Below are 55496 nucleotides of genomic sequence, written 5' to 3'. Positions count from 1 at the left end.
GGTCGCCGGGTACCGCACCGTACGTTGGGGCAGTGCGGGCAGCTCGGGCGCCGCCGACAGCACCGCCTCGCGGACCGCACCCGGGGCCGCGCCGCGGACCGCCTCGCGCACCCCCGCCGCCGTCACGCCCGCCGCCGCCACCTCCGCCGCCGTCATGTCCGGCGCCATCACCTCCGGCACCATCACGCCGCACCCAGCAGCTCGGCCCAGGCCTCGATCGCCGGGCGCTCCGCGAGCTGGACGAACGCCACCTCGGCGCCCGCCTCCTGCCAGCGCCCGGCCAGGGTCATCAGCCGGATGGAGTCCAGCCCCCAGTCGACCAGGTTCTCGTCCAGCGGGATCTCCGCCGGGTCCTCGCCGAGCAGATCGGCGACCTCGGCCCGGATCCGCTCCACCGTGAAGCCCACGCCCGTCACTTCCCGCTCACCCCTTCGAGTTCCGCAACAACCGCGACACCAGCGACATCAGTGACACCAGCGACGCCCGCGACACCCTGGACATCCGAAACGCCCGGGGCGGCCGGAGCCAGCGCCCCGAGCACGGCCTTCGCCGTGGTGACCGTCCCGCAGCGCCCGGCCACCCAGGCCAGCGCGTCGCGGTGCTCCGCCGGGCCGAAGTCGGCGACCGCGTCGGCCACCACGAAGGCCTGCACGTCCCGCATCCAGGCGTCGCATGCGGTGGCCTGCACGCCGATGTGCGCGTACACGCCGGTGATCACCAGCTGGTCCCGCCCCTGCTCGCGCAGCAGCTGCTCCAACTCGGTGCGCACGAAGGCGCTGTACTTCCACTTGGTGAGCACCGTGTCCACCGGCTCCGGGGCCACGGCCTCGGCGATCGCGGTGGCCCGCGGGTCGTCCGGGATGCCCGGGCCCCAGAAGTCCTGCTGCAGCCCGCGCTCGGCCGGGCTCTGCCCGCCGAGCTGCGCCGAGTACACGACGGAGACGCCGGCGGCGCGCGCCGCACTGGCCAACGCCGAGACGTTGTGCAGGAGTTCGGGCACCGGCGCGGCCTCGGCGTCGAAGGCGTCCAGGAAGTGGTTCTGCAGGTCGTGCACCAGCAGCACGGCGCGCGCCGGGTCCACCGTCCAGGAGACCCGGTTGGCGGGCAGCTCCTCGGCGGCGGGCATGGGATAGCGGGGAATGCGGGGCAGGCCCACAGTGGTGTTCCTTAGCTAGACGTGGCGGTGTGGGGGGGGTCAACGGGTGGTCGACGGGCGGTCGGCAGCCGATCCGCAGGCGTTCAGCGGCCGGTCCGCAGCCGATCCGCGGGCGGTCAGCGGCTGGTCAGCGAAGCCGCGATCGCGGCGCGCAGGTCCTTCTTGCTGACCTTCCCGATCCCGGTGGCCGGGAAGGCGGCGACGAACTCGACCCGGTCCGGCACCTTGTACTCGGCGAGCCCGCGCTGCCGCACGAACCTCTTCAACTCGACGCTCTTCGGTGGGTTTTCGCGGTGCCCGGCACGCAGCACCACGTAGGCGCAGGTGCGCTCGCCCAGGTACGGGTCGGGCATCGACACCACCGCCGCGTCGTGCACCGCAGGGTGCGCGAGCAGGTGGTTCTCGATCTCCTCGGCGGCGACCTTCTCGCCGCCCCGGTTGATCTGGTCCTTGGCCCGGCCCTCGACCACCAGGTGGCCGGTCGGGGTGCGCCGGACCAGGTCCCCGGTGCGGTAGAACCCGTCCGCGGTGAAGGAGCCGGCGTTGTGCTCGGGCGCGTTCCAGTAGCCGCGGATGGTGTACGGCCCGCGGGTGAGCAGGTGGCCGGTGGCGCCGTCGGGCAGGTCCCGGTCCTGGTCGTCCACCACCCGGACCTCGTCGTCCGGCGAGATCGGCCGGCCCTGGGTGGTGGTGATCAGCTCCTCCGGGTCGTCCAGCCGGGTGTAGTTGACCAGCCCCTCGGCCATCCCGAACACCTGCTGGAGCGTGCAGCCCAGCACCGGCCGCACCCTCCGGGCCGCCTCCTCGCTGAACTTGGCGCCGCCGACCAGCAGCACCTCCAGGCTCTCGTACCCTCGGGCGCCGCGCTCGGCGGCGTCCAGCCAGAGCAGTGCGAGCGGCGGCACCAGCCCGGTGATGGTCACGCCCTCGCGCTCGATCAGCGGGAAGGCCGTCTCCGGGGCGGGCTGCGGGCAGAGCACCACCCGGCCGCCGGCGTACAGCGTGCCGAGCGAACCCGGCGAGCTGAGCGGGAAGTTGTGTGCGGCAGGCAGCACGCACAGGTACACGCTGTCCCGGTCCTGCCCGCAGAGCTCGACCGAGCCGCGCAGCGAGTAGATGTAGTCGTCGTGGGTGCGCGGGATCAGCTTCGGCACGCCGGTGCTGCCGCCGGAGAGCTGGAGGAAGGCGAGGTCCCCGGGCCCGGGCTCCCCGCCGAAGGCCTCCGGTCCGGGACCGTCGCAGGGCACGTCCGCGAGCCGGACGTGCTCGCCCGGGTCCTCGCCGGCCACCAGCACCAGCCGCAGCGCGGGGTTCTCCGCCTGTACCCGGGTGGCGAGTTCGCGGTAGTCGTGACCGCCTTCGACGGCCGGCACCACATAGGCGACCGCCCCGGTGAAGGAGCAGAAGTACCCGATCTCGGCGTACCGGTGGGCCGGCAGCGCGAAGACCGGCAACGCGCCGATCCGGAACAGCGCGAAGACGACCTCGAAGAACTCGGCGGCGTTGGGAAGTTGGACCACCACCCGGTCCCCGGCCCGGATTCCTCGGGCCAGCAGCCCGGCGGCCATCCGGTCGGCCCGGCGGTCGAGTTCGGCGTACGTCCAGCGCCGCTCGGCGGCCGCCACCGAGTGACCGCCCGGGTCGACGACGGCGATGCGCCCGCCGTGCGCGGCGGCGCGTTCGCGCAGCATCCGCCCGAAGGTCTCGCCGCGCCAGTACCCGGCGTCCCGATAGCGCTCGGCGAACTCGGCGGGGTACGGGGTGAAGCCCGCCCGAGCGGTCTCCAGCGGCGTCACCGGGCCACCCCCGCGGCGTCCAGGAAGGTGCGGAACTTGGCGCTGGTCTCGGCGAGTTCGGCCTCCGGCCGGGACTGCTCGACCACGCCAGCGCCGGCGTACACCCGCAGCGTCCGCTCCTGCGCCTCGGCGCAGCGGATGGTGACCACCCACTCGCCGTCGCCGGTCGCGTCCTCCCAGCCGACCATGCCGGTGTAGAGGCCGCGGTCGAAGGGCTCGACCTCGCCGATCACCCGGCGTGCGACGTCGGTCGGCGTGCCGCAGACCGCCGGGGTGGGGTGCAGTGCGCAGGCCAGTTCCAGGGCGGAGACCGCGGGGTCGGCCAGCTCGCCGCGGATCGTGGTGGCCAGGTGCCACATCGCGGCCGTCCGTACCAGGGTGGGCCGTTCGGGAACTTCGAGGGTGCGGCAGTACGGCGCCAGCGCCTCGCGGATGGCGTCCACCACGACGGCGTGCTCGTGCAGGTCCTTGGGCGACTCCAGCAGCGCGGCGGCGCGCCTGACGTCCTCGCCGAGGTCCTCGCTGCGCGGGACCGAGCCGGCCAGCGGGTTGGCCAGCACGGCCGTTCCCCGCCGGGAGAGCAGGAGTTCGGGGCTGGCGCCGATCAGGGTGCGGCCGCCGCCGGACGGGACGGCGAAGGTGTAACCGCCCGGGTCGCGCCGGGCCAGCCGCTGCAGGATGGCGGGCAGGTCGAGCGGCTCGGCGGCGCTCAGCTCCAGCGTCCGCGCCAGTACCACCTTGCTCAACTCCCCGCCGCGCAGCCGCTCGACGGCCGCCGCGACGCCGGCGCCGTACACCTCCGGCGCGGGCACCGGGGCGATCTGCCAGTCGATCCGCTCGGCCGCCGGCGCGGGCAGCGCGATCAGCGGGTCGTCGCGCAGCGCCCCGGCGGTGCGGATCCGGGCGGGCACGGCGAGTTCGACCCGGCTGTCCCGGTCGAACGCCACCGCACCGACCACCAGTGGCCGTTCGACCCCGTCCCGGCCCGCCTCGGCCAGCGTCTCGGCGACCCGCACCGGCAGCGGCCGCCCGTCCTGGGGCACCCGGGCGTGCACGCCGGAGCCGAGCAGGGTGCGGGTCGGCGAGGCGAAGAACGCCTCGTCGGAGCCGGCCCGGTACTGGCCGAGCAGTCCGCTGGCCGCGCCGATGACGGCGTGGTCCGGGCCCTCGGCGAGGGCGGTCGCCGGGGCGTCGGGCCCGGCGGGTATCGGCCCGGCAGGGGCATGGTGCACCGTGGTCACGGCGGTCTCTCCAGTCTGGGACGGTTCTACGGGGGACGAGGAGGAACGGGAGGGCGGGGAGGAGCAGCAGGGCGAGGAGCAGCGGGAGGGCGGGCGAGGAGGAGGGACGGGCGGGGCGCCGATCGGCACCGCCCTGCCCCGCTCAGGCACGCAGGGTCGCTCCGCCGTCGACGTACAGGTCGTGCATGGTGATGTGCCGCGCCCGGTCGGAGGCCAGGAACACCACCGCCTCCGCGATGTCGGCGGGCGCGGCGATCCGCCCGAGCGGGATACCGACCCGCCAGGCGCTCAAATCGCCCTCGATCACCCGGCGTTCGGCCGCCTCGGCGTCCTCGCCCCACAGCGCGCGCTGCATCTCGGTGTCGGTCGAACCGGGCGACACCACGTTGCACCGCACCCCGGACCGGGCGAGTTCCAGCCCCAGGCAGCGGGTGAACATGGTGGCCGCCGCCTTGGACGCCGCGTAGGCGGCCATCCCGGCCCGCGGCACCCCGGCGGCGTTGGACCCGACGGTCACGATCGCCCCGCGCCCGCGGTCCGCCATCCGACGGCCGACGGCCCGGCCGGTGTGGAAGACGCCGGTGGTGTTGACGGCGAAGGTGTCCGCCCAGTCCCCGTCGGAGAGTTCGACGACCGGTGCGGTGCGCAGGATTCCCGCGACGTTCACCAGTGTTCCGATCGGCCCGAGTTGGCGTTCAATCAACTCCACAGTGCCGTCCACGGCCTGGGCGTCGGACACGTCGAGCACGTACGGACGCACCGTCGGCAGCTCGGCCACCAGGGCGTCGAGCCCGCCACGATTGCGGTCCACCGCCGCGACGACGGCTCCCTCGGCCACCAGCGCCCGCACCACGGCCGCGCCGATGCCCTGCCCGGCCCCAGTGACCATCGCGACGGCATCGGCGAATTCGGACTGTTGCTGCACAGGACATCCCCTCCGACCAGCAAGATTAGGCAAGCCTAACCTAACACAGCTGTTCGCCTGCATCGAGATCCTGTGCGAACGTCAACTCGCTCCCGCTGGTGCCGCGGCGGCCGCCACCCACCGCGAACGCGCCCCCGAACACGAGAAAGCCGCCCGCCCCCGGGCTGGGAGCGGGCGGCCTCTGCGCCTGCGGCCTCGATGTCCCGCGGACTCGGCGTCTGCGGCAGTGGCGCTGGTCGTGCCTGTGGTGCTGGCGGCCGTGGTCGCAGTGTCCGGCGGGTCCCTACGGCAGGCGGCTCGCGGAGATCAGGTCGAAGCCGTCACAGCCCTCACCGTCGAGGTGTTCCGCGCGGCGCAGGCCGGCGCGCAGGGCGACGCACCGGGAGGCGAGGTTCTCCGAGCGGACACGGGCGATCAGGGGGAGGTCGGGGGCGTGGGCCGACGCCCAGGCGGCGACGGTGGTGGCGGCCTCGGTCGCCACGCCGCGACCCCAGGCGGCGGGAGCGAGGCGGTAGAAGAGGTTGAGGATCGGCAGACCCGCCAACGTCATCGGCTTGGTGCCGCAGAAGCCCAGTACGGCCGGGGAGTCGTGCTCGCGGACCGTCCAGTAGCCGAAGCCGTGGCGCTCCCAGACCGCGTTCCAGCGGCCCTACAGCTCTTCGGCCTCGGTACGGGTCGCGAGGGCGTCCGAGGGGCTGTGGACGCAGGTGGCCGGGTCCCGGTGGACGGCGAGGACGGCGTCGATGTCGCCCTCGGCGGGGCGCAGCAGGGAGAACCGTTCGGCCGTCGGGGCCTCGTGCCCGACCAGCGCGGGCTAACGCGGGACGGCGGGGGTGGTGGCTGCCTTCGCGGGACCCGAAGGGGCCTTCGCGGGAGCGGTGGGGGGCGTGGCCGGAGCGGTGGGGGCCGTCGCCGGAGCGGTGGGGGTCGTCGGTGCCGCACCGGGGCCGGCCGGGGCCGGGGAGAGGCCGGTGCAGCCGCGCAGGCCGTCGCGGCGCTTGAGGGCGGCCTCGGCGGTGGCGCCGCCGACCGGCTCCGGGATGCCCTTGTCGTCGATGGTGGCCGGGGTGAAGGCCTCGCCGGTCACCTTGCCGTCGGCGGTGAGGGTGAGGGTGGTGACACCGGTCTCGTTGGAGTTGGGGTAGTTGGAGGTGCCGTACCAGAGGAAGTTGCCGAAGCCGTAGCCGATGTAGGTGTTGCCGAGCATGCCCGAGCCGACCATGGTGTGCGCGTGGGTGCCGACCACCGCCGTGGCGCCCGCGCCGGCGAGCTTCTTGGCGATGGTGGTCTGCGGACCGGTCGGACAGGCCTTGCCCTCGTCGCCCCAGTGCAGGTAGACGAGCACCACCGGAGCCTGCTGCTTGGCCGTCTCCACCGCCTTGACCAGCGCCGGCACGTCCAGGGCCGAGGCGATGCCCGGCTTGTTCGCGCCGGCCCGCCACTTCTGGTTGGTGAGGTCCTCGACCTGGCTGGCGGCGACCACCGCGACCTTCACCCCGCGCACGGTGGTGACATACGGGGCGTACGCCTCCTTGGCGTTGCGTCCGAAGCCGACCACCGGGATCGGCGAGGAGTCCTTGGCGGCGAGGGTGTCGGTGAGGCCGTCGGCGCCGAAGTCCACGGCGTGGTTGTTGGCCATCGAGACGACGTCGACGCCCGAGTCCTTGAGCACCGACAGCGCCTTGGGCGAGGTGCGGAAGGTGTACGTCTTCGGCTCCGGGGCGCCGCGCCCGGTGATCGCGGTCTCCAGGTTGAGGACGGACAGGTCGGCGTCGGCGAGGGTGCGGGAGATCGGGCCGAGCACGGGCTCGGGCGGCTGGACGGCCAGCCGGGCCTCGGTGCGGCCCTCGAAGTGGACGTCCCCGGCGAAGGCGACGGTGATGGTGCCGTCGGGCCGGGGCGGGGCGCTCTTGCCCGGGGCCGTGCCGGAGGGCGAACCGTCCGGCGGCGAGGACGGCGGGACGGGGGCGGCGGAGGCCGGGGCCGGTTCGGGGTCGTCCGGCCCGCAGGCGGCGACGGCGGTTATTCCGACGAGCAGCGCGACGGCGGCCGCGACACGGCGCATGAGTGGATCCCCCCGAGGATGATGCAAGAGCGGTCAGCCTACGCCACCGAATCACCACCACCCGGACCCGAGCCCGCAACATTCCGGCCACAAAGGACACCCCCGGGCCGGGCTGCGCATCGACGGTCGGACATCGACCGGCGGACATCGCCGGCCCGGCATCACCGGCCCGGCATCGCCGGCCGGTCGCCGGACGGCCCCCCTGGCCCGACCGTCCCAATGGCCCCGGCCGACCCGGCCACCGTGTCCCTGGCGCGGAGCCGGGCGGGGCGCGCAGCGTGGTGTGCAGGGAGCGAGTCCCGCGCCGAAGGCCGGGAGGTGTGGCGTGATGGGCAGCAATCAGATCTCCGCCGTGGGCGGCAGTCCCCCGTCCCTCACCCGGGAGCACCGGATCGTGGTCGGGATCGACGGCTCCGGGCCGTCGAAGGCGGCCCTGCGCTGGGCGGTCGGCCAGGCCGTGCTGACCGGCGCGGCGGTGCACGCGGTGGCGGCCTGGGAGTACCCCTCGCTGTACGGGTGGTTCGCGCCGATGGTGGACGACGGCTTCGAGCGGACCGCCCGCCGCACGCTGAGCGCCGAGATCAACGAGATCCTCGGCCCGGACCGCTCGGTGGAGGTCCGGGAGAGCCTGGTGCTCGGCCACGCCGCCGAGGTGCTGCTGGAGGCGGCGGCGGGGGCCGACCTGCTGGTGCTGGGCAGCCGGGGCCGGGGCACCTTCGCCCGGACGCTGCTCGGCTCGGTGTCCACCCGCTGCGCCGTGCACGGCGCCTGCCCGGTGGTGATCGTCCGCGCCGACGGGACGGCCGCCGCCCCGCCGCCGGCCGCGGCCATCGGCGAGGGCGTCGAGCAGTCGGCCCCCGGCGCCGTGCGCACCAAGGAATGGCAGCTCAGCCTGCACGTGGTCGAGGACGAGGACACCACCCGGGTGCACGCCGTGCTGAACACCGACGGCGACGTGCTGCACAGTGACGCCCGATCCCGCCGCAACCCGCGCGACGCCCCGGCCCCCGCCGTCGGCGACGAGTTCGCGGTCGGCCGCGCCCTGGTGGACCTCGGCCACCAACTGCTGCGCTCCGGCGTCCACGGCGCCACCGGGCCCACCGAGGAGTGAACCGCCGCTCGCGGGCGACCGCCGGGCCGCGGCATGCGCATCGCCCCGTCGGGTACGCCATGCTGAATCACCGCTGGACCACCGCTGGAACAATCCCCGAACCGCCGTACCGCCCCTCCCGCGACCCGACCGGAAGAGCCGCACCCCGCCATGGACACCACCCCGGCCCCCGAACCCCCGGCCGCCGAACCCTCGAACCCCGAGACCGCGATCCCCGAGGCCGTGGCCTCCGAGACCGCGGCGTCCGGGACCGCGACCTCCGGGTGCACCCCGCCCGGCGAAGCCCCCGCGCCGGACTTCACCCCCGACGAGCGCGCCCGGGGCCGCGCGCTGCGCCGCGCCCAGCTGCCGTGGGCACTGGGCGGACGGCTGGCGGGCCTGGCGCTGACCCTGCTGCTCGGCCTCACCCCGGCCGGTGCCGCCCTGGTGACCGCCGTCGGCGGCTGGTTCGGCGGCTCCCGGACGGCCGGGGTACTGGCCGGCGCGGCGGCCCTGGTGGTGCTCGGCCAGGCGCTGCAACTGCCGTTCGGCGCCGGGGCGCGGACCGTCCGGGCCCGGTACGGGCTGGTGACCCAGGGCTGGGCCGGCTGGGCGCTGGACGCCGTACGCGGCCTCGCGCTCACCCTCGTCCTCGTCCTCCCGCTCGCACTGGGCCTGTTCGCGCTGACCGCCTGGTCGCCGCAGCGATGGTGGCTGCCGGCGGCGGGCGCGGCGGCGCTGCTGACGGCCGCGCTCTCCTTCCTCCATCCGCTGCTGATCGAGCCGGTGTTCAACCGCTTCTCCCCGATGCCCCCGGGGGAGCTGCGCACCGCGCTGCTCGCGCTGGCCGAGCGGGACGACGTCCGGGTGCGGGATGTCCTGGTCGCGGACGCCTCCCGTCGCACCACCGCGCTCAACGCGTACGTCTCCGGGTTCGGGGCGACCCGCCGGATCGTCGCGTACGACACGCTGCTGACCACCGCGGAGCCGCGCGAGGTGGAGCTGGTGGTCGCGCACGAGCTGGGCCACGTCAAGCACCGGGACGTGCCGTTCGGCACCGCGCTGGGCGCGGTCGGCGCGGCCGTCGCGGTGGCCGTCCTCGGCCTGCTCGCCGCCTGGCCGCCGCTGCTGGACGCGGCCGGGGCGACGGACGCGGCGGACCCCCGGGCGCTGCCGCTGCTGGCGGCGCTCGCGGCGCTGCTGGGCGCGCTGTCGGGGCCGCCGCAGTGCGCGGTGAGCCGCCGGATCGAGGCCAGGGCGGACCGGCACGCGCTCGAACTGACCGGGGACGTCGAGCAGTTCGTGGCCATGCAGCGCAGACTGGCCCTGGCGAACGTCTCGGATGTCGACCCGCCGAGGGTGCTTGAGCTACTGTTCGCCACTCACCCGAGTGCGACCAGGCGGATCGCCGCCGCCCGCGCCTGGCGGGCCGCACCGGAGCAGCGAGCGCCGGGGCGGCGGGCAGCGGGGCGACGGGCAGCAGGGCGATGAGCGCCGGAGCGGCGAGCACCGGAGCACCGTGCGACCCCGGGCAAATCCGTTGTATAGTGCAACAAATATCGAGGAGATAGGAACGCCGTGCCCGGCCGCCAGTCGTCCATCGAGACCATCCAGCGCGAGCTGACCGCCTTCGCCCGCCGCGCCCGGCACAAGGCCTCCCAGCTGCACCCCGACCTCTCCCTGGTCACCTACAGCATCCTCGACCTGATCACCGAGCGCGGCGGCTGCCGCGCCGCCGACGTGGCCGCGCACTTCATGCTCGACAAGTCCACCGTCAGCCGCCAGGTCACCGCCCTGGAGAAGCTCGGCCTGCTGGCCCGCGAGACCGATCCGGACGACCAGCGCGGCCAGATCCTGCGCGCCACCGAAGCCGGCCTCACCCTGCTGCGGGACGCCAACGAGCAGCGCCGGCTCTCCTTCACCGCGCGCTTCACCGACTGGTCCGACGAGGACGTCGCCCGCTTCGCCGACTACCTGGCCCGGTACGGCCAGGAGGGCTGACCTGGCCACCTGCCGGACGACCATGCGGGACGCGGAACGCGGGTCGGGATGCGGGATCGAAGCGCGGGCCGGAGATCCGGCCGGGGGAAGCCGCCCGGAACACCGGCCGGAGGGGCCGGTCGAAGGGGCCGACCGGAGAGCCGGTCGAGCCCTTCCGGGTGCGCCCCGCCACCTCCACGGTGTACAGAGGAGGAGTGCCCCTCCGGCAGCGTCCCGATGCGCCGCACCGCTCGAACGCGACGCATCCCCCCGACCGCCGCCGCGCCTGGCTGCCCGACCGCCGGGTGCTGACGGCGCTCACCCTCGCGCTGATCGTGCTGATCGCCGTGGTCGACATCCTCTCCCCGCCGGACATCCACCTCGGCCCGCTGCTGATCGTCGCCCCCGCCCTCACCGCCTCCTTCGCCGGACCCCGGGCCACCGCCGCGGTCGCCGCGCTCGCGTTCGCCGCGCTGACCGTCATCGGCGCCGTCCGCGACAGCCTGACCAGCGCGAACATCGAGACCCAGCTGAGCGCGCAGCTGATCGTCTCGGTGCTGATCGTCGGCCTGCGGGTGCTGCGCGAGCGGCACGAGCGCGAGCTGGCCCGGGTGCGCTCGGTGTCCGAGGCCGCCCAGCGGGTGCTGCTGCGCCCGCTGCCGGAACGGATCGGACCGCTGCACCTGGCCTCCGTCTACCTGGCCGCCGAGGCCGAGGCGCAGGTCGGCGGCGACCTGTACGCGGCCGCCCGCACCGCCACCGGCACCCGGCTGCTGGTCGGCGACGTCCGCGGCAAGGGACTGTCCTCGCTCGGCGACGCGGCCCTGCTGCTCGGCGCCTTCCGCGCCGCCGCCCACCTGCACGCCGAACTGCCCGACCTGGCGGCCTACCTGGACGGCAGCGTCAGCTGGGACCTCGCCCAGCTCGCCGAACAGTCCCGACGGGACCGCCGCGACCGGCGTGAGCGACGCGAGCGGCAGGGCCTGCAAGCGTTGTCCGCCCTGCCCCTCCCCTCACCCGAGGAGCCCCCCGAGGAGAGCGGCGAAGCCGGAGAATCCTTCATCACCGCCGTCCTGCTCGACATCCCCGACGACGGTTCCCCGGTCCGCCTGATCGACTGCGGCCACCCGCCCCCACTGCTGCTGCGCGCCGGCGGCATCACCACCCTCGCCGCGCACCACCCCTCCCCGCCGCTGGGCCTCGGCGAACTCGCGCCGGCGCGGTACGAGGCGGAGACCTTCCCGTTCCGGCCCGGCGACCGGCTGCTCATCTACACCGACGGCGTGATCGAGGCCCGCGACGCCCAGCGGCGTTTCTACCCGCTCACCGAACGTGTCACCGCCTGGCACTCCGAGCGCCCCACCGCCCTGCTCCAGAGCCTGCGCCGCGATCTGCTCGCGCACGTCGGCGGCAGGCTGGACGACGACGCGGCCATGGTGGTGGTCGAGCGGCTGCCGTGAGGCGGGCGACCGGCAACGACAAGTAACGGATGACGGATAACAGATGACAGATTTCGAAATCTGTCATCTGTTATCCGTCATCTGAAAGCTGTTCCCTGAAAGCTGTTACCTGAAATCCGTCGGCTGTCGGCTGTCGATCGGACCCTGCGCTACGGCTTGTACGGCAGCTGCGGCACGTCGAAGCAGTTCGTGGTCATCGACGGCACCTGGGTGACCCAGCCGCCCTGCCCGCCCTGGGCCGAGTCCTGCCAACGGGCGGCGTTCAGGCACGCCCGGGTCGGCCCGGTGGGAGGCGGCTGCGGGACGAAGGAGGCGGGCAGGATCAAGCCGTGCGCGTCGTAGGGCTCGGCGCGGTTCATGAACACCTCGACGCAGGAGCGCGTCGGCGCGACGCCGCAGGAGCCCAGCGCGTTGCGGCAGTCCGGCGAGGAGGCGTAGTCGGTGCGCACCGTCTCCGACCAGTTCTGCACGTTGGTGACCTTCGCCGCCACCGTCACCCCGGCCTCGTCCAGCGCCCGGCACAGCGCCGCGTTGCCCCGGGAGTCCATCGCGTCGAACAGCAGCTGCGAGCCGTCGGCGTGCACCGCCGCGGCCACCGCCTGGAAGTTCGGCAGCGCGAAGTACACCGTCTGGAGCAGCACCCGGTACCCCTCGGCCTCCAGCCCGGCCTTCAGCTGTCCGGCGTAACGGGTCGAGTCGGCCTGGTTGTAGGCGACCACGGCGGCGCTGGTCGCGCCCAGTCGCTGTTTGAAGAACCGGAAGACCTCGGTGCCCTGGTAGAGCGTGCCGTTCCAGCCGACCGACCGGCCGTCGCGCGGAGCGGCGCTGCCGCAGATCCCGTAGAGGTGCGGCCAGCGGTCGTACTCCGTGCCGATCGGCTGGCCGCCGACGTCCGGCACCGCCTTGCCGCTCACGTACGGGGCGCCCGCATAGTCGAGGACGCTGCCACTGACGAAGGCGAAGACGTGTTCCCGGTCGATCAGCCGGTGCACGCAGTCCTGGTTGCCGACCCCGCTGCCGCCGTCGTCGCAGGTCACCAGCCGGACGGTGCGCCCGTGCAGGCCGCCGCGGTCGTTGAGGGCCTGGAAGAAGGCCTGGGCGCCGTAGCGCGGACCCTTGAACACCTCGCTGCCGACCGGGCTGGTGAGCGAGGTGACCAGCCCGATCCTGATCTCCGTGGCGGTGACCCCGGTGTCGGAGGCGGGGTTGGCGCTCCCGGCCGCACCGGTGGCTCCGGTCGCGCCGGTGGCTCCCGCAGCAGGGGAGGCGAGGGTCGGGCGGGCCGTGAAAGCCTCGGCCGGCAGCCGGGTGCCGCAGCCGACGAGCAGCGCCGCGAGCAGCACGGCGAGGGGCAGCAGGAGGACGGCGAAGCGGCCGGTGAGGGCGCCGCGGGAACGGTCCGGGCGGACCGCCCCCGGGACACGGCCGGGCCGCCGGCGCGGCGGGGCGGTCGGCCGCAGCCGGTCAGCCGCAGCCGGGGATCGGGGTCGCCGTGGCGCCGCCGGCCTGGGTGAGCAGACCGCACAGGGTCGAGCGGGACACCTTCCAGGTGCCGTTGTCGAGGACGGACTGGCCGGTCGCGCTCGGCTCCACCACGTTGCCCTGCAGCGAGAGCGCGTAGGTGACGGTCGCGTCGCTCGCGTCGGTGAACGCGACGGCGGCGACCTTCGCCTGCACCTGGCCGACCCTCGGGTCCTGGGCGAAGCCCTGGAGCGCCGGGAGCAGTTCGTCGCCGCCCTGGAGCAGCTGGGCCTTGTCGGCGATCGGGGTGTCGGGGTCGAAGAACTTCTCCCAGTTGGTGGTGATCTCCCCCTTCGCGGCGGCGGGGTCGGCGGGGGCCGTGCCGGTGGCAGTGGCGGTGGCCGTCGCGGGGGCGGATTCGGTGGCGGTCGCCGTGACGGTGGCACCCGTAGCCGCCGGGGAGGTGGCCGCGGAGCCGGACTTGCCGTCGCTGCCGCACGCCGCCGCCGTACCCGCGAGCAGCAGGGCGAGCAGTACGCTCGCCGCCCGCCTGGCCCGGCGGGCGTCCTCGGGGGTGCCGCTTCGCGTCATGTGCATGGTGGTCTTCCCTCTCGACTGCGCCGCCCGGGCCCCGCTCTCCGTGCCCCGGATGCTGTTCCAGGCCGATCCTGGAAACGTCTCAAGTGACACCATGAAGGCGAATCCATGGACGAATCGCAATCCGACGGAGAAATCACCCGTAACGCCCCGGAGGGTTCGCCCGTCCGGCGCGGCGGCCGCCCGCTGCGCGCCGTCCGGGACGCTTGCAGGAGATCGCCGCCGAACCGGCCGGTGGGCAGCCCACGGGGGTGTTGCGCCTGGTGGAGCTGGCACGGGCGCTGGCGGGCGAGCCCCGGGTGCTGCTGCTGGACGAACCGGCGGCGGGCCTCGACGCCGCGCAGACGGTCCGCCTGGTGTCCGTCCTGCGCGGCCTCGCCGAGCGCGGCATGGCGCTGCTGCTGGTCGAGCACGACGCCGAACTGGTCGCCGAACTCGCCGATGCCGTCTACGCCATGGCGCAGGGCCGGGTGGTCGCCGCCGGACCGGCCGCGGCCGTCCTGACCGATCCCCGGGTCACCCGGGCGTGGGGAACCGCCACATGATGCCGAACCGCCCGACCCCCGAGGTGGGTTGATGCCCGTCGAAGCCGCCCTTCGTGCCGCCCGGGTCCGCAACGGCCCGCTGGAGGCGCTGCACGGTGTCGACCTGGACTTCCCGTCCGCCGCCGTCACGGTCCTGCTCGGCCGCAACGGGGCCGGGCGGACCAGTGCGCTGCACGCCCTGGCCGGGGTGGTGCCGCTGGCTGGCGGGCGAGCGCTCTGGCGGGGCCGGGACATGGGCGGGCTGTCGGTGCACCAGCGGGTGCGGCGGGGCCTGGCCGTGGTCCCGGCCGGTCGCGGGGTGTTCGGTTCGCTGACCGTGGCCGAGAACCTGCTCCTGGGCGGGCCGGGGCGCACCGAGGTGCTGGAACTGTTCCCGGAGCTGATCGCCCTGCTGGGCCGCCGGGCCGGCGTCCTGTCGGGTGGCGAGCAGCAACTCGTCGCTTTCGGGCGGGCCTTGGCGGCTCGGCCCGCTCTGCTCCTGCTGGACGAGCCGGACGGCGGCCTGACCCCCGCCGTCACCGCGCGGCTGCACGCCCACCTGCTGGCCGGCGCCGCCGACGGCCGTACGGTCGTGCTCGCCGCGCAGTCGCTGCCGCACACCCTGGCCGGGGCCGCGGTGGTGCACGTGCTGCACCGGGGCGAGGTGGTGTTCTCCGGCGAGCCCGGGGAGATCCTCCCGGGCGGCCTCCTCCCGCCCGGTCCGGACGAGGCCCGGTTTCCGCGCCGGTGACCGGCTGCCCGCCATCCGACAGGAAGCAAGGCGACCAGCCCCGTCGAATTACTTTCTCATGACTTTCGGATGACCTTTCCCTTCCAAACCGGTCGTTACGATGGCCGCACCCATGTCGATCGGGATCGACATAGCCGGGTAGGGGGACCTGACCGTGAACCACATCCACGTCCAGACACATGCGTTGCGACAGTCGGCGAACGGCCTCACGGAGGCCGCCAAGACCTTCGGCCCCGTCGGGCACTGGCTCGACAACAGCCACGCGGCCGCCGACGCGATGTCGGCCTGGGACTCCGGTCCGGCGCTGAAGGACTGCGCCGACGCCTGGCAGGCCCACGTGAAGTCGGTCGTCGATCAACTCCATCTGTACTCCTCACAGTTGCACGAGTCGGCGCAGTCCTACGACCAGGCCGACCAGGAGTACGCCCGCCGGCTCGACGCCGCACTCGGTGACCTCGGGGGCACGGAACCGGGGCAGCAGCCGTGACGATGACCATCGCGGCGCTCAAGGCCGCCAACAGCATCGACGTCGATGCCGCCGCCGGCTCCTGGCTCTCCCTGTCCAAGCAGGCGTGGCAGGCCGTCAACGACATCCATGCCAACGGTGTCGACCCGCTCAAGGAGAACTGGAAGGACAAGGTCGGCGAGGCCGCCGGCCGCAAGCTCCAGGAGCAGGCCCAGATCCTGGAGGCCGGCGCGGACATCATGCGCGGCGTTGTCATGATCCTCGACGGGCTGAGCGCCGGCATCACCCGGGCCAAGCTCACCCTGAACTCCGCCCTGGACATGGCCCGGCAGTACGGCCTCACCGTCGACGAGACCACCGCCACCGTCCACGGCAGCGGCGGCGCGGCGGCCTCGAACGACAACGCCGTCCAGGAGGTGAACGCGATGCTCCAGGAGGCGCTGCGCGAGGCCGCCCAGGCCGACAAGCTAGCCTCCGCCGAACTGCGCAAGCTCGCCGCCGCGACCTGCGAGACCGACCCGCACAAGGCGCTGGACCAGCTCCAGCGCGAAGCCTCGCAGACCGAACTGTCCATGTACACCGGGGGCATCCCCAGCGGGCAGGACCCCCGGCTGGTCGCCGACTGGTGGAAGGCCCTGACCGACAACCAGCACAAGCAGCTGATGCTCTCCGACCCCGTGACCCTCGCCAACCTCCCGGGCATCCCCGACGACGTGAAGGTGGGTCTGCGCGGCGGGCCCAACGCCAAGTACGACCGGGTGAAGACGGTGCAGTGGGCGCTGGAGCACTGGAACGACACCACCATCGACGTCTTCGACGACAACTGCACCAACTTCGCCTCCGAGGCGCTGCGCCAGGGCGGCGTGCACGCCAAGTGGGACCAGTGGTGGGGCTGGCGCGGGGACGACACCTGGGGACGCAGCGACGACGCGGGCGGCGACTGGCTCGACCAGCGGCTCGACTATTCGAAGAGCTGGGCCGGGGCGCAGAACATGCACGACTTCATGATGCGCCACGGCGGTCAGGAGGTCCCGCCGGGCGAAGTGAAGCCCGGGGACATCGTCTACTACGAGGAGGACTCCGACCAGGACTCCCAGGACAAGAAGGGCGTCGTCCACCACACCGCGGTGGTGACGGCGGTGACCCCGGACGGGGACATCCGCTACACCCAGCACAGCGGCGGCCAGCAGAACGCGAGCATGGGCGGCCGGATCGACAGCTTCCAGGAGCAGCGCGGGCACCAGAAGCTGCACTTCGTCCGCGTGAATCCGGACTGGTACTAGGCGTATGAGTGAAGAACAGCGCTCCCCGCGGTGGCTCCGAGCGGGCGGCCCGCTGCTGCTCGCCTGCCTCGGGTGGGCGTGCGGCGTGCCGACGCTCGTCGCGGACGGCGACATCCACGGGCTCGTGAGCCGCTGCCAGGACAGCCCCGGCGCCCCGGCCCCCGTACTGCCGCTCGCCTGGGCGGGGTTGGGGCTGGCCGTCGTCTCGGTGTGCTGGGGCGGCTGGCAGCTCGTCACCGCCGTCCGCCGCAGGACGTTCCGGATCGGCCCGGGGCACGCCCTGCTGTGCGTACTGCTGCCGCTGGCGGCGATCGGGGTGCCGTTCCAGTACGCCCTGGTGCAGACCGCCGTGCACGACACCGGGGCTCAGCGGAGCAGCTGCTTCGGGCAGGGCCCGCTCACGGACGCGGTCGATCCGGCCGCGGTGCCCCGGACACGGCTCCCGGCCTGATCGCCGCCGGGCGACCCGGCGCACGAACCCGAGACCGAGCCCGAGGCTGAAGCTGAGGCTGAGGCTGAGCCCGAGAGCGAAGCCGCCGAGGGCGGCGGGCACGACGACCGTCGTGCCGAGGACGCGCGGGTGATAGAGGTCGAACACGCCGAGGCTCCTCCCCGGGGACCCGGACGGTCCCCGCTCGTGGTGCCTCAACGATGACCCCGGCCGGCCCTCCCCCGCATGTACCGAACGGCACATCCTGAGCAGCGGCACCCCCGTACTCCCCTGCCGATCGGCCCAGATCCCCGGGTCCTGGCCCCCTCTGGCCCCGGCGCCCTCGGCTCCCGGCTCGCTCGGCTCCCGACGCCCTCGGCTCCCGGCTCGCTCGGCCGCCCGCGGCGGGGCCTACGGCTGGTGCACGTAAGGAGTCGTCGTGCTCACCCAGGCGAAGCCGAGGCGCTGGAGGATGGGCCGGCTCTGGTCGCTCGCGTCGACCTGGAGGTACTGGTAGCCGAGTTCGGCCGCGAGCCGGGCCCGGTGGGCGATGAGGGCCCGGTAGATCCCCCGGCCGCGCCAGTCCGGTGCGGTGCCGCCGCCCCAGAGGCCGGCGAACCCGGTGCCCGGGACCAGCTCCATCCGGGCGCCGCTGACCGGGCGGTCGCCGGCCATCGCGACGACCATGCTGACCGTCGAGGTGCCGTGCCGCAGGTGGTCGAGCAACCGCGCGCGCAGCCCGGGGTGCTCGGAGCCGAAGGCCTGTTCGTGGGCCTCCATCAGCAGGTCCACCCCGGCCGGGTCGGTCACCGGGAGCAGCCGGACCCCCTCGGGCAGGGCCGCGTCGGTGGGCAGGTCCGCGATCCGGGCGAGCATCAGCGCCTCGTCCGGCTCCGGGGTGAAGCCGGCCGCCAGCAGCCTGGCGCCGAGGTCGGCGGGGCGGTCGTGGGAGTAGGCCTTCCACTCGAACTCCAGGCCCAGTCCGGCGAAGTGGCGCACCTGCGCGGCGATCGCCGCGTCCGCGCCGGCCTCGTCCAGGCCGGACCAGACCACGCCGTTCCAGCTGTGCTCCGGGCCCACCTGCCGGATCACCGCGCCGTCGCGTTCGACGCGACAGCCGGGGTCGGGCGGCGCGTTGCGCCGGAGCCGGTCGTCGAACAGGGCGAGCACCTCGTCATGATCCATCCGCTCACTCCAGCACGGCCCGGGAGCGCGCGCCATCGAGTTTCCGTGCCGCCGACCGCGGGCGACGGTCCTCGGCGGCGGCAGCGCCCGCGGCGGCCGCACCCGCGGGGGACGCATCCGAGGGGGACGCATCCGCGCCCGGCGTCCGAGCACCCATGTTGGCGTCCAACAGGCCCCGGGCCCGGGCGAGTTCGTCCATCTGCCGGGTGATCCTGGCGCGCTCCCTGGCCAGGCCGGCGAGCAACTCGGGGCAGGTCGGGCCGGGCGTTCGCTGCCCGGGAAGCGGCAGGCCGTGGAGGATCTCGGCGATCACGGTGCTGTTGAGCCCGGCCGCGAGGAGGGTGCGGATGCCCCGGACGGTGTCCACGTCCCGCTCGTCGTACTCGTGGTAGCCGCTGGGGCGGCGCTCGGGGGCGGGCAGCCCCTGTTCCTCGTAGTAGCGAAGGGCGCGCGGGGTGACGCCGGCGCGCCGGGCGAGTTCTCCGATCCGCATCGCGGACACCTCCTCGGCGGAGCGTCCGCGCCGTCCGCCGCGACGTGCCACCGTGCCTCTGCGCCTTGACTCTGCCGTCGGCGTGAAGCTCTGGCCTGGGCAGTTTCGTTTGGATCACCTGGCAGACCAGAGGAAGATGCCCGCGACGTGCCGTCCGGCCAAGCAGATGGCCGCTGTCTTCTCGTAGCCCGGCCTGTCCGTCGGTGGGATGGAAGGCCAGGGACCGGCAGTTGCGGTCGGCCGCGAGCGCCGCCGAGGCGGTGGCGGACGCCCCATTCGCGCTGCTCTGCGTCCGCGACCAGCACGCTACGGCCGGCCGGCCGTAGCGTGCTGGAGGCGGCCGGAACGGCGCTGCGCGGCCGGACCGTCGTCAACGCCACCTCGGTCTCCCCGGACGACGCGCGGGCGAACGGGGCCGACGCGGAGGCCCGGGGCTTCCGCCTCCTGGACGCCGCGGTCCTCACCCCCACCCCGACCGTCGGCCGCCCGGAGGGCACCGTCCTGCTGAGCGGCGACGCCGAGGCCTTCGCCGCCCACGAGGCCGCACTGCGGGCGCTGGGCGGCACCGTACGCCACGTGGGCGCGGACCCGGGGCGGGCGAGCGCCTTCGACGCCGCCCTGCTCGACCTGTTCCGGACCACCGTGCACTGCTACCTGCACGCCCTGGCGCTGGCCCGCGCCGAGGGCATCGGCGGCGCCGAACTCGCCCCGTACGCCCAGGGCCTGCCGCGCCTGCTGCCGCCGCTGATCGACGGCTACGCGCAGCGCACGGACGAGCGCAGGCATCCGGGCGACCGCAGCAGTCTCGCCTCCGCCGAGGCCGGGCTGGCGCACGTCGCGCACTCCGCCCGGGCGCGCGGCCTGGACACCTCCGTGCTGGACGCGGCGCTCGCCCTCACCCGGACGGCGGTCGGCGCCGGGCACGGGGCGGACGGAGTGTCCGTCCTGGTCGAGCTGCTCGCCGGGAGCCGGGCGCCCGACGGCGGCCCTACTGCGCCAGGTACCCGCCGTCCACCGGCAGCACGACCCCGGTGACGAAGGACGCGTCGTCGGAGGCGAGGAAGAGGACGGCCGCCGCGACCTCGGCCGGGTCCCCGAGCCGCCCCATCGGGTGCCGCTTCTCGATCGCCGAGAGGTACTCCGGGCCACCGGGCTCGTCGTACAGCCGGGCGACGCGCGCGGTGGTGATGGTGCCGGGGGCGACGGCGTTGACCCGGATGCCGCGGTCGGCCCATTCCACGGCGAGGTGTTTGGTGAGGCCGGAGGCGACGAACTTGGCGGGCCCGTACACCGCCTGGCCGCGCTGACCGGCCTCGCCGGAGATGGAGGACAGGCAGACGATCGAGCCGCCGGGCCGGTCCTGGGCGGTCATCGCCTCGATCGCGTACTTGCAGGTGAGGAACATGCCGCGGCCGTCCACCGCCATCACGTGGTCCCAGTCCTCGGCGGTGGCCTCGGTGATCTCCATCAGGGGGATGATCCCGGCGTTGGCCACCAGGACGTCCAGTCGCCCGTGCCGCTCGACGGCGGCGGCCACCATCCGGCGGGCGTCCTCGTCCCGGGCCACGTCGCCGACCACCGTGCTGACGGCGCCGGGGAATCGTTCGGCCAGCCGGTCCAGCCCGGCCGCGTCCACATCGGTGGCGACCACCGACGCGCCCTCCCGGGCGAAGCGTTCGGCGACCGCCCTCCCGATGCCGTTGGCCGCACCCGTCACCACACAGGAGCGGCCGGCCAGCCGCCCGCCCGCCGGGCTCTCCGCGTTCACAGTCACCATGGCGGGACTCTATCCAGCCGACGGGCGGGAGCCGGGGCTCTTCGGCCGGTACGCCGGATCCGGACGGTCGGCGGCGCAAAAGCGGTCCCGGAGCGGTCCCGGAGCGGTCCCAGGACGACGCGAAGCGGCGCTAAGCGAGCATGAAGGGAGCACGAAGGGAGCGCGAGGACGAGGCCGCCGCGCCGGCTCGACTGCGGGACCTGCACCCGCACGTCGGTGGCCAGGGCTTACACCCGCGCGTCGGTGGCCAGGGCCTGCGCCACCGGGAGGTTGGGCTGCGGGTGGGTCAGCAGGTGCACGCCCGCCGCCAGCGCGCCGCCGACCAGCGGGGCGAGCAGGAACAGCCACAGCTGCGACAGCGCCCCACCGCCCGCGAACAGCGCCGGGCCGAGGCTGCGCGCCGGGTTGACCGAGGTGCCGGTGAGCGGGATGCCGACCAGGTGGACGACCACCAGCGCGACGCCGATCGGCAGCCCGTCGAAGCCGACCGCGGCCAGCCGGTGGGTGACCGCCAGGACGACGTAGACCAGCAGGAAGGTGAGGACGACCTCGGTCAGGAACGCGCCGCCGGCGTTGATGTGCACCTGGGAGCGGTCGCCCCAGCCGTTGGTGCCGAGCTTGCCGTGGGTCTCCAGCCCCGGTATCTGCTTCGCCAGCAGCAGGACGAGCGCCGCGCCCGCGATGCCGCCGAGCACCTGCGCCACCCAGTACGACACCGCCGTGCGGCCGTCGATCCGGCGCGCCAGCAGGAAACCGAGCGTCACCGCCGGGTTGACGTGGCAGCCGGAGATCGGGCCGAGCGCGTACGCGAGCGCCAGCAGCACGAAGCCGAAGGCGAACGCGATGCCCACCGGACCGATCGCCTCCCCCGCGAGCACCGCCGCACCCACCGCCAGCAACACCAGCAGCAGGGTCCCGACGAACTCGCCGATCACCGCCCGCCTGTCCGTTCCGCCCATGCGCCTGGTCCTCCTGACCGTCAGGGCAGGCGGTCCGGTGCCGCCCACGTCCGGCCAACCCTGGTCGACCGTTCGGGGGACCGCATGTCGGCCGGACGGCTCAGCGCCGTGTTCACGGCGCGTCCGCCTGCCGAATTACTCCGAACGGATGAAACCGTACGAAAATGGCGAGCCCAATGCAAAACGGAGGTAAAACGGGCAGACGGGTACAGGACGGGCGATGAACGGCTATCGGACCGTCAGCACGATCTTTCCGCGCAGGTGCCCGGCCTCGCTGACCCGCTGCGCCTCGGCCGCCTCCGCCAGCGGGAACACCCGGTGCAGCGGCAGCCGCAGGGTGCCCGCCTCGTGCAGGGCGAGCGCGGCCGCGAACGCGCGCCGGTGGTGGGACTCCACGCCCTCGACGCCGCCGTTGAACCGGATGCCGTGCTCCTGCGCCCCCACGACGTCGGCGATCGTCAGCACCCGGTCCGCGCTGCCCGTCAGCTCGATCGACAGCGGCAGCACCCCGCCCCGCCCGGCCGCGTCCAGCGCCCGGTCCACCCCGCCCGGCGCCGCGGCCCGCACCCGCTCGGCCAGGCCCTCGCCGTACGCCACCGGGATCGCGCCGAGCTCGCGCAGGTGGTCGTGGTTCGCCTCGCTCGCGGTGCCGACCACGGTGATCCCGCGCGCCCGGGCGAACTGGAGCAGCACGGTGCCGACCCCGCCGGCCGCGCCGTGCACCAGCAGCGTCTCGCCCGACCGCACGCCCAGCAGGTCGAGGACCCGCTCGGAGGTCTCGGCCGCCGTCGGGATCGCGGCGGCCTCCTCCCAGCCCAGCCCCGCGGGCTTGTGGGCCAGCGCCGCCACGTCCACCAGCGCGTGCTCCGCGTACGCGCCGCCCATCATGCTGCCGAACACCTCGTCGCCGGGCGCGAAGCCGCTCACCCCGGCGCCGACGGCCTCGACCACGCCGGACACCTCGACACCCGGCACATAGGGGAAGACGACCGGGAAGAGCGCAGCCAGCTCGCCGGTACGCAGCCTGCGGTCCACCGGGTTGACGCCCACGGCGCGGACCGCGACCCGCACCTGGCCGGGCCCGGGAACGGGCAGCTCGATGTCGATCGGGCGCAGCACGTCCGCGCCGCCGAACTCGGAGAAGGCGATCGCCTTGGTCATGGAAGGTCCTTAGGTTTCAGTGGAGTTGCCGGCGGCTTCGCCGACGGAGCCGGTCGGTGGCGTTGCCGTCGGGTTCGCCGACGGGTTCGCCGACGGAGTCGTCTGTGGAGCCGGCCCGTGGAGCCGGTCGCTTCCGACGACTTCCATCCTGTGCCCGGGACGGCGCGGGCCCGCCCGGCCCTTCGGACGGTTCGACCTGTCCGAACGGCCAGGCCGCGTCGGCGGCACCCGAACTAGGCTGGACCGCATGGACGACATGAACGGCGCGGCGGACACCGCCGGCACGGACGAGCCCTGGCGGCGGCACTGGGGCCGCCCCGAGGACGCGCTCGCCCGGGCCGTCGAGGTGCTGCGCGCTCCCCGGCCGGACATCCTCCCCCGCCTGTCCGAGGTGCTCGACACCCTCGTCCCGCACACCGCGCTCGCGCAGCTCAGCGGCGTCTGCACGTTCAACCCCACGCACGGCTACGGCCCGCCCGAGCTCACCGAGGCCATGAGCACGCGGGACCTGTCCCGGCTGGCCGAACGCGCGGCCGCGACCACCTCGGCCGGCCGGCCCTGGCAGGGCGAGGCCGAACTCGCCGGACGGACCCGGCCGGTGGTGGTCGTGGCCACCACGCCGGCCGACGACAGCGGCGCCGCGCTGGTCCTGGTCCGGGCGGGCACCGGACCCGTCGCACCCGGGGCACTCGCCGCCCTGCAACAGCTGTGGGATCTGGTGGTCGCCCACTCCGACCACCGCGCCACCGACGCCGCCCCCACCCAGACGGCCGCCTCCCGCGCCTCCGCCAACGCCCGGGCCCGCGCCATCGCCGAGTTCACCGGCACCCACAGCGCCGCGCTCACCGCGATCCTGGCGCCGCTGCGCGCACCCGGCCTGGACGACGCCACAGCCCGCCGCACCGCCACCGAGCTGGCCGTCACCGCCCTGCTCGACCTGCGCCAGGGCGCCGAACTCGACCGCACGCTCAGCGAACAGCCCGCCGACGCCGCCTTCGCCCGGCTGGTGCGCGAACTGCGCCCTCTGCTGCGCCACACCCGGGTCCACCTCGACGCCGCGCCCCCGGCGGAGGCCGGCCGCTCCATCCCGGCGGACGCCGCGCACACCGCCCGCGACGCCGTCCGGGTGGCCGTGCTGCTGATGCTGGAACAGGAGAAGCCGACCCGGCTGCACGTCAGCTGGCAGCTCACGGCCGACGGCCTGCTGCGCGCCGTGGTGCGCGGCGACGGCCTCGGCGCGCTGACCGCCGACGCCCTCACCGTCCACCGCACCGCCGACCGCATCACCGCCCTCGGCGGACACCACGGCGTCGAGGCGGTCCCCGGCTGGGGCACCACGGTGACCGTCGACCTCCCGCTGGCCCTGCCCGAACCCGCCGTCGTCACCGACCCGCTGGACGGCCTCCAGCCGCGCGAACGGGAGGTCCTCGACCAACTGGCACGCGGCCGCCGCAACCGGGACATCGCGGCGACGCTGCGGATCAGCGAGTCGACGGTGAAGTTCCACGTCGCCAACATCCTCGCCAAGCTCGACGTGTCCTCGCGCGGCGAGGCCGCCGCCCTGGCCCACCGCGCCGGACTGCCGAGCGGGCCGGTCGGACTGCACGCGGCATCCTGAACACCCTCCCCCCGAAAGAAGACCCTCGTGACCGACCCCAGCACCTGGGACCCGGCCGTCCCCGGCATCCTGCGCCTGCCCTCCGGCCGCCTCCTGCGCGGCCGCGGCCTCAGCCGCCCCCTGCCGCCCGGCCCCCGACCGGACTTCGGCCTCTACCTGTTGGGCCGCCCGCCGCACGTCGACTGGCCGAGCCGCTGGGTGCGCTGGCCCGACTTCCGCCTCCCCGCCGACCGCGCGGACGCCGCCGACGCCTTCCGCGAGGCCTGGGAACGCGCCGCCACCGAACGCGTCGAACTCGCCTGCGCCGGCGGGCGAGGACGCACGGGCACCGCCCTCGCCTGCATCGCCGTCCTGGACGGCGTCCCGGCCGCCGAGGCCGTGCCGTACGTGCGGGAGCACTACAGCCGGCACGCCGTCGAAACGCCGTGGCAGCGCAAGTTCGTGGAACGGCTAGCCTAGGCGGGGTGGGCAGCGATCCAGAGATTTCGGTGGCCAATGAGGTCACCGGAACGGTCAACGGTGACGTGATCCAGGCCGGAACGGTCAACCTGACCAAGGCCGTTGAGCCCGAGGTCACCGCCGGATCCGTGGCCGCCGCCCGCGCCGCGTACGCCCGGCGGGTACGGGAGACGTACGGGCGGCTCGACCTGGAGGTGCTCACCCCGCTCTCCGAGCAGGGCGAGCACCCGGCGGTCGAGCTGCGGGAGGTGTTCGTCACGCCGCAGGTGCGGGAGGATCCGCCGCCGGTGGAGCTGCCGCGCGAGCTGGTCCAACGCCTCCTCACGAGTGGCGAGTTCACGGCGGAGGAACTGCCGGGCGACCTCGGGCAGTCCGCCCTCGAACGGCTGCGCACCGAGTACCTGAACCGGCCGACGGAGGACGTGCTCTCCGTCCTCGCCGGGCCGCGCGGCGAACGGGTGGTCCTGCTCGGCGACCCAGGGGCAGGGAAGTCCACGCTCGCCCGGTACTTGGCCCTCACGCTGGTGCAGGACGTCGACGGTCCGCTCGCCCCGCTGGGCGGCCTGGTGCCACTGGTGGTCGAGCTGCGCCAGTACGCCGAGGGGCAGTGGCGCGAGCGCACCTTCGAGGATTTCCTCGACCACCGCCACACCGTCGCCGGAATGTCCCTCCCCGGCCCCGAGCTGCGCCAACTCCTCACCAAGGGGCGGGTCGTGGTCGTCTTCGACGGCCTGGACGAGCTCTTCGACCCGGGTGTGCGCGCCGCCGCCGCCGAGCGCATCGCCGCCTTCGCCGCCCGCTACGACCGGGCGCGCGTGGTTGTCACCTCGCGCGTCATCGGTTACCAGCGCAGCGCCCTCGGCGGCGCCGGGTTCACCCACTTCATGCTCCAGGACCTCGATCCGGAGCGGACCGCCGACTTCGCCCGCCGCTGGTACGCCATCGCCTGCCCGGCGGACGCCGAGCTGGCCGGTCGGCTGTTCGACCGCATCACCAGCACCGTCGAGGCGTCCCGCCCCATCCGGGAACTCGCGGGCAACCCCTTGCTGTTGACCATCCTGACCATCATCGGCCGGCGTCAGACCCTGCCCCGCGACCGCCAGGGCGTCTACGAGCACGCGGTACGGGTCCTGGTCGCCCACTGGGACCGCGACACCAAGCACCTCAGCATCCCTCTGAAGCCCGGCGCCGCCGAGGCCCTCGGCCTCCTCGACGACCGCGAACGCCTGGAACTGCTCCGGCTGCTCGCCCGCCGCATGCAGGAGGGAACGGGTGGCATCGCCGGGAACCACATCCACGCGGAGGAGCTGGAGGAGGTGTTCCACGGCTACTTCACCCAGTTCGGCCTGCCGCCCCACCAGTGCCTCGCCGCCGCCCGCGCGCTGCGCGACCAGCTGCGGGAGCGCAACTTCATCCTGGCCCGGTACGGCGGCGAGGTCTACGGATTCGTCCACCGGGCGTTCCTGGAGTACCTCGCGGCGGCGGACATCGTCCACCGCTACACGGTGGGACGGGAGTGGTCGCCGGAGGAGCTGATCGAGCAGGTCTTCGAGCGGAGGACGGACGACCCGGCGTGGCACGAGGTGCTGCTGCTGGTGGTCAACCAGTTGAGCGAGACGGATGCGGGGAGGGTGGTCGACCGACTGCTGGACCGGGGGGACGAGCCGTCACTGGTCCTGGCCTTCCGGTCCCTGGCCGAGGTTCGGAAGATCGGACTGCTGCACGCGCAGAGCGACCGGGCCGTCGACCGTCTCATCAGCGCCTTCGTCACGTACTACGACTACGCCGTCCTCCACAGCGATCAGCTGATGACCGCGCTCTCCGCGCTGTGTTCCGTGCCAGGTTGGACCGGGCGCGATCACTACCTCCGGTGGTTCCATCTCCGAGGACAGTTCCTCGCCGGAGCCGGTACGGCGACGATCGCGGCCACGACCCTCCACACCGACTTCCGGACCACGCGGGCCCTCGCCACGTTCGGGTCTCCGGCCACCAGGGAGTTCGCCGTGGCCGGCCTGGCCCGGCGCTGGAGCGCCCATCCGGGGATCGTGGCCGCCTTGTGCGACCTCGCCGTCCGATCCGGCCACGACCGGGCGGGCGCCGCCGCGCGGGCCGAACTGGCGGAGCGCTGGCCCGATCATCCGCGGGTCCCCCTTCCGACCGTCGTCGGGCCCGATGCCGACGACGACCGGACAACGGAAGTCGTCCAGGCGCTCAATACGCTGTTGACGCGCCTGTCGGCCGACCCCGACGACCACACCCCGATGCTGAACGCCGTCGCACACGAGTCGGTGGTCCTCCGTGCCACCGCCCTCCAGCGTCTCGCGCGGGTGTGGCCCTCGCACCCCGAGGTCCTCGCCACGTTGCTCGACCGTGCCGTCAATGACTCGGACAGCCGCATCCGCTACGCGGCGGTTCACGAACTGGCGACCCGATGGGCCAAGACCCCGGCCGTCCTGATGCTGCTGCGCGAGCGTGCGGGTCACGATCCTGACGCCGTCGTTCGCGTTCGCGCTCTGTCGAACCTCGCCGCCGAGGACCCCGACGACCCCGGGATCGTTTCGTCGCTCACCCGCGCGGCCGTCGATGCAGAACCTGGACGGGCGCGGGGATCGGCACTGGAAGCGCTGTCCGAATACCGGGGCTCACGGAACGAGACGGCTCTCCTGCTCCTGGATCGCATCGAAAAGGATCCCGCTCACACGGTTCGCGGCACGGCACTCAGTTGCTACGCGGTGCTCATCCCCGGATCCGCGGAGGACGTCATCCGGCGCAGGGCGGCCGACGATCCCAGTCCGGAGGTGCGCGGCCGGGCGCTGACCATGCTCGCCTGGCAGTGGCCCGGCAGCCCGGAGACCGGCGAGGCCCTCCGACGTGCTCTTGCCGATCCCGAGGTCCGCGATGCCGCCGAGGCCGGGCTCGGGGCGGTCGCGCACCTCACCTCCGGCACCTGATTCCCCTCAGAGGTCCCAGGTGCGGGCCGCCGCCCACGTCTCCAGCGGCTGCCAGTCGATCTCGGGGTGCTCGGCGTGCAGGGCGCCGGTGTCGATGGTGAGGCCGGGCTCCTGGAAGTAGCGGAACATCGTGGCGAGGTCCTCGGAGTACCCCGCCACGACCGAGAGCGGCACCTCCACGCAGCGGATCGGCCGGCCGCTCGCCGCAGTGATCGCGGCGGCGATCTGCTCGCCGGTGCGCCACTGGGAGGCGATGTCGATGCGGCGGCCCGCGTAGGCGGCGGGCCGGGCGAGGACGTGGGCGGCGAAGGCGCCGATGGTGTCGGCGGCGATCACGGGGAGCGGGACGCCGGGCGGCATGGGGAGGTGGAAGACGCCGTCGCGGAGGGACTGCAGGGTCCAGTCGTTGGCGTAGTTGTCCATGAAGGCGGCCGGGCCGAGGACGGTCCACGGCAGGCCGAGGCCGGCCAGGTGCTGCTCGACCCGGTACTTGCTGTCGAAGTGCGGGATGCCGGTGGAGCGGTCGGCGTTGGTCGCGGAGGTGTAGACGACGTGCCGGACGCTTCCAACGGCCCGGGCGGCGTCCAGCAGGGCGGTGGCCTGGCGGACTTCGGCGTCGGGGTCGGTGCCGAACGGGGTGGACATCGCGAACAGCGCGCCGGCGCCGTCGAGTGCGGCGGCGAGGGAGGCCGGGTCGTCGAAGTCGGCGCGGACCACGTCGGCGCCGAGGGCGGCGAGTTCGGCGGCGGCGGGCGAGCCGGGCTCGCGGGTGAGGGCGCGGACGGGGCGGCCGGCGCGCAGCAGGGCGCGGGCGGTGGCGCCGCCCTGGGCTCCGGTGGCTCCGGTGACGGCGACGGGAGGCGTGGCGGCGACGGGAGGCGAAGGCTCGATTATCTGCGTCATGCAGACAACATAGGGCGCCATCTCTGCGCGACGCAAACAATTATCGGGCGGCCGGTTACCCTTCCCCCATGACGATGTCCCGCGACGAGCTGATGGCCCGACTGTGGCCGGTCTCGCGCCGCTACCTGGCCTCGTACGTGCTGTTCAACCAGGCCGTCGCCGACCATCTGGGCATGCACCCGACCGACGTCCAGTGCCTCAACCTGCTCACCCTGGAGGACGGGCCGGTCACCACCGGCCGGATCGCCGAGCTCACCGGGCTCACCAGCGGCTCGGCCACCCGGCTGGTCGACCGGCTGGAGAAGGCCGGGCTGGTCACCCGGCAGCGCGACGAGGCGGACCGGCGGCGGGTACTGGTCGCGGTCCGCCCCGAGGCGCTGGAGCACTACGGGGCGGTGTGGCGCGAGCTGTCCACCGACTGGGTGGCCGCCTTCGCCGAGGACACCGAGGTCGAACTCGACTTCCTGCTACGGCACATGAACCGCACGGTCGAGCTGAGCCACCGGCAGATCGCCCGGCTCGCGGCCATGGATCCGGACGGCTCGAACGGGCCCTGAGCCCACGCGGGTGAATCCCCCCGGACGGGCCCGGACGGTCCCCGGCCGGGTCAGGACGACGCCAGTGGCGGCAGGGAACCGAGCGCGAGGACGTCGGCGCGGCCGGCGCGGTGGGCGGTCCCACCGGCGGCGGCCGGCGAGATCGGGTTGCCGCCCCCGCTGCCGCCGTCGAGCGGCTCCGACTGGTCCTGCCAGCGCAGCCCGCTCGTCGCGGGGTCGAAGGCGTACAGCTGCTCGTCGCCCGCATCCGCGTACACGCCACCATCGTCGGCGGCGACCTGGCATCGGCGCCGCCGGGGTCCGCGCTCACTCCACCCGACCCAGATGCCGCGCCAGGAACCGTTCGGAGGAGAGCAGTTGGAGCTCCGGCATCTCCAAATGGCCCCCGGGGTTGGCGTGCAGCGTCTTCTCCCGCGAACCCAGCGCACCGAACAGGGCCAGCGCCCCCTCACGCAGGACCAGCTCATCGTCCCCACTGGAGGAGGAACTCCACCGGCACCCCGACCCGCTCCGCCGCCTCCGTCTGCGACGCGTGCCCCGTCAGCCCGAACACCGCGACGGCGACCCGCGGTTCGGCCGCCGTCAGCGGGATGCCGATCACGCTCCCCAGCGACAGCCCCCAGTACCCCACCGGCCCGAGGCCCTCCGCCAACCCGCCCAGCGCGTCCAGCACCGCCACCCACTCCGGCACCGCCCGCTCCGCGAGCGCCGCCGTGTGCCGCGCCACCCACGCGCTGATCGGCCGCCCCGCGGCGATCAACTCCCCGATCTCGGTGGCGAACCGCTCGTCCTGCGCGCTGCGGGGCCGCTCCCCGTGCCCCGGCGCGTCCAGCGCCACCGCCGCGCACCCGAGCTCCCGCACGCACCGGCGGGCCCGGTCCACCAGCCCCGGCACCAGCTTGTGCTGCCCGCCGCCGTGCCCCAGCAGTACCAACGGCCGCCCGCCGAGGGGCGGTCCGTCCGGCTGCCAGAGCACCGCGGGCACGCCGTCGAGGGTGAAGCGGCGCTGCGTCACACCGTCCGCGCTGGATTCCGAGGTGAAGTGCACCTCGCCATCATGGCTCCCGACACGCGTTCGAGTCCCGGCTTTCCGCGTTGCCGCCGGAGCGGACCGCCACCGGCGGCTGAGCAGTGGCCCGCACGCCGCGGCGCGTCCGGTGCCCGTGAGCGCTACTGCGCGGCCGGGGCGGACTCGCCGAGGAAGGCGAGGAGGAGGGCGGTGGTTTCGGCCGGGCGTTCCAGGCTGGGGAGGTGGCCGGCCCAGGGGAGTTCCTGGTGGCGGGCGTCGGGGAGCAGGGTGGGGAGGGTGGCGGCGATGTCGCGGAAGTCCTGGAAGTCGTGGGCGCCGGCCAAGGCCAGGGTGGGGGCGGTGATCCGGCCGAGGTCGACGTCCTCGCGGTCGGAGCCGAACTTCGCCTCCATCTGGACGTCGAAGGCGTGGCGCTGCATCCGGCGGACGTGCGCGCGCGTCTGCTCGTCGGCCTCCGGGCCGAGCCAGGACTCGACGTTCAGCTCGACGGCCGCGTCGATCTCCCCGGCCTCGATCAGCTCGTCCTCCCGGCCGCCGAAGGCGCGCAGGGTATCGCTGGGCCGGTGCCCGGGGATGCCCGCGCCGAGCAGGGCCAGCCTGGTGACCGCCTCGGGGCGCAGTGCGGCCGCCGTCAGGGCGATCCGGCCGCCGTGGGAGGCGCCGACCAGGGCGGCGGTCCCGATGCCCAGGTGGTCGAGCAGGGCCAGGACGTCCCCGGTGTCGCTGTACGGGCCGTCCGCGAGCGGCGTGTCGCCGAAGCCGCGGAAGTCGCAGCGGACCACCCGGTATCCGGCGTCGATCAGCGGCTGCCACTGCGCGTCCCACATCCGCCGGTCGCACACCGAGGAGTGCAGCAGCACCACGGCGGGCCCACTGCCTGCTACGTCATGAGAAATGATCATCCGGCGGATAGTAGTGCCCTTGCCGCCGTTCCCCCAAGCAGTTTGAAGCCGCCGCACCCACCCGGTAAGCGCTTCCGGCCTCCCCGGGGCTCTGGACGGGTGAAGGAGGTGATCGGAGGTGCTCATGGGAGAAGCGAAGAGCGATCGGGACGACGGGTTCCAGGCGTTCATCGTCGCGGCCTGGCCGCGCCTGGTACGGACGGCGTACCTGCTGGCCGGCGAGCAGTACGCGGCCGAGGACCTGGTGCAGTCCGCCGCCGAGAAGGCCTGCGCGGCCTGGTCGAAGGTGCGCCGGGCCGACGATCCGTACGCCTACGTGCGGCGGATCCTGGTCAACCAGCACGCCCGGCGCTGGCGCCGCCGGGCGCCGGAGCTGCTGGTGGACGCGGTGCCGGACACGGCGGGGGCGGAGGACGGCTTCGCCCGCTCCGACCAGCGCGGGGCCCTGCTGGCCGCGCTGGCCACCCTGCCGCCGCGCCAGCGCGAGGCGGTGGTGCTGCGGCACTGGGAGGACCTGAGCGACAGCCAGACGGCGGCGGCCATGGGCTGCTCGGTGGGTGCGGTGCGCAGCCACGCGGCGAAGGGCATCGCACGGCTGCGGCAGGTCTCGGCGCTGGTGGAACTCAAGGACACGACACGGATCGGAGGAGCGGCATGAACCGGGAGCCGGACGGGGTGGGTACGGGCGCGAACGACGGCGAGGACCTGTGGGTCGGGTTCGGCCTCGCCGAGGCGGCGGCCGGCGCGAGGATCGGCCCGGCGCCGGTGGCGGACATCGTGGCGGGCGGCCGCCGGCTGCGGCACCGCCGCCGTACGGTGGTCGGCGCGGCGGTGCTGGCCTCGGTGGTGGCCCTGACCGGGGGTGCGCTGACGCAGCTGCGCCCGGGCGGGGCGCCCGCCCGCGGGATCGGTGCCGCGGGCGTCGGCGCCGCGCTCTCCCCGATGCCCGGCCCCACGCCGGAGCGCACTCCCGGGTGGGGCTCCCCCATCCCGCCGGACGGGACCGCCCCGGCCTTTCGGAACCCGCTCGCCCCGGTCCGGGTGCTGCTGGGCCAGGGCCTGACCCCGGACGGCAAGCAGTGGCAGCTGTGGGAGGCGCTGTGGCCGCAGGCTCCGCAGGAGCGGGCGTTCGAGCAGGCGACGGCGGTGTGGGAGGAACGCAGCCGGTACGACCCGGCGGTCCCCGAGCCGACGCCGGAGTACGTCCGGCAGTACTGGCAGCCGGACTCCGACGTCACCAACGTCTACTTCACGGTGGACGGGGTGCGGCAGTCCCACGACTCCGAGGGCACCCAGGCGGCCCCGGGCAAGGTCGACCCGCGCAGCCGGACCGCTTTCGGCGGCGGGCTGGTCGGCCACCGGGGCAAGGGCGACACGGTGGCCCCGCTCGACGTGGTGCTGCTCTCCCTCGGCCCGGACGTCGGCCGGGTGGTGGTGACCTGGGCGGACGGCAGCACCACCGAGCCGGCGTTCGTCACCGTGGCCGACTCCCCCGTCCGCGCGATGGTGGTGGCCCGCCCGGGGACGATGCGGGCGAAGTCCTGGCAGTTCTTCGACAAGGACGGCAACACGCTCCCGGACGCCGGAGCCCGGTACCTGACGGAGCCTCCCTCCTGAGGCGGACGGCGGGAGTGGGAAGTCGGCCGGGCCGACTTCCCACTCCTCGCCCACCCTCAGCCGAGCAGCAGCTTCGCGGCCACCGTCGCACCGTCCGTGCGGATGCCGGCGGCGACGGCGGCGGCGCGCTCACGGGTGGCGGGGGCGAGGGCGTGGCGGAGGGCCGCGGTGAGGGATCCGGTGGTCGGGGTCGGGCCGTCGTGGGCGACGCCGATGCCCAGCTCCGCCACCCGCGCGGCCCAGTAGGGCTGGTCCACGATCTGCGGGACCAGCACCTGCGGCACGCCGGCCCGGGCGGCCGTGGTGGTGGTGCCCGCGCCGCCGTGGTGGACGACGGCCGCGAGCTCCGGGAACAGCGCCTGCTGGTTGACCTCGCCGACCGCGAAGCAGTCCTCGGCCCCGTCCACCTCGGCCAGTCGGGCCCAGCCCCGGCCGAGCAGCACCCGCCGGCCCTGCGCCCGGACCGCCTCGACGGCGACCCGGGCCGCGTCCACCGGGTCGCGCAGCGGCATGCTGCCGAAGCCGACGTACACCGGCGGCTCGCCGGCCGCCAGGAAGGCCGACAGGTCGGCGGGCAGCGGGCGTTCGTCCGGCAGGATCCACGCGCCGGTCTGCACCGCCTCGGGCCAGGCCGCGCCGGCCGCGCCCCCGCCCGGGCCCGGCCACGGGTCGAGCAGCGGGTCGGTGGCCAGCCACGGCCGTCCGGTGAGGACGTGGTCCCGGACGTTGTCCGCCACGGGCAGTCCGACGGCCGCCCGGTGGGTGTTGACCGCCGCGCCGAACAGCGCGTTCATCGTCCCGATGTTGAGCTCCCACAGCTCCCGGGGATCGGTCACCTCCGGCGGGTACGGCAGCATCGGGTACTCGAACGGCCGGTGGTGCGGGGAGGGCAGCATGGTCGGCTGGAGGGCGGCGCAGGTGAAGCGGGCGCCCAACTGCTCGGCCGCCGCCTGGGCTCCGGCCACCGCCGGGAACAGGCCGGTGGCCACGACCGCACCGCCCGGCTCGGCCGCCCCGAGCACCGCCGCGTGGAACTGCTCGACCAACCGGGCCGCGCGCTCGGGGAGTTCCGAGGGCGCCGGGGGCGGCCCGCTGACCAGCGAACGCACCGACTGCCCTACCGGCACCAGTTCGACCCCGGCCTCGGCCAGCCGGGCCGCGAACTCCTCGTCCGGCGGCGCGCACACCCGCGCCTCGGCGCCCAGTTCCCGCAGCCGCAGCGCCAGCGCGGCCATCGGCTCGACGTCCCCGCGCGACCCGTACGTCGACAACACCACTCGCACGTCGTGACTCCCCGTTCCCTCGGATTGCGTCCTTGAGTCGGTGATTCTGCGGCAGCACCGGGGCCTTGTGGCAAGGCCCCCCGTGCGCTATAAGTTGAGAGTGGCGAGGAGTGGGCACGCCTCCGGACACCGCCGGACACCTCCGCGACACCGACCCGCCACGACGCACCGGGCGGGCGCCGCAATTCCCCGGGCGGGCACCGAAGCGCCTGGCAGACTCTCCCCATGCGCACCGTCATTGAGAACATGGCCTCTCAACTCGCCCGTGTGCCCGGCGTGGTGGGGGTGATGCTCGGCGGGAGCCGGGCCCGGGGCGAGGAACGGCCGGAGTCGGACTGGGACCTCGGGGTGTACTACCGGGGCGCCCCCGACCTCGACGCGCTGCGGGCGCTCGCCGGGCCGGAGGTCGAGGTGGCCGGGCCGGGCGGCTGGGGGCCGTGGGTGAACGGCGGGGCGTGGCTGCGGGTCGAGGGTGTCGCCGTGGACTGGATCCTGCGGGACCTCGACCGGGTCGGGCGGGTGTGGGCGGACTGCCGCCGGGGCCGCTTCGAGGTGGGAACGCAGGCCGGCCACCCGCTCGGCTTCTGGTCGCCCTGCTACCCGGGCGAGGTCGCCCTCGGACTGCCGCTGGCCGACCCCACCGGGGAGTTGACGCGGCTCAAGGAGCAGGCCGCCGACTATCCGGAGCCGCTGCGCGACGCCCTCACCGCGGCCACCTGGGAGGCCGGCTTCCTGCTCGACACCGCCGCGAAGAGCGCCGCCCGCGCCGATGCCCTGCACGTCTCGCTCTGTCTGTCGCGCACCGTCGGCATCCTGGTCCAGGCCCTCCACGCCCACCACCGCCGCTGGTGCCTCAACGAGAAGGGCGCCCTGGCCGTGGCGGAGCAACTGCCGGACACTCCGGCGGACTTCGGCACGACGGCGCGCGGCCTGCTCGCCGCGCCCGGCGGATCGGCGGCCGAACTGACGGCCGCGGTCGCCCGGGCGCGGGAGCTGACCCGGGAGACCGTGGCCGCACTGGGCCGCTGAGCCGCCGGCCGGGCCGCTGGGCCGGCCCGCCGAGCCGGCCCCGGGCTCCCGGCGGGGCGGTCAGTCCCGGTACCAGGAGACGGTGAACCCGTGGTCGGCCGCCGACGCCACCTCGACGGCCGCCGCCCGCAGCTCCCGCTCCCAGTCCTGCCGCGCCCCGGACGCCCGGTCGCCGAGGCAGTCCGGGCAGCAGACCTGGTCGGCCAGCGCCACGAACCGCTGTTCCGCCGCGTTCGCGGCCCCGCCGCTCGCCCGCCAGAGCTCGCTGACGGCGTCCCCCGATGTGATCTCCTGCGACATCAGCCGGGCCGCCGTGCGGTGCAGCAGGCAGCGCCCGACGAAGTCGTCGTCCGGCACCGGCAGGCCGAGCTCGGCCATCGCCTGCCACAGCAGCCCGCCGAGCTCGGCCGAGCGCTCGCCCCGGCCCCGACGCCCCGCCAGGTCGCACAGCGCGGCCGACTGCGCACCGACTCCGGCCGCCAGCAGGTCGGCGGCGGCCATCGGCAGGTCCTCGGGGTGGACGAGCCCGGTGGTGTACCGCCAGGCCAGGGTGAAGGCGTCGTTCATGGCGACATCCTGACAAGACGACCGCGGCCGTCGCCACCCGGTATCCGCGGCCCTGCGGGAAACCGCGGGGTGGCGTGCTGCGGGAAACCGCAGGAGGTTCGCCGGAAACCCTCATACCGCCACTGACCTGCGGTTTCTAGCGTGGAGCCAGCCGGGGACGAGCAGTCCCCCGACCACTTTGGAGCCCCGCATGCCGCACACCGTCCTCGCCATCGCCCAGCAGCCCGCCGACGGGTTCGCCGGCTGGGCGGCCGACCTGGTCGACACCATGGGCGGCCCCGGGGCCGGCCTGGCGATCGCGCTGGAGAACCTCTTCCCGCCGCTGCCCAGCGAGGTGATCCTGCCGCTGACGGGCTTCGCCGCCGGGCAGGGCGTGATCAGCCTCGCGTCCGCGCTGACCTGGACCACCCTCGGTTCGGTCGCCGGGGCCGTCGTCCTCTACTGGCTGGGCGCCCTGTTCGGCCGGGAGCGGATGCACGCGATCTGGGCCCGGCTGCCCCTGGTCAAGGCCTCCGACCTGGAGCGCACCGAGGCCTGGTTCGCCCGGCACGGGACGAAGGCGGTGCTGCTGGGCCGGATGGTGCCGATCTTCCGCAGCCTGATCTCGGTACCGGCCGGGGTCGAGCGGATGCCGCTGCCCGCGTTCGTCATGCTGACCACGATCGGCAGCCTGGTGTGGAACAGCGTGCTGGTGATGGCCGGCTTCCTGCTCGGTGACCGCTGGGACGTGGTGGAGACGTACGTCGGGCTGATCTCCAAGGCGGTCCTGGTCGTGGTCGTGCTGGCCGTGGCCGGGTACGTCGTGATGCGCGTCCGCAGCCGCGGCGGCGAGAGCGCCGCCCAGCACCGCCGCACCCGGTGACCGCCCCGGCCGGCGCCGCGGGCCCGGGCGACACGGCGGACCGGGCCGGCCCCGCACACCCCGCCCCGGACGGCGCCGCACACATCGGCCCCACCGACCCTATCGGCCCCACCGGCCCCGTAAGCTCGAACCCCGTGCAGGGGGATGGAGCAGACACCACGTCATGGCCGCGCCGCGCCGCCGGAGTTCTGCTCGGCTGCCCGAGCGCCGCCCTCGCCGCGCTGTACCTGCTGCTGGCCGGCGCCGTCCTCGGCCCGTTCCTGCTCTGGCCGCGCACCCGCCCGTACGCGGCGCCGGGCCTGCTGTCCGGGGTGCGCCGGCTGGCCGCCCTGGAGCGGGCCCGGCGCCGGGCGTTCTTCGGCGACCGCTTCCCCCGCCACTACCGGGCGGACGACCGCAGGCTGCTGCGCTACCTGGTGGTGCGCAGCGGTGGCGGGCTGGTCGCCGGGGTGGTGCTGGGGTTGCTGGTCTTCGGGCTGGCGCTGGCCGTGCTGCTGGTCGGCGGGGTGCTGCGCGGCTCGCTGGGCTGGGAGGAGCTGGCGACCCAGGTGCTGCTCGGCGGGGTGCTGCTCTTCCTGGCCGTGCAGGGCCTGTTCTCGCTGGCCGCGCTGGACGCCCGGACCGCCCGGGAGTGCTTCGGGCCGTCCGAGGCCGAGCTGCTGCGCCGCCGGATCGCCGAACTCGCGGACAGCCGGGCCGCGGTGGTGCGGGCGGTGGACACCGAGCGGCGCCGGATCGAGCGGGATCTGCACGACGGCGTGCAGCAGCGGGTGGTGGCGCTGGCGATGCTGCTCGGCCGGGTGCGGCGCGGCCTGGACCGCCACCAGGGCCCGGAGCGGACGGAGGCGCTGCTGCGCCAGGCGCACCGGGAGGCGCAGGAGGTGCTGACCGAGCTTCGCGAGGTGGCCTGGCGGGCGTACCCGTCGGCGCTGGACACCCTGGGGCTGGAGGAGGCGCTGGGCGGGGTGGCCGAGCGGTGCGCCATCCCGCTGCGGCTGCGCTACGAGGTGGCCGGCCCGCTCCCCGAACCCGTGCGGACCGCGGCCTACTTCGTGGTGTCGGAGTGCGTCACCAACGCCGCCAAGCACTCCGCCGCCTCGGCGGTCTCGGCCCGGGTCGAGCGGGCCGCCGGCCTGCTCACGGTGCGGGTGGAGGACGACGGCGCGGGCGGCGCGGACCCTGCCGGCAGCGGCCTGACCGGCCTGCGCGGGCGGGTGGCCGCGCTGGACGGTACCCTCCACGTCCACAGCCCCGCCGGGGGCCCGACCGTCATCACCGCGGAGCTGCCATGCGCGTGACCCTCGCCGAGGACTCGACCCTGCTGCGGGAGGGCCTGGTCCGCCTGCTCGCCGAGGAGGGGCACGAGGTGCTGGCCGCGGTGGGCGACGCGACGGCGCTGACCGCGGCGGTGGCGGAGCAGCAGCCGGACGTCGTGGTGGTGGACATCCGGATGCCGCCGACCCACACCGACGAGGGGCTGCGGGCGGCGGTGGAGATCCGCGAGCGGTGGCCGCGGGTCGGGGTCCTGGTGCTCTCCCAGCACATCGAACGCGGTTACGCGGCCCGGCTGTTGGACGCCGGCGCGGAGCGGGTCGGCTATCTGCTGAAGGACCGGGTGGCCGAGGTCGAGGAGTTCCTGGACGCCCTGGTGCGGGTCGCGGCGGGCGGCGCGGTGATCGACCCGGAGGTGGTCCGCCGGCTGGTGGTGCACACCACCCGCACCGACCCGCTGGCCCGGCTCACCCCGCGGGAGCGCAGCGTCCTGGAGGCGCTCGCCGAGGGCTGGACCAACGCCGCCATCGCGCAGCGACTGCACGTCTCGCTGAGCGCGGTGGAGAAGAACCTCAACGCCGTCTTCGACAAGCTGGACCTGCCCCGCACCACGGACCACAACCGCCGCATCCTGGCCGTCCTGCACTACCTCGGCGTGTAGGGCCGGTCTCCTGGTTCCTTGCCGGGCCCGACGGCACGGACCCAGACGGGGAACGGCGGGATCGCCGCTTCCTCCCCCTCCGCCTCGTCCTCGTCCTCGTCCGTGATCCTGGTGACGCCGGGCTCCGCGTCGGCGAGGTAGTCCGCGACGATCGGCCCGAGGTCCGCCACCGGTTCGTACGCGCCGCCGAACGGCAGGTCGTCCGGGCCGACCGAGCCGGTCGAGCAGCGCAGCTGCCCGGCCTGGTCGTCGTGCCAGACGTAGAACGTGGCCGGCCCGTCGTGGCCCAGCGCCCGGACCCGGTCCCGGAGCAGGGCGGCGGTCCGCTCGAAGGCGGCCACCACCTCCGGGACCCTCAGCGCCCGCCGGTCCTCGACCTCGGCGGTCAGCCACCAGGTGTTGGTCTCCCACTCCACCGGGTGGTCGTCCGGCTCCAGCGCCAGCGGCTCGTCCGCCAGCTCGGCGATCCACGTCAACAGCATGGCGGCAGTATCCCCCGGCCGGGTGATGCCCCCGGCCCTCCGGGGCTCAGCGCTCCCGCGGCTCCCGGCCCCGGAGCGCGGCGGCCGGACCGGGACGGGGGCGGGCCGCCCTCCCGGCGCCGTCGCGGGCGGCATCCGGCGCGCCGAGGTCGAGCACCCGGTCGGCCAGCGGCAGCAGGGCCGGGTCGTGGGTGATCAGGACGGTGGTGCGCCCGACCATCAGGCGGCGCAGCGCGGGGACGAGCTGCTCGACGGTGTGCGGGTCCAGGCCACTGGTGGGTTCGTCCAGGATCACGACGGGGGTGTCGCGCAGGAAGGCCCGGGCGATGGCGACGCGCCGGCTCTGACCGCCGGAGAGCTGGAATCCGTCGGCGCCGATCACCGTGCGGTAGCCCTCCGGGAGCGCCGTGACGAAGCCGTGGGCCCCGGCGATGCGGGCGGCGCGTTCGACGTCGGCGGGCGGGGCGTCCGGTCGGCCGTAGGCGATGTTGTCGGCGATGCTCGCGTGGAACAGCGGGGCCTCCTGGGGCAGCAGCGTGACCGCTCGGCGCAGTGAGGCGAGGGTGAGGTCGCGCAGGTCCCGCCCGTCCAGGCGGACGGTGCCGGCCTGCGGGTCGAGAAAGCGGACCAGGAGCTTGGCGAGGGTCGACTTGCCGCTGCCGCTGGGCCCCAGGACGGCCAGGGCCTCGCCGGGGCGCAGGTCGAGGTCCACGTCGGCCAGGACGGGCGGCCCCGGGGCGCCGCCGGCACCGGGGTAGGCGGCACGGACGCCCCGGAGGGTGATCCGGCCCCGGACCGGGCCGGTGTCCCGGGCCGTGGGGCGTTCCTGCACCGGGCTGCGGATCTCGTGCAGCTCCAGGACGCGTTCGCCCGAGGCGCAGGCCGCGCCGGCCAGCGGAATGAGGGCGGCGAGCTGCTGGACGGGCTCGAACAGCTGCGCCATGAAGGCGGCGAAGGCGAGCAGGCCGCCGAGGCTGAGCTGTCCGTGGATGACCTGCAGGGCCCCGACACCCACCACGGCCAGACCGGCGAGCAGCTGCAGCACGCTGAGGAAGGGCTGGTAGAGATCGGCGACCCGGGCGGCGGCGAGTTCGGCGTCGAGCAGCGCCCGGCCCTCCCGGTGGACCCGTTCGACCTCGCGGCTCTCCTGGCCGCAGGTCCGGGTGACCACGGCGTTGCGCAGGGATTCCTCCAGCAGCGCGGTGACCCCTCCCGCGCGGCGCTGGACCCGTCGCTCCCGGCGCCGGATGACACGTCCGAACAGGCTGCTGGAGAGGACGAACAGCGGGGCGGCCAGCAGCGCGGCCAGGGTGAGCTGCCAGCTCAGGTAGAACGCGGCGCCGGTGAACAGCAGCAGGCTGACGACGGCCACCGCGCCCTCGACCAGCCCGGTGGCCACCATCTGCTCGATCTCGGCGATGTCGAAGGTGAGCCGCGCCACCAGGTCGCCGCGCCAGCGGCTCTCCAGCGTGTCGGGGGGCAGGGTGTGCAGGTGGGCGAGGGTGTCGGTGCGCAGCCGCAGCATGTAGCGCTCGGCGGTCCTGGTGCTGGTGTAGGCGCCGGCGAAGGTGAACAGCCCGGCGGCGACGGCCGCACCGAGCATCAGGGCGGCGAGCGGCCAGAAGTCGGCGAAGTGCCGGGGGACGAGGACATCGTCGATGAGGTCCTTGAACAGCCAGACCGAGACGACCTCGCCGAAGGCGCCGACGACGAGCAGGGCCGCACTCACCGGGAGCCAGCGCGCGTCGGGGCGCACCCACGGCCAGAACCGGCGGATCAGCTCCCGCAGCGGAATGACCGGCGGTTCCGCCACCGGTCCCTGGTACTCGGCCTCGTCGGCCCTGTTGGCCCCGCCGGCCTCGCTGACCGCATCGGCCTTGTCGGCCGCCCGGTCACCCGGGGGCGTCACATCGCGCATGGACACGACCCGTTGCTCTCGGAGACATCGTTCCGGGATCCGGAAACGAGGGTCCGGGATACGGAGCCGTCGTACCGGGGTGGGGACGCGTCGCCCTCCGTACGGAGGCGGCGCCGACCCCAGGGCAAGGGGCCGGCGGTGACACCGTCGGCCCCTCGGGGTGACGCTAGTCGGAACTGCTGTGCGCAGCCCTAGCCGTAAGCACCGTCACCAAAAACCGAAACGACGGCGTCCACGGCGGTCGCGGTCACGACCACGGCCCCGGTCCCGGTCCCGGTCCCCACGGTCACGACCGTAACCACGGTCCCTGTCTCCTCCACGACCGAAGTAACTCATCACGGCTTCTCTCTCTCGTCGTGTCGGCCCTCCGCGCGCCCACGACCGCACCGACGGCGCGAAAGCGGGGAGCTGGAGGCCGTTACCGGTGGTCGAACCCTTCCGGCGGCCTGTCGGCGACGCCCGGATCGATTCGCCCCACCTCTCCAGTATCCGCCCACTGACGGTATGCGCAGCTTCAGAGCCGATCGGATTGTCCGGTTGTCGGATCCTGCGTCTGTTCGACGACCACTGTGGATGGTGTCCCGCCCGTCACGTTCAGCAACTCCCGGTACGTCATCGGGACGACGGTGTGCGGGTGTCCGGCGGCGGCCCAGAGCACCTCGTACGCTTCGAGCGCCGTGTCGACCACGGTGCGCAGCGGCGCCGGGTGGCCGGTCGGGGCGACGCCGCCGATGGCCTGGCCGGTGGCCTCGCGGACCTGGGCGGCGGTGGCGCGTTCGATCGGGCCGGAGCCCAACTGCCGTGCCAGGTAGGCGGTGTCGACCCGGTGGGCGCCGCTGGTCATCACCAGCAGTGGCGCGCCGTCACAAATGAACACCAGGCTGTTCGCGATGGCGCCGACCTCGCAGCCCAGCGCGGCGGCGGCCTCGGCCGCGGTGCGGGCGGAGTCGGGCAGGACGCGGATCTCGCCGGGGACGCCGGCCACCGCCAGTGCCTCGGCGACGGCCTGACTGCGTGTGGGGAGTGAGGAGGTCATCGGTCCATCATGCCTTCCGCGCCGAGCGGCGCGAGGCGGCGCTCAGCACCGCCCGTACGCCCGCGGTGAGCACCGAGGCGTCCCGCCCGACGCCCCACACGACCCCGCCGTCCGGCCCGCCGACCCGCGCCTCCACGTAGGCGACGGCGTCCCGCCCGGAGCCCACCGCGTGCTCGCCGAAGGAGAGGATCTCCGCCCCCACGGCGTCGGCCACCGCGTCCAACGGCCCGGCGCCGGTGCCCCGGCGGCCGTCGACCTCGGCCCAGTCGTCCCCGACCCGCCACCGCCGGCCGGCCCCCGCGTCCAGGTACTCGGCCCGGAACAGCCCGTACAGCTCCTCCGCCGTCATCTCCCGTCCGCTGTCGTCGGTGGCCTCCTGCACCACCCGGGCGAAGTCGATCTGCAGCCGCCGGGGCAGTTCCAGCCCTTCCGCGGCCTGCAGCAGGTGGGCGATCCCGCCCTTGCCCGACTGGCTGTTGACCCGGATCACCGCCTCGTAGTCCCGCCCCAGGTCGACCGGGTCGATCGGCAGGTACGGCACCGACCAGGGCGCCTCCCGCTGCGGGACGCCCAGCGCGGCGGCGGTCTCGGCGTGCCGGGCGAAGCCCTTGCGGATGGCGTCCTGGTGGGTGCCGGAGAAGGCGGTGTGCACCAGGTCACCCGCGTAGGGGTGCCGCTCGTGGACGGGCAGCCGGTTGCAGTGCTCGACGGTGCGCCGGATCGCGTCGATGTCGGAGAGGTCCAGCATCGGGTCGACACCCTGGGTGTGCAGGTTGAGCGCCAGGGTGACGAGGTCGACGTTGCCGGTCCGCTCGCCGTTGCCGAACAGGCAGCCCTCGACCCGCTGGGCGCCGGCGAGGACGGCGAGTTCCGCGCAGGCGACGCCGGTGCCGCGGTCGTTGTGCGGGTGGACGGAGAGGATCACCGCCTCGCGCCGTTCCAGGTGGCGGTCCATGTACTCGATCTGGTCGGCGTACACGTTGGGGGTGGCGATCTCGACGGTGGCCGGCAGGTTGTGGATCACCGGCCGCTCGGGCGAGGCGTCCCAGAGCCGGGTGAGCCCGTTGCACACCTCCAGCGCGTAGTCCGGCTCGGTCAGGTTGAACACTTCGGGCGAGAACTGGAACCGCAGGCCGTCCCGGCCCTCCCCCAGCCTGGCCATCAGCGTCGCGGCCGAGGTGATCAGCGCCCGGAGCCCGGCGCGCTCCTTGCCGAGGACGACCTCCCGCCACTGCGGCGCGGTGGCGGTGTAGAGGTGGACGACCACCCGGGGCAGGCCGGCGACGGCTTCGAAGGTGCGCTCGACCAGGTCGGCCCGGGCCGCCGTGAAGACCACGACGGTGACGTCCTCGGGCACGGCTCCGGGGGTGGTGGCCAGTTGGCGGACGAAGTCGAAGTCGGTGCGGCTGGCGGACGGGTAGCCGACCTCGATCTCCTTGAAGCCCATGGCCAGGAACAGGTCGAACATCCGCTGCTTGCGCGCCGGGTCCATCGGCTCGGCCAGTGCCTGGTTGCCGTCGCGCAGGTCGACGGGCACCCACAGCGGGGCTCGCTCGATGCGACGGCCGGGCCAGCGGCGCAGCAGGGCGGGCACGTGCACCCGCTCGTGGGCGGGGCGGTAGCGGTGGGAGGGCATGGTGCCGCCGCGCTGGGGGTTCCAGGCGGGGGCGGCGGCCGGGACGGGCCCGGCGGGGGCGTGCAGGGTGGGGAAGCGTACGGGCGGTCGCATGACGGGGTTCCTCGCTCGGGGCGGACACCGGAGACCGGCAGGACGGCGCGCCGCAGCGGGGTGCCGGTCCGGTCACGCCCCGCTGCGGCCACCAAGAAGAAGGCCCCCCGGGGGGAGCGTCCACGGCTGCATGGCGGGTAGAGTAACCACGACCGAAGTCCTCAGACAACCTGACAGGTGAACCCGATGGCCGCGCTCCGCCCCTCCCCCCTCGCCGAACAGGCCGCCGCCCGGCTGGAGGAGCAGATCCGGGCCGGGCAGTGGCCGGTGGGCGGGAAGCTGCCGGGCGAGGTGGCGCTCGCCGAGGAGCTGGGCGTCGGCCGCTCGACCGTCCGGGAGGCGCTGCGCACCCTCGCGGCGGCCGGGATGGTGCGCAGCCGCCAGGGCTCCGGGGTGTACGTCACCGCCGACCGGCCCACCGGGGACTGGGCCGCCCGGCTGCGCCGCGCGGAGCTGGCACACGTCTACGAGGTGCGGACGGTGGTCGAGGTGCAGGCGGCCCGGCTGGCGGCCGACCGCCGCACCGGGGCGGACCTCGCCGCGCTCGACGCCGCGCTGGCGGCCCGCCGGGCGGCGGGCGGGGCGGACGACGCCGCCTTCGTGGACGCCGACATCGCGCTGCACACGGCCGTGGTGGCCGCCGCGCACAATCCCGTCCTGGACGACCTGTTCGCCCAGTTCGCCCCGATCCTGCGCGAGCAGCTGGTCGCCCTGGTCGGCCTGTTCGGCCTGCGCGCGGAGGATCCGGACCACGGCTACGACGCCCACGCGGACCTCGTCCGGGCCCTGCACGACGGCGATCCGGAGGCGGCCGGGCGGGTGCTGGCGGCGGAGCTGGAGGCCACCCGCTCCCGCCTGCTGACGCACTGACGGGGCGCCCGGGGGCCGCACAACGGGGCGTCACACAGTTTTCACACCCCGGCCACCCGCCGGCCGGGCGCCGCGCCGACACTGTGTCGAGCAGGCCCGGAACCGCCCCCTCCGCATACGCACCGTCAACGGTCGAGTGACCTTGTGTTCACCGCGTGTGCAAGTACAGCCCAGGCAGCGAACGGTTTTTCACTCCAATCACACGGTATGACTAGTATCGCTTCGTCAAAAAACCGTGCCCGGACGGCCCGCCCCTCACCGGCCGGCCGCCAGTCCCAAGGAGTCAGCTCTGCGCGCGCGTGCGAATCGGCGGCCCCCGACGCCGAAGGGCCCCCGCAGGCGTCCACGCCTGTCCCTGCGGACGGCGCTGCTCGTCCTGGCCGTCGTCCCCAGCATCGCCCTGGTCGCCCTCTGGGCCGTGACCAGCGGTGAGACCATCGCCGACTTCCAGCGACTGGCCGACCAGGCCACCATCGCGCAGAAGGCCGGCCAACCGTCCAACATCGTCTACTACAACCTCCAGGAGGAGCGCCGGCTCAGCGCCGAGGCGCTCGCCCGGCCCGGCTCCAACGCCGACCAGCTGCGCCGCCAGCGCCAGCTGACCGACGACGCGGTCCGGCAGTTCCAGACCCTCTCCGGGGCAACCGCCGACAACGCCCCCGCCGAGGTCCGCTCCGCCGTCGCCGAGGCCCGCCAGGCCATGGGCAAGCTGGCCGAACAGCGTGCCGCCGTCGACCGCGCCACCACCGACCAGCAGAGCGTCTTCGCCTACTACACCGACCTGATCAGCGTCGACCTGCGGCTGTTCACCGCGCTCAGCCGGGTCGACACCGGCGAGGTCACCTGGCTGTCCAAGACCCTGGTCAACTCCTTCTGGGCCAAGGAGATGATCTCCCGCGAGGACGCCGTCCTGGCCCGCGGCTGGCCCACCGGACGGCTGTCCGCCACCGACTACCAGCAGGTCCAGCAGCTGATCGGCGCGCAGGACCACCTGCTCAACGTCCAGGTCCTGCCGTACATCCCGGACACCGAAGCACCGGCCTGGCACGACCTGGTCAACAGCCCGTCCTGGCAGGCCAAGGCCGCCGTCGAGCAGGCCCTGCTCAAGCCCACCGCCGCCGACGCCGCCGGCACCGTCAGGCTCCCGGCCACCCAGGACCAGTGGCGCCAGGCCCTCGACGGGCTCAACCCGCCACTGGTCAAGGCCATCGAGGACCGCACCAACGGCATCATCGAGGTCGCCAAGAGCGCCATCATCGGCATGCTCACCCGGGTCGTGCTGACCACCGTCATCGGCCTGATCACGGTCGTCGCGGTCGTCATCGCCTCCTGGCGCCTGAGCCGCTCGCTGCGCCGCCGCATCAAGGACCTGCACACCCAGGCCGAGGAGATGCAGCGCACCCTGCCCGAGGTGGTCGAGCGCCTCGGCCGCGGCGAGCAGGTGGACGTCGAGGCCGAGACCCGCACCATCACCGCCGGCCCGCACGGCAACGGCACCGACGAGCTGGCCCGGCTCGGCCAGGCGCTCAACCTGGCCCGCTCCGCCGCCCTGGAGTCCGCCGTCGGCCAGGCCGAGCAGCACCGCGGCTTCGAGCGGCTGCTCCAGCGCATCGCCCGCCGCACCCAGCTGCTGATCGGCCGCCAGTTGCGCAAGCTGGACGAACTGGAGCGCAAGCACGACGACCCGGAGGTCCTGGAGGGCCTCTTCGACCTCGACCACCTCACCGCCCGCCTGCGCCGGTACGAGGAGAACCTCGTCATCATGGCCGGCGGCCAGCCGCAGCGGCGCTGGCGCAAGCCCGTCCCGCTGCTGGACGTGCTGCGCGCCGCGCAGGGCGAAGTGCAGGACTACCGCCGGATCTCGATCGACATCGAGGGCGACCCGTGGCTGTCCGAACGGGCCGTCGGCCCGGTGGCCCACGTGCTCGCCGAGCTGATGGAGAACGCCACCACCTTCTCCAAGCCGCCCACGCCGGTCGAGGTGCGCGCCGCCGTGGTCGGCCGCGGGCTCGCGATCGAGATCGAGGACCGGGGCCTGGGCATGGACCCGGAGCAGTACGACGCCGCCAACGAGCTGATGAGCCGCCCGCCGCGCACCGACGTGCTGGCCCGGGCCGACGACATCCGCCTCGGCTTCCACGTGGTCTCCCGGCTGGCCGCCCTGCACGGGCTGAGGATCGAGTTCCGCCCGTCCGCCTTCGGCGGCACCCGGGCGGTCGTGCTCGTCCCGGACGAGCTGGTCATCGAGGGCGACACCGGGCTGCCGGACGGCGCCGGCGGTACGGCCACCGAGCCCATCCCGCTGGTGCGCCGCTCGCGCCGGGCCGTGCGCTCGGCCTCCGACGAGACGCCCGCCCCGGTGCCGGCCGGTCCGCCGGTCGCGCCGGTGGACTCCTTCGGCCTGGACTCCTTCGGCCAGGGCGGCTTCGTCCCGCAGGCCGCTCCGGTGCCGCTGCCGCTCTCCTCGACGGGCGTCGGGGCGGACATCGGGGCGAGTGTCGAGACGGGCGCGGAGACGACCGCCGGGACGACCGCCGAGGCCGAGCCGGAAGCCACCGTCCACGAGATCCCGCTGCCGGAGGCGCCGTTCCCGCAGGGACGGCCGTTCCCGCACGGGCAGCCATTCCCGCAGGAGCAACCCCACCAGCCCGAACAGCCCTTCCCGCAGGAGCAGCCCTACCAGCCGTACGAGTCCGGGCAGCCCTACGAGTCCGGGCAGGCCTTCGGCTCCGGGCCGTCCCACTCCTCCGGGCCGTCGGTCCGGCCGGAGCAGCCGATCGAGCACAGCTCCCCGGCCGACCCGGCACCCGCCCTGGACGCCCCGGCCTACCCGGACATCGCCTACGCCCGGGTCACCGAGGCCGAGGCCCCGTACGCCGACGAGCAGTACCGCCCGGCCGACCACTACCGGCTGGCCGAGCGCCGGCAGCGCCGCGAGTACCGGACCTCGGTGCCGTTCAGCCCGGCCGAGGGCGGCCAGGCCCCACTGCCGCAGCGCGTCCGGCAGGCCAGCCTGGCGGCCGAGCTGCGGGTGCCCCCGCCGGAGCGGTCGCCGTGGGTCGAGCGGCCCGCCGCCGGGACCGCTGCCCCGCCCGCGGGCCCGGCCGAGCGCACCGACTGCCCGGTGCGGCGCTCGGGTGCGGCGATCGGCGCCTTCCAGCGCCAGTCCCGCGCCGCCCGGGCCCAGGACAGCGGCGAGCACCCGCTGCCCGCCGCCCCGCCGGCCCCCGCACCCGCACCCGCACCCGCCGGCCACCCGGCTCCCGCGCCCGCCCCGTCCCCCTGGGCCCTTCCGGCCGCGGACACCCGAACCACACGAACGGATGACCAGTCATGAACCGCACGATCGCCACCCACCAGGACCTGGACTGGCTGCTGGACGGACTCGTCGACTCGGTGCCCGGGACCAGGAACGCCGTCCTGCTCTCCGACGACGGTCTCGTGGTCAGCCACTCCCGCACCATCGAGCGGGCCGACGCCGAGCGGCTGGCCGCCGTCGCCACCGGCCAGCAGAGCCTGGCCCGCGGGGTCGGGGCGCTGTTCGACGGCGGCCCGGTGCACCAGGTGATCGTCGAGCTCGCCGAGTGCTGGCTGTTCGTCATCGCCGCCGCCCAGGGCACCCACCTGGCCGTGGTCGCCTCGCAGGAGGTGGACGCCGAGGTGATGTCCGTCGCGATGCACACCCTGGTGCAGCAGGTCGGCCAGAAGCTCACCACCCCGGTCCGCGGCGAGGGCGCCCCCGCCGCCCCGGCGTCCTTCGACGCCTTCGCCTCCCGGAACCGGGGCTGACCCGGGTGGAACCGTACGGGAACGACGCCTGGGGGGACGGCCTCGACGACGGCCGGCGGGCCGGCCCGCAGTCCGGCGGGGACGACGGCCGGCGGCGCGGCGCGGTGCCGCACTGGAGCGAGCTGGAGGAGGACGACGCGGAGGACGGGACGGGCAGCATGGTGCGCCCGTACACGATCACCCGCGGCCGGACCGCGCCCGAGCGCGACGACCTCACCCTCATCACCGTGCTCACCACGGTCGAGGCGGAGGCCGACGCGGCCCTGGCGCGGGGCAGCCGCGCCGGTGCTCGCGGCCTGCAGCCCGAACACCGGCTGATCCTCGAACGCTGCCGGCGCCCCATCGCCGTCGCCGAGGTGTCGGCGGGCCTGGACCTCCCGGTCTCGGTCACCAAGATCCTGCTGGGCGACCTGGTCTCCCAGGGCCTGCTGAAGGCCCGGGCACCGCTCTCGGTGGCCCGGGCCGCCGGGGGCGTGGACCTCGGCCTGCTCACGGCCGTACGCGAAGGACTCCGGAGACTCTGAACATGGCAACACCCCACTCCGCCATCGACGCCCCCGCCGCCCCGGCCGCCGTCAAGATCCTGATCGCGGGCGGCTTCGGCGTGGGCAAGACCACCCTGGTCGGCTCGGTCAGCGAGGTCACCCCGCTGCGCACCGAGGAGTACCTGACCCGGGCCAGCGTCGGCATCGACGACCTGGCCGGTGTCGACCAGAAGACCACCACCACCGTCGCGCTCGACTTCGGGCGGATCACGGTCAGCCCCGAGCTGGTCGTCTACCTGTTCGGCACGCCCGGCCAGGAACGCTTCTGGTTCATGTGGAACGACCTGGTCAACGGCGCCCTCGGCGGGATCGTCATCGCCGACACCCGCCGGCTGGAGACCAGCTTCGCCTCCATCGACTTCTTCGAGAGCCGGGGCATCCCGTTCGTGGTCGCGATCAACTGCTTCCACAACACCAACACCCGCACCCCCGACGAGATCCGGGCCGCGCTCGACCTCGACCCGCAGGTGCCGATGCTGCTCGGGGACGTGCGCGAGCGCGCCTTCGGCCGGGACCTGCTGCTCGCCCTGGTCGACCACCTGATGGACCTCGCCGCCACGCGCGCCGGCTGAACCGGTCCCGGCCGAACCGTACTCGGCCGAGCCCCCACACTCCTGCGAACTTCCCTTCGGAGCGACCCTCATGACCAGACCCCTGCGCGTCCTCGTCAACGGTGGCGGCATCGGCGGCCTCACCCTCGCCACCGCCCTCGCCCAGCGCGGCCACCGGGTCGACGTCGCCGAGCTGCGCGAGCAGCTGGAGGCCCTCGGCGTCGGCATCATCCAGCCGTCCAACGCCCTGCACGTGATGCGCGAGATCGGCGTCCTGGAGGACTGCCTGTCCGTCGGCTTCCCGTGGGAGGTGCTGACCATCTGCGACCCGGCCGGCGCCACCCTCGCGAAGATCCCGCAGCCCCGGATGGGCGACGTACCCCCCAACAACGGCATCCCGCGCCCCGCGCTGGCCCGCGTCCTGGCCGACGCCGCCGCCGGGGCGGGCGTCACGGTCCGCTTCGGCACCACCATCGGCACCCTGCACGAGGACGCCCACGGCGTCGAGGTCGCCCTCACCGACGGGCACGTCGGCCGCTACGACCTGGTCGTCGGCTTCGACGGCATCGGCTCGCCGCTGCGCCGCCACCTGTACGGCGAGAAGTACGTCCCCGAGTACACCGGCTTCGCCAACTGGCGCGTCACGCTGCCGCGTTCGCCCGAGGTGCAGGGCGTGGTCATGTCCTCCGGCAACCTCAGCGCCAAGGCCCTGCTCACCCCGATCAGCACCGAGCAGATGTACCTGGGCTCGGTCTTCGCCGAGGCCGAGGACTTCCGTCCGGACCCGGAGCGCGCCCACGAACAGCTGCGCGAGCGGCTGGCCGGCTTCGGCGGGCCGATCGCCGAGGCGCTGGCGCTGATCACCGACCCGGCCGCCGTGGTCCACTCGCGGATCTCCCAGGTCACCGTCGAGGAGCCCTGGCACGTCGGCCGGATCGTCCTGGCCGGCGACGCCGCCCACGCCTCCACCCCGCACCTCGCCCAGGGCGCCGCGATGGCCGTCGAGGACGCGCTCGTGCTCGCCCTGAGCCTGGACGCGGCCGACACCGTGCCGGCCGCCCTCGCCGCCTGGGAGGAGCGCCGCCGCCCCCGCGCCATGTGGGTCCAGGCCCTGTCGCGGGCCGTCCTCAAGCAGGAGACGGGCACGCCGACCACGCCGGAGGAGGACGAGCTCCTCAAGGTCGGCATCCCGGGTGCGGCGCACGTCCTGGTCCAGCCGTACTGACGGCTGCGGCCTCGGCCCCTCCGCCCGGCCTGGCCTCTGCCCCGGCCCCGGGCCCGGCGGCGCGTTTCGGCGCGCCGCCGGGCCGGGCGGCGGGCCGGGCAGCCGGGCGGGCAGCCGGGCGACGGGGCGGTTCAGCGACCGGCCAACTGCAGGATCCGGTACCCGAGCCACCCCGGCAGGACCAGCGCGAGGGCCAGCCCCGCCATCACCAGGTCGGCCTTCCTGGTGGCGAGTTGCGCCCTCCAGGCCATCGCCCGCTGCCGCCTCCCGGTCGCGGCCAGCGCCGTGTGGATGGTGCGGACCAGGTGCACGGTGGGCGTCCGCAGGGAGGAGCCGCCCGGCCGGGCCGTCCACGCCGTCCGCCCCCCGCGCTCCTTCACCGGGAACACCCGGGGGGTCCAGTGGGCGTCGAAGGCGATGACGGCTCCGACCCAGTGCCCGCCCACGACCATCTCCCTGGGCAGCAGCGGGGTGGGGAGGCTCGCGTTCACCTGGCCGGCCAGCTCCGGAAAGCCGCGCGGGGCCAGCAGGATCAGCTTCGCCGGCGGCTGCGTGGCCCGGGCCTCCCCGATCTCCCACCGCAGCCCTTCCCCCGGCCCCAGCCGCAGCACGATCAGCTGGGACAGGTCCATCAACCGCCGCACGGTGCCCTGCCAGTCGTCGAGCGGCAGGTAGAACCGTGCCGCGCCCAGGAGCGGAAGGGTCTCCCCCGGCCGCCCCACCGCGATCACGGGACCGACGGCGCCCAGCGCGGCGGCGAACTGCACCTCCCGCGCGCGGAGATCGCTCCTCGCCCTGTCGTCCACCCGGGCGGCCGCCTCGTCGTCGTCGAAGCTGCGCAGGTAGAGCACGGGTCTGCGACCGTCCCGGAGCAGGGCCTGGGCCGCCCCGCGAGCCGCGTACGGACGGGTGCTGCGCAGGACCAGGAGGCCGGCCCCCGCGGCCGCGACGCCGCCCGCCAGCAGCAGGAGCGACGCCTCCGGCGGGAGCGCGGCGCTGCGCTCCGACACGGCGACGGCGAGCGCGCCGCCCCCGGCCAGCACGCACCCGGCGGTGTTGGCGGCCAGGACGGCCCGCCGGCATCGCGGCCGCCGGGTGCCGTACCGGTCGACGAGCGCGACGATCTCGGCGACCCCCGCCCGTCGGCGGTGCCGCAGCCACAGGGCGGGCCCGAGCAGCGCCAGGGCGACCGCCCCGCACCACAGCGCCCCCGCCCTGCTCGCGCGCACCTGCTGGCCCACGCCCACGTTGACCAGCAGGTGCAGGGCCGCGTACGCCGCCGCGAGCGCGACCGCCGTGATCCACCGGGCGAACATCCGTAGCCGGGACGACACGCCGACCACCCCCGAACCCTCGCGCAGCCGTTGAGCAGGACCCTTCAATCCGATACCGCAACGGACGGGTCGTCATGCGTGTGCGATCGGCGCCGGTTCCCCGGCGCACGCCCCGAGCGGGACGGCCCGGAGCGCGTCCGGGCCGTCCATCAGCGGATCCTCCGCAGCGTCACGCGCCGGGCGCCTCCGCCCCGGTGGACGCCGGGCACTCCTGTTCGGCCGGGGCGCCGCGCCGGCCGACGGACGGCCGACTGGACGGCGCACGCCGCATGCCGCATGCCGCACGCCGCTTTCGAACCCGCCGGCCACGAGGGGTTCGTGCGGATCAACCCGCCGAACGGAGCGGCGCCGGGCGGGCCGAGGGCACCGGCCGGCTGATCTGGTCCCGGCGGTCCCACACCGCCTTGGAGATGCGGGCGAGCAGGCGGGCCGCCGGGTCGGTGCGGTCCGTGCCGTCGGCGAGCGGGCCGGTGTAGCAGACGGCGATCAGGTAGGGCGGGCAGTCGGCCGCCTGGACGAGGCCCACGCCGAGCCGGGTGCCGGGGATCCAGCCGTTCTTGAAGGCGATCCGGGTGTTGGAGGGGAGCCCGGCGGCCAGGTCCACCCGGAACTCGTTGCATTCGAGGAGGCCGAGGAGTTCGGGCTCGCCGGCGAGCGAGCGCAGCAGCCTGACCAGGTCGCGGGCGCTCACCCGGTTGTGCACGCCCCGGGCGCGCGCCGCGTAGTCCTCGATCCCGCGCGGGGTGGCGCTGTGCGTGGCTCCGGCGCGGCGCCACACGTCGGCGACGGCCTGCTGGGTGGTGCGGGCCAGGCAGATGTTGGTGGCGAGGTTGGAGGAGTGGGTGATCATCCGCTCGGCGAGCAGTCGGAGCGGGACATGGGTGCCGAGCAGCTCCCAGGGCAGCGGATCGCTGTCCCGGTCCGGGTCGTTGCCGAACTCCCCGCCCACGACGGACTCGAAGCGGTTCACCACGGGGACTTCGGCGTCGAGACTGACGCCGCCGCGGCAGAGCGCGGCGAGCACGGCGACCTTCATCGTGCTCGCGGCGTCGTGCAGTTCGTCCGGGTTGTGGAGGAACACCGGCTTCGAGTCGCCCATCCAGGGGGCCACCACCACAGAGAGCATGGAGGAAGGGTAGGGCAGAACCGGTCGGACCTCGACGGTTGCGGCGCACGACACGAACCCGCGGCCGCCGCGGCGGCCCGTCAGCCGCCGGGAGGCAGCGCCACGGGCTTGCGCAGCAGCCACTGGCCGGCCGTCCGCCGCGGCTGCCGCACGACGATCCGGCCGTGGCGCTTCCTGCCGACCAGCTCCACGCGCAGGGCGACCGGCTCGCCGGAGTCCGGCGCCCGATCGTTCCTGACCCTGCTGAACTCCAGTGCCAGGGCGTCGGAATCGACCACGACGCCGGGCCCGGTGATCAGCGTCAGGGTCTTGCCCTCCATGTCCAGGTCGATCCGCAGGGTGTCCTGGGTGATCACCGCCCGGGTGAAGTCGAGCGTCACGTCGCACCACTCCACGAAGAGCTCCAGCCGTCGCGGCACCACCCAGCGCCCCTCCCGCCTGACCGCGCTCCACCGCTGGTCGATCCGCAGGACGTCCTTGACCTCCGCCACCACCCCGTCGGCGGAGATCGACACCGGCGGCAAGTCGGCCGTCAGCCCGGCCAGTTCGCCGAGCGTCCGCGCCGACAGGGCGGCCTCCAGGCGCTCGTCCAGCTCGTCCGGGGTCAGCCGGCCGTCGCCCGCAGCGATCCGCAGCAGCTCGGCCACCCGGTCCCGGTCGGCGTGGGAGGCCCGCATCCCGGACTGCTGCGGGCCGCGGCCGGAGTGCGTCCCGGCGGGCACGATCTCTCCCGGCATACTTCCCGTCCTGAACTCGACGATGGTCGTCACGCGACGGCGTCGGCGACACGGACGGGAACTCACGATATATCGCGATAGGAGTTCCCGCCAGACCGCTCAGCGGGACGGGCCGTCCGCGGCGCGCGGGCTCACCAGCATGCGGATGTCGTCGGCGGCCCACAGCACGAACCGTTCGACCGCGACCACCCGGTGGCCCGGCTCGGGCCGGAAGCCGAGCCGCTTGAGCAGGACGGCCAGCAGCACCAGGGCCTCCGTCATGGCCAGGCCCGCCCCCTCGCAGGCGCGCGGGCCCAGGCCGAACGGGATCCAGGCCAGCCGGGGGCGCCCCGCCGACTCCTCGGGAGTGAACCGCTCGGGCCGGAACCGCTCCGGCTCGGGCCAGTACGCGGGGTTCAGGTGGACGGCCAGGATCGGGAGGAGGACCACCGCCCCGGCGGGGACGGTGTACCCGCCGACGGCCAGCGGACCGGCGGTCCACCGGGCGCCGTACGGGCCGGGCGGGTAGCGGCGCAGCGACTCGCGCAGGACCATCCCCAGGTACGGCAGCCGGTGCAGGTCGGCGTGGTCGGGCGCCGGACGGTCCCCGAGGACCCGGTCGAGCTCCTCGGTGACGCGCGCGGCCGCCTCCGGGTGGGCGGCGAGCAGGTGCAGCGTCCAGGAGACGGCCACGCCCGTGGTGTGGTGGGCGGCCAGCATCACGGCGAGGACGGTGTCGCGGATCCTCGCGGGACTCTCGCCGGCCTCGACGAGGGCGCCGATCAGGTCGCTGCGGTCGCCGGTGCTCGGGTTGTCGGTGTTGGGGTTGTCGGTGTTGGGGCCGCCTGCGCCGCGGTCGCGGGTACCGGGGCCGCCGGCGCCCGGGCCGTCCGGGCGGTGCGCGGCGATCACCCGGTCGACCGTCGCCCGCAGCCGGGCGAGGGCCCGCGCGGTCCGTTCGACGTGCTGCTCCGGGGCCTGCTCGGCCGGATCCCGGTAGAGGCGCTCCAACTGGTCGGCGAGCACCACCTCGAAGGCCTCGACCACGCCGTCCGGGTCCTCGACCTCGCCGCCCAGAGCGTAGCCGCAGACCATCCGGAGGGAGAGCCCGGCCAGTTCCCGCTGGAGCTCGACGGACCGCCCGGCGGGCAGGGCGGCCCAGCGGTCGGCGAGCCCGGTCGCCAGGGCGGCGAAGCGGGCGACGTGCCGTTCGTGCGAGGGCCGTCCGGCCAGGACGGTGAGCAGCAGCCGGCGCCACGGCCCGTGCTCGTCGGCCGGAAGCACCTGGAGGTTGCCCGCCTCGAACAGCGGGTCCAGGAAGGAGAACAGCCGCCGGGGCCGCTCGTCGAGGTGGACCGCGGCCTCCAGCAGCACCGGATCGGCGATCGACACGGCGGTCCCGGCCCCGGGCAGCTGGAGCCGCGCGACGGGTCCGTACTCGGCGTGCAGCCACAGCTGGTAGGCGTGCAGGCCGCCCGCCCGCGCGATGGCGCCCACCCCGCCGTCGGCGCACGGTTCGGGCCCCGGGATCTCCATCGCACCTCCTCGTGACGGCGTGGGGGGTGGGGCCCCCCCCCGAGCCCCCCGCCCCGCCAGAGGCGGGGGGAAAAGTGGAAATATAAGATAACCCCCCCAGCCCCCGCGCGCCCCGCCCGGGTCGAGTA

At 74.7% G+C, this 55496-nt stretch carries 53 protein-coding genes and 2 pseudogenes (1 of these 55 running past the window's edge); 26 read left to right on the top strand and 29 right to left on the bottom strand.

Annotated features, from left to right (window positions below):
* From ACFWJ4_RS00275 to ACFWJ4_RS00240, 8 genes and pseudogenes are all read right to left on the bottom strand, one after another.
* Positions 1–183 carry the start of an AMP-binding protein gene (locus tag ACFWJ4_RS00275; RefSeq protein ID WP_380537814.1) on the bottom strand. The gene continues 684 nt to the left of window position 1, outside the view, so 183 of the gene's 867 nt are visible here — the first part of the coding sequence; the start codon lies at positions 181–183; its stop codon lies off the left edge, out of view.
* Complete coding sequence (locus ACFWJ4_RS00270) at positions 183–416, bottom strand: phosphopantetheine-binding protein (RefSeq protein ID WP_380348422.1); 234 nt, start codon at positions 414–416, stop codon at positions 183–185. Before ACFWJ4_RS00270 ends, ACFWJ4_RS00275 begins: the two co-directional genes overlap by 1 nt.
* A gap of 122 nt (positions 417–538) precedes the next feature.
* Positions 539–1156: pseudogene (locus ACFWJ4_RS00265) on the bottom strand (isochorismatase family protein); the annotation flags it as partial.
* Positions 1157–1272: 116 nt separating this feature from the next.
* A complete protein-coding gene (locus ACFWJ4_RS00260) occupies positions 1273–2952 on the bottom strand; it encodes a (2,3-dihydroxybenzoyl)adenylate synthase (protein WP_380537812.1) in 1680 nt (559 codons plus the stop codon).
* Positions 2949–4160 carry an isochorismate synthase DhbC gene (dhbC, locus tag ACFWJ4_RS00255; RefSeq protein WP_380538077.1) on the bottom strand — a complete coding sequence of 404 codons (1212 nt, stop codon included), beginning with the start codon at positions 4158–4160 and terminating at the stop codon, positions 2949–2951. The genes ACFWJ4_RS00260 and dhbC overlap by 4 nt, the downstream gene beginning before the upstream one ends.
* Positions 4161–4335: 175 nt before the next feature.
* Complete coding sequence (locus tag ACFWJ4_RS00250; RefSeq protein WP_380537810.1) at positions 4336–5118, bottom strand: 2,3-dihydro-2,3-dihydroxybenzoate dehydrogenase; 783 nt, start codon at positions 5116–5118, stop codon at positions 4336–4338.
* 283 nt (positions 5119–5401) lie between these two features.
* Positions 5402–5749, bottom strand: a pseudogene (locus tag ACFWJ4_RS00245) (GNAT family N-acetyltransferase); the annotation flags it as partial.
* 183 nt (positions 5750–5932) lie between these two features.
* A complete protein-coding gene (locus ACFWJ4_RS00240) occupies positions 5933–7183 on the bottom strand; it encodes a CapA family protein (protein ID WP_380537808.1) in 1251 nt (416 codons plus the stop codon).
* Between the two features lie 328 nt (positions 7184–7511).
* Here ACFWJ4_RS00240 and ACFWJ4_RS00235 point away from each other — a divergent pair, with 328 nt between their 5' ends.
* The 4 genes from ACFWJ4_RS00235 (at position 7512) to ACFWJ4_RS00220 (ending at position 11713) form a co-directional block, all read left to right on the top strand.
* Positions 7512–8294 carry a universal stress protein gene (locus ACFWJ4_RS00235; protein WP_380537807.1) on the top strand — a complete coding sequence of 261 codons (783 nt, stop codon included), beginning with the start codon at positions 7512–7514 and terminating at the stop codon, positions 8292–8294.
* Between the two features lie 150 nt (positions 8295–8444).
* The gene (locus ACFWJ4_RS00230; protein ID WP_380537805.1) at positions 8445–9764 is read left to right on the top strand and encodes a M48 family metalloprotease; all 1320 of its coding nucleotides are present in this window, start codon (positions 8445–8447) and stop codon (positions 9762–9764) included.
* 87 nt (positions 9765–9851) lie between these two features.
* Positions 9852–10274, top strand: coding sequence for a MarR family transcriptional regulator (locus ACFWJ4_RS00225; RefSeq protein ID WP_359904334.1), 423 nt, complete (start codon positions 9852–9854; stop codon positions 10272–10274).
* Positions 10275–10558: 284 nt separating this feature from the next.
* Positions 10559–11713, top strand: a complete 1155-nt coding sequence (locus tag ACFWJ4_RS00220; RefSeq protein ID WP_380538075.1) for a PP2C family protein-serine/threonine phosphatase — start codon at positions 10559–10561, stop codon at positions 11711–11713.
* A 149-nt stretch (positions 11714–11862) separates the two neighbouring features.
* On the opposite strand, the gene ACFWJ4_RS00215 is transcribed toward ACFWJ4_RS00220, so the two are convergent.
* Complete coding sequence (locus ACFWJ4_RS00215; protein ID WP_380537803.1) at positions 11863–13056, bottom strand: ABC transporter substrate-binding protein; 1194 nt, start codon at positions 13054–13056, stop codon at positions 11863–11865.
* Positions 13057–13177: 121 nt separating this feature from the next.
* A complete protein-coding gene (locus ACFWJ4_RS00210) occupies positions 13178–13771 on the bottom strand; it encodes a hypothetical protein (RefSeq protein ID WP_380537801.1) in 594 nt (197 codons plus the stop codon).
* A 206-nt stretch (positions 13772–13977) separates the two neighbouring features.
* Here ACFWJ4_RS00210 and ACFWJ4_RS00205 point away from each other — a divergent pair, with 206 nt between their 5' ends.
* The 5 genes from ACFWJ4_RS00205 (at position 13978) to ACFWJ4_RS00185 (ending at position 17246) form a co-directional block, all read left to right on the top strand.
* The gene (locus tag ACFWJ4_RS00205; protein ID WP_380537799.1) at positions 13978–14316 is read left to right on the top strand and encodes a hypothetical protein; all 339 of its coding nucleotides are present in this window, start codon (positions 13978–13980) and stop codon (positions 14314–14316) included.
* 31 nt (positions 14317–14347) lie between these two features.
* Entirely contained in the window at positions 14348–15046 is a 699-nt protein-coding gene (locus ACFWJ4_RS00200; RefSeq protein ID WP_380537797.1) for an ATP-binding cassette domain-containing protein, read from the top strand.
* Between the two features lie 154 nt (positions 15047–15200).
* Positions 15201–15533: a type VII secretion target gene (locus ACFWJ4_RS00195; RefSeq protein WP_380537795.1), complete on the top strand. Its 333-nt coding sequence runs from the start codon at positions 15201–15203 to the stop codon at positions 15531–15533.
* Positions 15534–15535: 2 nt separating this feature from the next.
* A complete protein-coding gene (locus ACFWJ4_RS00190) occupies positions 15536–16795 on the top strand; it encodes an amidase domain-containing protein (protein ID WP_380538074.1) in 1260 nt (419 codons plus the stop codon).
* A gap of 4 nt (positions 16796–16799) precedes the next feature.
* The gene (locus ACFWJ4_RS00185) at positions 16800–17246 is read left to right on the top strand and encodes a hypothetical protein (protein WP_380537793.1); all 447 of its coding nucleotides are present in this window, start codon (positions 16800–16802) and stop codon (positions 17244–17246) included.
* Between the two features lie 390 nt (positions 17247–17636).
* Here the strand turns inward: ACFWJ4_RS00185 and ACFWJ4_RS00180 are convergent, their stop codons facing one another.
* Together ACFWJ4_RS00180 and ACFWJ4_RS00175 are read right to left on the bottom strand one after the other, a co-directional pair.
* On the bottom strand, positions 17637–18410 hold the full coding sequence (locus ACFWJ4_RS00180) for a GNAT family N-acetyltransferase (RefSeq protein ID WP_380537791.1): 774 nt from the start codon (positions 18408–18410) through the stop codon (positions 17637–17639).
* Positions 18411–18414: 4 nt separating this feature from the next.
* Complete coding sequence (locus tag ACFWJ4_RS00175) at positions 18415–18903, bottom strand: MerR family transcriptional regulator (protein WP_380537789.1); 489 nt, start codon at positions 18901–18903, stop codon at positions 18415–18417.
* A 327-nt stretch (positions 18904–19230) separates the two neighbouring features.
* On the opposite strand from ACFWJ4_RS00175, the gene ACFWJ4_RS00170 reads away from it, so the two are divergent.
* Positions 19231–19938, top strand: coding sequence for an NAD(P)-binding domain-containing protein (locus tag ACFWJ4_RS00170; protein WP_380537787.1), 708 nt, complete (start codon positions 19231–19233; stop codon positions 19936–19938).
* On the opposite strand, the gene ACFWJ4_RS00165 is transcribed toward ACFWJ4_RS00170, so the two are convergent.
* From ACFWJ4_RS00165 to ACFWJ4_RS00155, 3 genes are all read right to left on the bottom strand, one after another.
* The gene (locus tag ACFWJ4_RS00165; RefSeq protein ID WP_380537785.1) at positions 19892–20680 is read right to left on the bottom strand and encodes an SDR family NAD(P)-dependent oxidoreductase; all 789 of its coding nucleotides are present in this window, start codon (positions 20678–20680) and stop codon (positions 19892–19894) included. The two genes, ACFWJ4_RS00170 and ACFWJ4_RS00165, sit on opposite strands and share 47 nt — an antisense overlap.
* A 227-nt stretch (positions 20681–20907) precedes the next feature.
* Positions 20908–21639 (bottom strand): MIP family channel protein, encoded by a 732-nt coding sequence (locus ACFWJ4_RS00160; RefSeq protein ID WP_380537783.1) that lies wholly within the window; start codon positions 21637–21639, stop codon positions 20908–20910.
* Between the two features lie 228 nt (positions 21640–21867).
* Complete coding sequence (locus ACFWJ4_RS00155) at positions 21868–22800, bottom strand: NADP-dependent oxidoreductase (RefSeq protein ID WP_380537782.1); 933 nt, start codon at positions 22798–22800, stop codon at positions 21868–21870.
* A gap of 247 nt (positions 22801–23047) precedes the next feature.
* On the opposite strand from ACFWJ4_RS00155, the gene ACFWJ4_RS00150 reads away from it, so the two are divergent.
* The 3 genes from ACFWJ4_RS00150 to ACFWJ4_RS00140 are packed head-to-tail and all read left to right on the top strand — an operon-like array spanning position 23048 to position 27828.
* A complete protein-coding gene (locus tag ACFWJ4_RS00150) occupies positions 23048–24418 on the top strand; it encodes a LuxR C-terminal-related transcriptional regulator (protein ID WP_380537780.1) in 1371 nt (456 codons plus the stop codon).
* 27 nt (positions 24419–24445) lie between these two features.
* A complete protein-coding gene (locus tag ACFWJ4_RS00145; RefSeq protein ID WP_380537779.1) occupies positions 24446–24877 on the top strand; it encodes a protein phosphatase in 432 nt (143 codons plus the stop codon).
* Positions 24878–24882: 5 nt separating this feature from the next.
* Entirely contained in the window at positions 24883–27828 is a 2946-nt protein-coding gene (locus tag ACFWJ4_RS00140; RefSeq protein ID WP_380537777.1) for an NACHT domain-containing protein, read from the top strand.
* A gap of 6 nt (positions 27829–27834) precedes the next feature.
* Here the strand turns inward: ACFWJ4_RS00140 and ACFWJ4_RS00135 are convergent, their stop codons facing one another.
* Positions 27835–28731, bottom strand: a complete 897-nt coding sequence (locus tag ACFWJ4_RS00135) for an NmrA/HSCARG family protein (protein WP_380537776.1) — start codon at positions 28729–28731, stop codon at positions 27835–27837.
* 74 nt (positions 28732–28805) lie between these two features.
* Here ACFWJ4_RS00135 and ACFWJ4_RS00130 point away from each other — a divergent pair, with 74 nt between their 5' ends.
* Positions 28806–29288, top strand: coding sequence for a MarR family winged helix-turn-helix transcriptional regulator (locus tag ACFWJ4_RS00130; RefSeq protein ID WP_380538073.1), 483 nt, complete (start codon positions 28806–28808; stop codon positions 29286–29288).
* Positions 29289–29338: 50 nt separating this feature from the next.
* Here the strand turns inward: ACFWJ4_RS00130 and ACFWJ4_RS00125 are convergent, their stop codons facing one another.
* The 3 genes from ACFWJ4_RS00125 to ACFWJ4_RS00115 form a co-directional block, all read right to left on the bottom strand.
* Complete coding sequence (locus ACFWJ4_RS00125; protein ID WP_380537774.1) at positions 29339–29545, bottom strand: hypothetical protein; 207 nt, start codon at positions 29543–29545, stop codon at positions 29339–29341.
* 206 nt (positions 29546–29751) lie between these two features.
* Positions 29752–30336 carry an alpha/beta hydrolase gene (locus tag ACFWJ4_RS00120; RefSeq protein ID WP_380537772.1) on the bottom strand — a complete coding sequence of 195 codons (585 nt, stop codon included), beginning with the start codon at positions 30334–30336 and terminating at the stop codon, positions 29752–29754.
* 122 nt (positions 30337–30458) lie between these two features.
* Positions 30459–31220, bottom strand: coding sequence for an alpha/beta fold hydrolase (locus tag ACFWJ4_RS00115; protein ID WP_380537770.1), 762 nt, complete (start codon positions 31218–31220; stop codon positions 30459–30461).
* 124 nt (positions 31221–31344) lie between these two features.
* On the opposite strand from ACFWJ4_RS00115, the gene ACFWJ4_RS00110 reads away from it, so the two are divergent.
* Both ACFWJ4_RS00110 and ACFWJ4_RS00105 read left to right on the top strand, forming a co-directional pair.
* Positions 31345–31878, top strand: a complete 534-nt coding sequence (locus tag ACFWJ4_RS00110) for a SigE family RNA polymerase sigma factor (protein ID WP_380538072.1) — start codon at positions 31345–31347, stop codon at positions 31876–31878.
* Positions 31875–32837, top strand: a complete 963-nt coding sequence (locus tag ACFWJ4_RS00105) for a hypothetical protein (RefSeq protein ID WP_380537769.1) — start codon at positions 31875–31877, stop codon at positions 32835–32837. The genes ACFWJ4_RS00110 and ACFWJ4_RS00105 overlap by 4 nt, the downstream gene beginning before the upstream one ends.
* Positions 32838–32893: 56 nt before the next feature.
* Here the strand turns inward: ACFWJ4_RS00105 and ACFWJ4_RS00100 are convergent, their stop codons facing one another.
* A complete protein-coding gene (locus ACFWJ4_RS00100) occupies positions 32894–34120 on the bottom strand; it encodes a glycosyltransferase (protein ID WP_380537767.1) in 1227 nt (408 codons plus the stop codon).
* Positions 34121–34345: 225 nt separating this feature from the next.
* Here ACFWJ4_RS00100 and ACFWJ4_RS00095 point away from each other — a divergent pair, with 225 nt between their 5' ends.
* Positions 34346–35149 carry a nucleotidyltransferase family protein gene (locus ACFWJ4_RS00095; RefSeq protein WP_380537766.1) on the top strand — a complete coding sequence of 268 codons (804 nt, stop codon included), beginning with the start codon at positions 34346–34348 and terminating at the stop codon, positions 35147–35149.
* 60 nt (positions 35150–35209) lie between these two features.
* Here ACFWJ4_RS00095 and ACFWJ4_RS00090 read toward each other — a convergent pair whose 3' ends face one another.
* Complete coding sequence (locus ACFWJ4_RS00090) at positions 35210–35716, bottom strand: hypothetical protein (RefSeq protein WP_380537764.1); 507 nt, start codon at positions 35714–35716, stop codon at positions 35210–35212.
* 190 nt (positions 35717–35906) lie between these two features.
* Between ACFWJ4_RS00090 and ACFWJ4_RS00085 the strand changes: the two genes are divergently transcribed.
* The 3 genes from ACFWJ4_RS00085 to ACFWJ4_RS00075 all read left to right on the top strand — a co-directional run bounded on the left by ACFWJ4_RS00085 (position 35907) and on the right by ACFWJ4_RS00075 (position 38511).
* Complete coding sequence (locus ACFWJ4_RS00085; protein ID WP_380537763.1) at positions 35907–36578, top strand: DedA family protein; 672 nt, start codon at positions 35907–35909, stop codon at positions 36576–36578.
* Between the two features lie 134 nt (positions 36579–36712).
* Positions 36713–37876 carry a sensor histidine kinase gene (locus tag ACFWJ4_RS00080; protein ID WP_380537761.1) on the top strand — a complete coding sequence of 388 codons (1164 nt, stop codon included), beginning with the start codon at positions 36713–36715 and terminating at the stop codon, positions 37874–37876.
* Positions 37867–38511: a response regulator gene (locus ACFWJ4_RS00075; RefSeq protein WP_380537760.1), complete on the top strand. Its 645-nt coding sequence runs from the start codon at positions 37867–37869 to the stop codon at positions 38509–38511. The genes ACFWJ4_RS00080 and ACFWJ4_RS00075 overlap by 10 nt, the downstream gene beginning before the upstream one ends.
* Here the strand turns inward: ACFWJ4_RS00075 and ACFWJ4_RS00070 are convergent.
* The 4 genes from ACFWJ4_RS00070 to ACFWJ4_RS00055 all read right to left on the bottom strand — a co-directional run bounded on the left by ACFWJ4_RS00070 (position 38496) and on the right by ACFWJ4_RS00055 (position 43676).
* On the bottom strand, positions 38496–38993 hold the full coding sequence (locus ACFWJ4_RS00070; RefSeq protein WP_380537759.1) for a hypothetical protein: 498 nt from the start codon (positions 38991–38993) through the stop codon (positions 38496–38498). The two genes, ACFWJ4_RS00075 and ACFWJ4_RS00070, sit on opposite strands and share 16 nt — an antisense overlap.
* Positions 38994–39039: 46 nt before the next feature.
* A complete protein-coding gene (locus ACFWJ4_RS00065) occupies positions 39040–40911 on the bottom strand; it encodes an ABC transporter ATP-binding protein (protein WP_380538070.1) in 1872 nt (623 codons plus the stop codon).
* 514 nt (positions 40912–41425) lie between these two features.
* Entirely contained in the window at positions 41426–41947 is a 522-nt protein-coding gene (locus ACFWJ4_RS00060) for a YbaK/EbsC family protein (protein ID WP_380537758.1), read from the bottom strand.
* Positions 41948–41954: 7 nt separating this feature from the next.
* Complete coding sequence (locus ACFWJ4_RS00055) at positions 41955–43676, bottom strand: 2-isopropylmalate synthase (protein WP_380537756.1); 1722 nt, start codon at positions 43674–43676, stop codon at positions 41955–41957.
* A gap of 186 nt (positions 43677–43862) precedes the next feature.
* Here ACFWJ4_RS00055 and ACFWJ4_RS00050 point away from each other — a divergent pair, with 186 nt between their 5' ends.
* From ACFWJ4_RS00050 to ACFWJ4_RS00025, 6 genes are all read left to right on the top strand, one after another.
* Positions 43863–44546, top strand: a complete 684-nt coding sequence (locus ACFWJ4_RS00050; RefSeq protein ID WP_380537754.1) for a FadR/GntR family transcriptional regulator — start codon at positions 43863–43865, stop codon at positions 44544–44546.
* A gap of 418 nt (positions 44547–44964) precedes the next feature.
* Positions 44965–47883 carry a nitrate- and nitrite sensing domain-containing protein gene (locus tag ACFWJ4_RS00045; RefSeq protein ID WP_380537752.1) on the top strand — a complete coding sequence of 973 codons (2919 nt, stop codon included), beginning with the start codon at positions 44965–44967 and terminating at the stop codon, positions 47881–47883.
* The gene (locus ACFWJ4_RS00040) at positions 47880–48335 is read left to right on the top strand and encodes a roadblock/LC7 domain-containing protein (RefSeq protein ID WP_359914137.1); all 456 of its coding nucleotides are present in this window, start codon (positions 47880–47882) and stop codon (positions 48333–48335) included. The genes ACFWJ4_RS00045 and ACFWJ4_RS00040 overlap by 4 nt, the downstream gene beginning before the upstream one ends.
* A 5-nt stretch (positions 48336–48340) precedes the next feature.
* On the top strand, positions 48341–48859 hold the full coding sequence (locus ACFWJ4_RS00035) for a DUF742 domain-containing protein (protein WP_380537750.1): 519 nt from the start codon (positions 48341–48343) through the stop codon (positions 48857–48859).
* Between the two features lie 2 nt (positions 48860–48861).
* A complete protein-coding gene (locus ACFWJ4_RS00030) occupies positions 48862–49452 on the top strand; it encodes an ATP/GTP-binding protein (RefSeq protein WP_359914140.1) in 591 nt (196 codons plus the stop codon).
* A 70-nt stretch (positions 49453–49522) separates the two neighbouring features.
* Positions 49523–50656: an FAD-dependent monooxygenase gene (locus ACFWJ4_RS00025; RefSeq protein ID WP_380537748.1), complete on the top strand. Its 1134-nt coding sequence runs from the start codon at positions 49523–49525 to the stop codon at positions 50654–50656.
* A gap of 131 nt (positions 50657–50787) precedes the next feature.
* Here the strand turns inward: ACFWJ4_RS00025 and ACFWJ4_RS00020 are convergent, their stop codons facing one another.
* From ACFWJ4_RS00020 to ACFWJ4_RS00005, 4 genes are all read right to left on the bottom strand, one after another.
* Positions 50788–52038, bottom strand: a complete 1251-nt coding sequence (locus tag ACFWJ4_RS00020) for a transferase (protein WP_380537746.1) — start codon at positions 52036–52038, stop codon at positions 50788–50790.
* 277 nt (positions 52039–52315) lie between these two features.
* Positions 52316–53116, bottom strand: a complete 801-nt coding sequence (locus ACFWJ4_RS00015; RefSeq protein WP_380537744.1) for a serine hydrolase — start codon at positions 53114–53116, stop codon at positions 52316–52318.
* Between the two features lie 80 nt (positions 53117–53196).
* On the bottom strand, positions 53197–53853 hold the full coding sequence (locus ACFWJ4_RS00010) for a DUF1707 domain-containing protein (RefSeq protein ID WP_380537742.1): 657 nt from the start codon (positions 53851–53853) through the stop codon (positions 53197–53199).
* Between the two features lie 99 nt (positions 53854–53952).
* Positions 53953–55368: a cytochrome P450 gene (locus tag ACFWJ4_RS00005; protein WP_380537740.1), complete on the bottom strand. Its 1416-nt coding sequence runs from the start codon at positions 55366–55368 to the stop codon at positions 53953–53955.
* Between the last annotated feature and the right edge of the window lie 128 nt (positions 55369–55496).

Source organism: Kitasatospora sp. NPDC127067, assembly GCF_042724755.1.
GTDB lineage: Bacteria > Actinomycetota > Actinomycetes > Streptomycetales > Streptomycetaceae > Kitasatospora > Kitasatospora lactacystinica.
Note: the sequence above shows the minus strand (reverse complement) of the source record. Positions and strands in the feature narration are given on the sequence as shown.

Bases quoted from the DNA above. Each gene is read 5' to 3' on its own strand.
- ACFWJ4_RS00085 (WP_380537763.1), top strand. From the start codon at position 35,907: ATGCCGCACACCGTCCTCGCCATCGCCCAGCAGCCCGCCGACGGGTTC.
- ACFWJ4_RS00190 (WP_380538074.1), top strand. From the start codon at position 15,536: ATGACCATCGCGGCGCTCAAGGCCGCCAACAGCATCGACGTCGATGCC.
- ACFWJ4_RS00030 (WP_359914140.1), top strand. From the start codon at position 48,862: ATGGCAACACCCCACTCCGCCATCGACGCCCCCGCCGCCCCGGCCGCC.
- ACFWJ4_RS00010 (WP_380537742.1), bottom strand. From the start codon at position 53,853: ATGCCGGGAGAGATCGTGCCCGCCGGGACGCACTCCGGCCGCGGCCCG.
- ACFWJ4_RS00105 (WP_380537769.1), top strand. From the start codon at position 31,875: ATGAACCGGGAGCCGGACGGGGTGGGTACGGGCGCGAACGACGGCGAG.
- ACFWJ4_RS00055 (WP_380537756.1), bottom strand. From the start codon at position 43,676: ATGCGACCGCCCGTACGCTTCCCCACCCTGCACGCCCCCGCCGGGCCC.
- ACFWJ4_RS00090 (WP_380537764.1), bottom strand. From the start codon at position 35,716: ATGAACGACGCCTTCACCCTGGCCTGGCGGTACACCACCGGGCTCGTC.
- ACFWJ4_RS00095 (WP_380537766.1), top strand. From the start codon at position 34,346: ATGCGCACCGTCATTGAGAACATGGCCTCTCAACTCGCCCGTGTGCCC.
- ACFWJ4_RS00210 (WP_380537801.1), bottom strand. From the start codon at position 13,771: ATGCACATGACGCGAAGCGGCACCCCCGAGGACGCCCGCCGGGCCAGG.
- ACFWJ4_RS00155 (WP_380537782.1), bottom strand. From the start codon at position 22,800: ATGACCAAGGCGATCGCCTTCTCCGAGTTCGGCGGCGCGGACGTGCTG.
- ACFWJ4_RS00065 (WP_380538070.1), bottom strand. From the start codon at position 40,911: ATGCGCGATGTGACGCCCCCGGGTGACCGGGCGGCCGACAAGGCCGAT.
- ACFWJ4_RS00130 (WP_380538073.1), top strand. From the start codon at position 28,806: ATGTCCCGCGACGAGCTGATGGCCCGACTGTGGCCGGTCTCGCGCCGC.
- ACFWJ4_RS00160 (WP_380537783.1), bottom strand. From the start codon at position 21,639: ATGGGCGGAACGGACAGGCGGGCGGTGATCGGCGAGTTCGTCGGGACC.
- ACFWJ4_RS00185 (WP_380537793.1), top strand. From the start codon at position 16,800: ATGAGTGAAGAACAGCGCTCCCCGCGGTGGCTCCGAGCGGGCGGCCCG.
- ACFWJ4_RS00015 (WP_380537744.1), bottom strand. From the start codon at position 53,116: ATGCTCTCTGTGGTGGTGGCCCCCTGGATGGGCGACTCGAAGCCGGTG.
- ACFWJ4_RS00025 (WP_380537748.1), top strand. From the start codon at position 49,523: ATGACCAGACCCCTGCGCGTCCTCGTCAACGGTGGCGGCATCGGCGGC.
- ACFWJ4_RS00005 (WP_380537740.1), bottom strand. From the start codon at position 55,368: ATGGAGATCCCGGGGCCCGAACCGTGCGCCGACGGCGGGGTGGGCGCC.
- ACFWJ4_RS00230 (WP_380537805.1), top strand. From the start codon at position 8,445: ATGGACACCACCCCGGCCCCCGAACCCCCGGCCGCCGAACCCTCGAAC.
- ACFWJ4_RS00150 (WP_380537780.1), top strand. From the start codon at position 23,048: ATGGACGACATGAACGGCGCGGCGGACACCGCCGGCACGGACGAGCCC.
- ACFWJ4_RS00135 (WP_380537776.1), bottom strand. From the start codon at position 28,731: ATGACGCAGATAATCGAGCCTTCGCCTCCCGTCGCCGCCACGCCTCCC.
- ACFWJ4_RS00200 (WP_380537797.1), top strand. From the start codon at position 14,348: ATGCCCGTCGAAGCCGCCCTTCGTGCCGCCCGGGTCCGCAACGGCCCG.
- ACFWJ4_RS00240 (WP_380537808.1), bottom strand. From the start codon at position 7,183: ATGCGCCGTGTCGCGGCCGCCGTCGCGCTGCTCGTCGGAATAACCGCC.
- ACFWJ4_RS00060 (WP_380537758.1), bottom strand. From the start codon at position 41,947: ATGACCTCCTCACTCCCCACACGCAGTCAGGCCGTCGCCGAGGCACTG.
- ACFWJ4_RS00235 (WP_380537807.1), top strand. From the start codon at position 7,512: ATGGGCAGCAATCAGATCTCCGCCGTGGGCGGCAGTCCCCCGTCCCTC.
- ACFWJ4_RS00180 (WP_380537791.1), bottom strand. From the start codon at position 18,410: ATGGATCATGACGAGGTGCTCGCCCTGTTCGACGACCGGCTCCGGCGC.
- ACFWJ4_RS00175 (WP_380537789.1), bottom strand. From the start codon at position 18,903: ATGCGGATCGGAGAACTCGCCCGGCGCGCCGGCGTCACCCCGCGCGCC.
- ACFWJ4_RS00040 (WP_359914137.1), top strand. From the start codon at position 47,880: ATGAACCGCACGATCGCCACCCACCAGGACCTGGACTGGCTGCTGGAC.
- ACFWJ4_RS00050 (WP_380537754.1), top strand. From the start codon at position 43,863: ATGGCCGCGCTCCGCCCCTCCCCCCTCGCCGAACAGGCCGCCGCCCGG.
- ACFWJ4_RS00115 (WP_380537770.1), bottom strand. From the start codon at position 31,220: ATGATCATTTCTCATGACGTAGCAGGCAGTGGGCCCGCCGTGGTGCTG.
- ACFWJ4_RS00075 (WP_380537760.1), top strand. From the start codon at position 37,867: ATGCGCGTGACCCTCGCCGAGGACTCGACCCTGCTGCGGGAGGGCCTG.
- ACFWJ4_RS00165 (WP_380537785.1), bottom strand. From the start codon at position 20,680: ATGGTGACTGTGAACGCGGAGAGCCCGGCGGGCGGGCGGCTGGCCGGC.
- ACFWJ4_RS00070 (WP_380537759.1), bottom strand. From the start codon at position 38,993: ATGCTGTTGACGTGGATCGCCGAGCTGGCGGACGAGCCGCTGGCGCTG.
- ACFWJ4_RS00110 (WP_380538072.1), top strand. From the start codon at position 31,345: ATGGGAGAAGCGAAGAGCGATCGGGACGACGGGTTCCAGGCGTTCATC.